Annotated in this window: 50 protein-coding genes and 2 tRNA genes (2 of these 52 cut by a window edge); 18 read left to right on the top strand and 34 right to left on the bottom strand. The window is 40.9% G+C overall.

The genetic code is table 11. From position 1 onward, the window contains the following. Positions 1–150: the start of a CDP-diacylglycerol--serine O-phosphatidyltransferase gene (gene pssA, locus CXF88_RS03465; RefSeq protein ID WP_101085348.1), read on the bottom strand. Its footprint begins 684 nt before the window's first position; 150 of the gene's 834 nt are visible here — the first part of the coding sequence; the start codon lies at positions 148–150; its stop codon lies beyond the left edge, outside the window. A gap of 99 nt (positions 151–249) precedes the next feature. Between pssA and CXF88_RS03460 the strand changes: the two genes are divergently transcribed. Then, a complete protein-coding gene (locus CXF88_RS03460; RefSeq protein WP_101085347.1) occupies positions 250–693 on the top strand; it encodes a DUF4124 domain-containing protein in 444 nt (147 codons plus the stop codon). Positions 694–753: 60 nt separating this feature from the next. On the opposite strand, the gene clpB is transcribed toward CXF88_RS03460, so the two are convergent. From clpB to rluD, 3 genes are all read right to left on the bottom strand, one after another. Then, the gene (clpB, locus tag CXF88_RS03455; RefSeq protein ID WP_101085346.1) at positions 754–3,327 is read right to left on the bottom strand and encodes an ATP-dependent chaperone ClpB; all 2,574 of its coding nucleotides are present in this window, start codon (positions 3,325–3,327) and stop codon (positions 754–756) included. Between the two features lie 164 nt (positions 3,328–3,491). Beyond that, positions 3,492–4,220 (bottom strand): peptidoglycan editing factor PgeF, encoded by a 729-nt coding sequence (pgeF, locus tag CXF88_RS03450; protein WP_101085345.1) that lies wholly within the window; start codon positions 4,218–4,220, stop codon positions 3,492–3,494. Further along, entirely contained in the window at positions 4,220–5,194 is a 975-nt protein-coding gene (gene rluD, locus CXF88_RS03445) for a 23S rRNA pseudouridine(1911/1915/1917) synthase RluD (protein WP_059746300.1), read from the bottom strand. Before rluD ends, pgeF begins: the two co-directional genes overlap by 1 nt. Positions 5,195–5,317: 123 nt before the next feature. Here rluD and CXF88_RS03440 point away from each other — a divergent pair, with 123 nt between their 5' ends. The 3 genes from CXF88_RS03440 to CXF88_RS03430 all read left to right on the top strand — a co-directional run bounded on the left by CXF88_RS03440 (position 5,318) and on the right by CXF88_RS03430 (position 6,630). After that, entirely contained in the window at positions 5,318–6,079 is a 762-nt protein-coding gene (locus CXF88_RS03440) for an outer membrane protein assembly factor BamD (protein WP_101085344.1), read from the top strand. A 329-nt stretch (positions 6,080–6,408) separates the two neighbouring features. Then, positions 6,409–6,484, top strand: a tRNA-Phe gene (locus CXF88_RS03435). A 59-nt stretch (positions 6,485–6,543) separates the two neighbouring features. Further along, positions 6,544–6,630, top strand: a tRNA-Leu gene (locus CXF88_RS03430). A 284-nt stretch (positions 6,631–6,914) separates the two neighbouring features. On the opposite strand, the gene recJ is transcribed toward CXF88_RS03430, so the two are convergent. The 4 genes from recJ to brnQ all read right to left on the bottom strand — a co-directional run bounded on the left by recJ (position 6,915) and on the right by brnQ (position 11,954). Beyond that, positions 6,915–8,639 carry a single-stranded-DNA-specific exonuclease RecJ gene (gene recJ / locus CXF88_RS03425; protein WP_101085343.1) on the bottom strand — a complete coding sequence of 575 codons (1,725 nt, stop codon included), beginning with the start codon at positions 8,637–8,639 and terminating at the stop codon, positions 6,915–6,917. Positions 8,640–8,754: 115 nt separating this feature from the next. Next, positions 8,755–9,483, bottom strand: a complete 729-nt coding sequence (gene dsbC, locus CXF88_RS03420) for a bifunctional protein-disulfide isomerase/oxidoreductase DsbC (protein WP_101085342.1) — start codon at positions 9,481–9,483, stop codon at positions 8,755–8,757. A gap of 144 nt (positions 9,484–9,627) precedes the next feature. Further along, a complete protein-coding gene (gene xerD, locus CXF88_RS03415; RefSeq protein WP_101085341.1) occupies positions 9,628–10,533 on the bottom strand; it encodes a site-specific tyrosine recombinase XerD in 906 nt (301 codons plus the stop codon). 89 nt (positions 10,534–10,622) lie between these two features. Continuing rightward, positions 10,623–11,954 carry a branched-chain amino acid transport system II carrier protein gene (brnQ, locus tag CXF88_RS03410; RefSeq protein WP_101085340.1) on the bottom strand — a complete coding sequence of 444 codons (1,332 nt, stop codon included), beginning with the start codon at positions 11,952–11,954 and terminating at the stop codon, positions 10,623–10,625. A gap of 481 nt (positions 11,955–12,435) precedes the next feature. Here brnQ and CXF88_RS03405 point away from each other — a divergent pair, with 481 nt between their 5' ends. From CXF88_RS03405 to CXF88_RS03380, 6 genes are all read left to right on the top strand, one after another. After that, on the top strand, positions 12,436–13,191 hold the full coding sequence (locus CXF88_RS03405) for a methyltransferase (RefSeq protein WP_101085339.1): 756 nt from the start codon (positions 12,436–12,438) through the stop codon (positions 13,189–13,191). 53 nt (positions 13,192–13,244) lie between these two features. After that, positions 13,245–14,465 carry an ATP-dependent RNA helicase SrmB gene (gene srmB / locus CXF88_RS03400; protein ID WP_101085338.1) on the top strand — a complete coding sequence of 407 codons (1,221 nt, stop codon included), beginning with the start codon at positions 13,245–13,247 and terminating at the stop codon, positions 14,463–14,465. Positions 14,466–14,919: 454 nt separating this feature from the next. Next, positions 14,920–16,119: an efflux RND transporter periplasmic adaptor subunit gene (locus CXF88_RS03395; protein ID WP_101085337.1), complete on the top strand. Its 1,200-nt coding sequence runs from the start codon at positions 14,920–14,922 to the stop codon at positions 16,117–16,119. Between the two features lie 2 nt (positions 16,120–16,121). After that, entirely contained in the window at positions 16,122–19,274 is a 3,153-nt protein-coding gene (locus CXF88_RS03390; protein WP_101085336.1) for an efflux RND transporter permease subunit, read from the top strand. Positions 19,275–19,417: 143 nt separating this feature from the next. Further along, positions 19,418–20,050: a TatD family nuclease-associated radical SAM protein gene (locus CXF88_RS03385; RefSeq protein WP_101085335.1), complete on the top strand. Its 633-nt coding sequence runs from the start codon at positions 19,418–19,420 to the stop codon at positions 20,048–20,050. 90 nt (positions 20,051–20,140) lie between these two features. Further along, complete coding sequence (locus tag CXF88_RS03380; RefSeq protein WP_101085334.1) at positions 20,141–22,390, top strand: PAS domain-containing protein; 2,250 nt, start codon at positions 20,141–20,143, stop codon at positions 22,388–22,390. A gap of 172 nt (positions 22,391–22,562) precedes the next feature. Here the strand turns inward: CXF88_RS03380 and CXF88_RS03375 are convergent, their stop codons facing one another. The 9 genes from CXF88_RS03375 to tkt all read right to left on the bottom strand — a co-directional run bounded on the left by CXF88_RS03375 (position 22,563) and on the right by tkt (position 34,048). Beyond that, positions 22,563–24,005 (bottom strand): hypothetical protein, encoded by a 1,443-nt coding sequence (locus CXF88_RS03375; RefSeq protein WP_101085333.1) that lies wholly within the window; start codon positions 24,003–24,005, stop codon positions 22,563–22,565. An 89-nt stretch (positions 24,006–24,094) separates the two neighbouring features. Further along, positions 24,095–24,682: a hypothetical protein gene (locus tag CXF88_RS03370; protein ID WP_101085332.1), complete on the bottom strand. Its 588-nt coding sequence runs from the start codon at positions 24,680–24,682 to the stop codon at positions 24,095–24,097. Then, on the bottom strand, positions 24,675–25,421 hold the full coding sequence (locus CXF88_RS03365; protein WP_101085331.1) for a hypothetical protein: 747 nt from the start codon (positions 25,419–25,421) through the stop codon (positions 24,675–24,677). The genes CXF88_RS03370 and CXF88_RS03365 overlap by 8 nt, the downstream gene beginning before the upstream one ends. A 556-nt stretch (positions 25,422–25,977) precedes the next feature. Further along, the gene (locus tag CXF88_RS03360) at positions 25,978–26,718 is read right to left on the bottom strand and encodes a DUF481 domain-containing protein (RefSeq protein WP_101085330.1); all 741 of its coding nucleotides are present in this window, start codon (positions 26,716–26,718) and stop codon (positions 25,978–25,980) included. 116 nt (positions 26,719–26,834) lie between these two features. Beyond that, positions 26,835–28,175: an MATE family efflux transporter gene (locus CXF88_RS03355; RefSeq protein WP_101085329.1), complete on the bottom strand. Its 1,341-nt coding sequence runs from the start codon at positions 28,173–28,175 to the stop codon at positions 26,835–26,837. Positions 28,176–28,369: 194 nt separating this feature from the next. Further along, positions 28,370–29,434, bottom strand: coding sequence for a class II fructose-bisphosphate aldolase (gene fba / locus CXF88_RS03350; RefSeq protein WP_101085328.1), 1,065 nt, complete (start codon positions 29,432–29,434; stop codon positions 28,370–28,372). A gap of 155 nt (positions 29,435–29,589) precedes the next feature. Then, on the bottom strand, positions 29,590–30,765 hold the full coding sequence (locus CXF88_RS03345; RefSeq protein WP_101085327.1) for a phosphoglycerate kinase: 1,176 nt from the start codon (positions 30,763–30,765) through the stop codon (positions 29,590–29,592). 79 nt (positions 30,766–30,844) lie between these two features. Further along, positions 30,845–31,864 (bottom strand): erythrose-4-phosphate dehydrogenase, encoded by a 1,020-nt coding sequence (epd, locus tag CXF88_RS03340; protein ID WP_101085326.1) that lies wholly within the window; start codon positions 31,862–31,864, stop codon positions 30,845–30,847. A 189-nt stretch (positions 31,865–32,053) separates the two neighbouring features. Beyond that, on the bottom strand, positions 32,054–34,048 hold the full coding sequence (gene tkt, locus CXF88_RS03335) for a transketolase (protein ID WP_101085325.1): 1,995 nt from the start codon (positions 34,046–34,048) through the stop codon (positions 32,054–32,056). Positions 34,049–34,580: 532 nt separating this feature from the next. On the opposite strand from tkt, the gene metK reads away from it, so the two are divergent. Both metK and CXF88_RS03325 read left to right on the top strand, forming a co-directional pair. Further along, positions 34,581–35,732 carry a methionine adenosyltransferase gene (gene metK / locus CXF88_RS03330; protein WP_101085324.1) on the top strand — a complete coding sequence of 384 codons (1,152 nt, stop codon included), beginning with the start codon at positions 34,581–34,583 and terminating at the stop codon, positions 35,730–35,732. 161 nt (positions 35,733–35,893) lie between these two features. Continuing rightward, entirely contained in the window at positions 35,894–36,481 is a 588-nt protein-coding gene (locus CXF88_RS03325) for a GNAT family N-acetyltransferase (protein ID WP_157822767.1), read from the top strand. A gap of 162 nt (positions 36,482–36,643) precedes the next feature. On the opposite strand, the gene CXF88_RS03320 is transcribed toward CXF88_RS03325, so the two are convergent. From CXF88_RS03320 to CXF88_RS03310, 3 genes are read right to left on the bottom strand one after another with little or no spacing between them, the layout of a single operon-like run. Next, on the bottom strand, positions 36,644–37,000 hold the full coding sequence (locus CXF88_RS03320; protein ID WP_101085322.1) for a hypothetical protein: 357 nt from the start codon (positions 36,998–37,000) through the stop codon (positions 36,644–36,646). 48 nt (positions 37,001–37,048) lie between these two features. Further along, complete coding sequence (locus CXF88_RS03315) at positions 37,049–37,597, bottom strand: GNAT family N-acetyltransferase (protein WP_101085321.1); 549 nt, start codon at positions 37,595–37,597, stop codon at positions 37,049–37,051. 3 nt (positions 37,598–37,600) lie between these two features. After that, positions 37,601–37,819 carry a hypothetical protein gene (locus CXF88_RS03310; RefSeq protein ID WP_101085320.1) on the bottom strand — a complete coding sequence of 73 codons (219 nt, stop codon included), beginning with the start codon at positions 37,817–37,819 and terminating at the stop codon, positions 37,601–37,603. Between the two features lie 122 nt (positions 37,820–37,941). Between CXF88_RS03310 and CXF88_RS03305 the strand changes: the two genes are divergently transcribed. Together CXF88_RS03305 and argR are read left to right on the top strand one after the other, a co-directional pair. Further along, positions 37,942–38,367, top strand: coding sequence for an META domain-containing protein (locus CXF88_RS03305; protein WP_101085319.1), 426 nt, complete (start codon positions 37,942–37,944; stop codon positions 38,365–38,367). A 166-nt stretch (positions 38,368–38,533) separates the two neighbouring features. Beyond that, positions 38,534–39,004: a transcriptional regulator ArgR gene (gene argR, locus CXF88_RS03300; RefSeq protein ID WP_011636127.1), complete on the top strand. Its 471-nt coding sequence runs from the start codon at positions 38,534–38,536 to the stop codon at positions 39,002–39,004. Between the two features lie 62 nt (positions 39,005–39,066). Here argR and CXF88_RS03295 read toward each other — a convergent pair whose 3' ends face one another. The 6 genes from CXF88_RS03295 to CXF88_RS03270 all read right to left on the bottom strand — a co-directional run bounded on the left by CXF88_RS03295 (position 39,067) and on the right by CXF88_RS03270 (position 46,006). After that, positions 39,067–40,005 (bottom strand): Dyp-type peroxidase, encoded by a 939-nt coding sequence (locus CXF88_RS03295; protein ID WP_101085318.1) that lies wholly within the window; start codon positions 40,003–40,005, stop codon positions 39,067–39,069. 476 nt (positions 40,006–40,481) lie between these two features. Further along, a complete protein-coding gene (locus tag CXF88_RS03290; protein ID WP_197708405.1) occupies positions 40,482–41,516 on the bottom strand; it encodes an ABC transporter ATP-binding protein in 1,035 nt (344 codons plus the stop codon). Further along, the gene (locus CXF88_RS03285; RefSeq protein WP_101085316.1) at positions 41,516–43,147 is read right to left on the bottom strand and encodes an iron ABC transporter permease; all 1,632 of its coding nucleotides are present in this window, start codon (positions 43,145–43,147) and stop codon (positions 41,516–41,518) included. The genes CXF88_RS03290 and CXF88_RS03285 overlap by 1 nt, the downstream gene beginning before the upstream one ends. A 126-nt stretch (positions 43,148–43,273) precedes the next feature. After that, the gene (locus CXF88_RS03280; protein WP_101085315.1) at positions 43,274–44,281 is read right to left on the bottom strand and encodes a Fe(3+) ABC transporter substrate-binding protein; all 1,008 of its coding nucleotides are present in this window, start codon (positions 44,279–44,281) and stop codon (positions 43,274–43,276) included. A gap of 215 nt (positions 44,282–44,496) precedes the next feature. Continuing rightward, positions 44,497–45,246 (bottom strand): ferredoxin--NADP reductase, encoded by a 750-nt coding sequence (locus tag CXF88_RS03275; protein ID WP_101085314.1) that lies wholly within the window; start codon positions 45,244–45,246, stop codon positions 44,497–44,499. Between the two features lie 142 nt (positions 45,247–45,388). Next, on the bottom strand, positions 45,389–46,006 hold the full coding sequence (locus CXF88_RS03270; RefSeq protein WP_101085371.1) for a DUF5610 domain-containing protein: 618 nt from the start codon (positions 46,004–46,006) through the stop codon (positions 45,389–45,391). A gap of 206 nt (positions 46,007–46,212) precedes the next feature. Between CXF88_RS03270 and CXF88_RS03265 the strand changes: the two genes are divergently transcribed. Continuing rightward, a complete protein-coding gene (locus CXF88_RS03265; RefSeq protein WP_101085313.1) occupies positions 46,213–47,700 on the top strand; it encodes an FMN-binding glutamate synthase family protein in 1,488 nt (495 codons plus the stop codon). A 171-nt stretch (positions 47,701–47,871) separates the two neighbouring features. Next, positions 47,872–48,063, top strand: coding sequence for a hypothetical protein (locus tag CXF88_RS03260; protein ID WP_101085370.1), 192 nt, complete (start codon positions 47,872–47,874; stop codon positions 48,061–48,063). A 205-nt stretch (positions 48,064–48,268) separates the two neighbouring features. Here the strand turns inward: CXF88_RS03260 and CXF88_RS03255 are convergent, their stop codons facing one another. Together CXF88_RS03255 and CXF88_RS03250 are read right to left on the bottom strand one after the other, a co-directional pair. Beyond that, positions 48,269–48,517 carry a hypothetical protein gene (locus CXF88_RS03255; protein WP_101085312.1) on the bottom strand — a complete coding sequence of 83 codons (249 nt, stop codon included), beginning with the start codon at positions 48,515–48,517 and terminating at the stop codon, positions 48,269–48,271. A 283-nt stretch (positions 48,518–48,800) separates the two neighbouring features. Then, positions 48,801–50,594 carry an ABC transporter ATP-binding protein/permease gene (locus tag CXF88_RS03250; protein WP_101085311.1) on the bottom strand — a complete coding sequence of 598 codons (1,794 nt, stop codon included), beginning with the start codon at positions 50,592–50,594 and terminating at the stop codon, positions 48,801–48,803. A 351-nt stretch (positions 50,595–50,945) separates the two neighbouring features. Here CXF88_RS03250 and CXF88_RS03245 point away from each other — a divergent pair, with 351 nt between their 5' ends. Further along, on the top strand, positions 50,946–51,122 hold the full coding sequence (locus CXF88_RS03245) for a hypothetical protein (RefSeq protein WP_011636116.1): 177 nt from the start codon (positions 50,946–50,948) through the stop codon (positions 51,120–51,122). A gap of 44 nt (positions 51,123–51,166) precedes the next feature. On the opposite strand, the gene aroG is transcribed toward CXF88_RS03245, so the two are convergent. After that, positions 51,167–52,222: a 3-deoxy-7-phosphoheptulonate synthase AroG gene (aroG, locus tag CXF88_RS03240; RefSeq protein ID WP_101085310.1), complete on the bottom strand. Its 1,056-nt coding sequence runs from the start codon at positions 52,220–52,222 to the stop codon at positions 51,167–51,169. Positions 52,223–52,650: 428 nt separating this feature from the next. Here aroG and CXF88_RS03235 point away from each other — a divergent pair, with 428 nt between their 5' ends. Then, positions 52,651–53,493: a transporter substrate-binding domain-containing protein gene (locus CXF88_RS03235; RefSeq protein WP_101085309.1), complete on the top strand. Its 843-nt coding sequence runs from the start codon at positions 52,651–52,653 to the stop codon at positions 53,491–53,493. 5 nt (positions 53,494–53,498) lie between these two features. On the opposite strand, the gene CXF88_RS03230 is transcribed toward CXF88_RS03235, so the two are convergent. The 5 genes from CXF88_RS03230 to nrfA all read right to left on the bottom strand — a co-directional run. Then, the gene (locus tag CXF88_RS03230) at positions 53,499–54,539 is read right to left on the bottom strand and encodes a hypothetical protein (protein ID WP_242445084.1); all 1,041 of its coding nucleotides are present in this window, start codon (positions 54,537–54,539) and stop codon (positions 53,499–53,501) included. A gap of 277 nt (positions 54,540–54,816) precedes the next feature. Further along, positions 54,817–55,146 carry a hypothetical protein gene (locus CXF88_RS03225; protein ID WP_101085307.1) on the bottom strand — a complete coding sequence of 110 codons (330 nt, stop codon included), beginning with the start codon at positions 55,144–55,146 and terminating at the stop codon, positions 54,817–54,819. A gap of 154 nt (positions 55,147–55,300) precedes the next feature. Next, positions 55,301–56,551 (bottom strand): ammonium transporter, encoded by a 1,251-nt coding sequence (locus CXF88_RS03220; protein ID WP_101085306.1) that lies wholly within the window; start codon positions 56,549–56,551, stop codon positions 55,301–55,303. Positions 56,552–56,561: 10 nt separating this feature from the next. Beyond that, the gene (gene glnK, locus CXF88_RS03215) at positions 56,562–56,900 is read right to left on the bottom strand and encodes a P-II family nitrogen regulator (RefSeq protein ID WP_011636110.1); all 339 of its coding nucleotides are present in this window, start codon (positions 56,898–56,900) and stop codon (positions 56,562–56,564) included. Between the two features lie 332 nt (positions 56,901–57,232). Continuing rightward, positions 57,233–57,671, bottom strand: the 3' portion of a protein-coding gene (gene nrfA / locus CXF88_RS03210; protein ID WP_192114231.1) for an ammonia-forming nitrite reductase cytochrome c552 subunit. It continues 953 nt past the right edge of the window; the window shows 439 of its 1,392 coding nt (coding positions 954–1,392); the start codon falls outside the window, past its right edge; it ends in the stop codon at positions 57,233–57,235.

Here is a 57,671-nt window from a genome sequence, read left to right as displayed (position 1 = left end):
GATAAAGATAGCAATTGACGCTAACTCAAAATGACCGTTCATTGATGAAATGACAGCATAAAAACCAGAAAATAGCCCTGCGGTAGTAAATAAGTTAGGTAATAGGTAAATACCTTTATTTTTTACTGGGTGATTAGGTGAATTTTGCATACACTTTACACATTATCGTTTTAGTTGTTGGATTTATACTCAAAGATAGCATATTTTGAAATATTCAAGCATAACGTCAATTAGCTCTGGGAAACTCACATGGAAATTACGCGTTTAGTTTTTGGTTTAGTCACTTTTGCATTTAGTACATGTTTATTTGCCGCGACCATTTACACTTGGGTGGATGATGCTGGCGTTGTACATTACAGCCAACAACAGCCCCTAAATGTAGATGCAAGCAAGATTTATAGTGAGGATATGGAACCCGCTAAAATTGGCACTTACACACCACAAAAAAAAACCGCTGTTAACGTGGAATCTCAATTAGAACAATCAGCAAAAATCATTAATGAAAAAGACAAACAACAAGCCAAAGACATCTGTGAAAGTGCTAAGCACAGCCTGAGTGTATTGAATACTCACAGCAAATTAAATCAACAAGATAAAACTACTGGTGAAACTGTCTCAATGACAGAAGAACAGAGGCAAGCAGCTATTACTGAAAATACCGAACGGGTCAGGTTATTTTGTCAAAGTAAATAATAACAAAGGGAGCTAATGCTCCCTTTGTTCAAAAACGTTAGCTGATAATGCTAGATAACATTATTGATTGAAGGCTAGCTTGCCATCTTCTACTACGACTTTAATCATTTTACCTGGCAATAATTGACCTCGCAGCAATTTTTGGGCTAAAGGATTCTCTACTTCTTGCTGCAATGCTCGTTTTAAGGGTCTTGCACCATAAACAGGATCGAATCCAGCTTCAGCAATTAATGATAAAGCCTCATCAGATAATTCAATATCGAACTCTTTCTCGATCAAACGTTTGCGCAATAATTCAAATTGAATACTGGCAATGTGTTTGATATTTTCGGCGTCTAAGGGATGGAATACCACAGACTCATCAATTCGATTTAAAAACTCTGGACGGAAGCTTTGCGTCACAACATTCATGACTCCAGCTTTCATATCTTCATAACTCGTATGACCAAAGCCCTCTTGAATAATATCTGAGCCAAGGTTAGAGGTCATGATGATGACAGTGTTTTTAAAATCAACCGTTCTGCCTTGACCATCAGTTAAACGGCCATCATCTAATACTTGCAGCAACACATTAAATACATCTGGATGAGCTTTCTCAACTTCGTCTAACAAGATCACGGAATAGGGCTTACGGCGAACCGCCTCAGTTAAGTAACCGCCTTCTTCATAACCCACATATCCGGGAGGGGCACCAACTAAACGCGAAACGGTGTGTTTTTCCATAAATTCAGACATGTCTATGCGCACAAGAGCTGATTCTGAATCAAACAAAAACTTAGCTAGCGATTTACACAGCTCAGTTTTACCCACACCGGTAGGCCCAAGGAACAAGAACGAACCTATTGGACGTTGTGGATCGGCAAGACCTGCCCGACTACGACGAATGGCATTAGATACTGCCTCTACAGCCTCATTTTGGCCGATTACACGCTCATGCAATGCATCTTCCATATGCAATAGTTTTTCACGCTCACCTTCGAGCATTTTTGAAACAGGGATACCGGTGGCTTTTGATAGTACTTCAGCAATCTCGACCTCAGTCACTTTATTACGTAACAGTGTCATATCTTGCATTTCTGCTTGCGATGCTAAATCTAGTTGCTTTTCGAGCTCAGGAATACGCCCATACTGTAATTCAGACATCCGCGTTAAGTCACCCGCACGACGAGCTACTTCTAAATCCATTCTCGCCTGTTCGAGATCGGCTTTAATATGTTGTGTGCCTGCTAATGCTGCTTTCTCGGTATGCCAAATCTCATTCATCTCAGAAGCTTTACTTTCGACATCCCTCAGTTCATGTTGTAAAAACTCAAGACGTTTACGACTGGCCTCGTCTGACTCTTTACTTAACGCTTGTTCTTCCAGCTTAAGCTGAATAGCGCGGCGTTCTAAGCGGTCAAGTACTTCTGGCTTAGAATCAATCTGCATTCTGATACTAGATGCCGCTTCATCGATTAAGTCGATAGCTTTGTCCGGCAATTTACGGTCTGAAATATAACGATGCGACATGGTTGCTGCTGCAACTATTGCAGGATCAGTTATTTCAACATGATGATGTAATTCGTAACGCTCTTTTAGACCACGTAAAATGGCAATGGTGTCTTCAACGCTCGGTTCATCAACAATTACTTTTTGAAAACGGCGTTCAAGTGCAGCATCTTTCTCAATATATTGACGATATTCATCAAGTGTTGTTGCGCCGACACAATGCAAATCACCACGTGCTAAAGCAGGCTTAAGCATATTACCAGCATCCATTGCGCCCTCGCCCTTACCTGCGCCGACCATGGTATGCAGCTCATCAATAAACAGAATGACCTGACCTTCCTCTTGGGATAGCTCATTCAATACTGCTTTCAAGCGTTCTTCAAACTCACCACGATATTTGGCTCCCGCAATTAACGAGCCCATGTCTAATGACAATACCCGTTTATTTTTAATCCCTTCAGGGACTTCACCATTCACAATACGCTGAGCTAAACCTTCAACAATGGCGGTTTTACCGACACCAGGTTCACCAATTAATACCGGATTATTTTTAGTACGGCGTTGTAGCACTTGAATCGTGCGACGAATTTCCTCATCACGACCAATAACAGGGTCTAACTTACCTTGCTCTGCCCGCTCGGTTAAATCTACGGTAAATTTTTTCAATGCTTGGCGTTGATCTTCAGCATTGGGATCATCAACTTTCTGCCCGCCACGCATGTCTTCAATGGTTTTTTCCATTAACTCTTTGCTTGCACCTGAATCTTTTAATGCTTTGGCAAGGGGGTCATTATTTTCTAATGCAGCCAAGACAAACAATTCAGATGAAATGTATTTGTCTTTGCGCTTTTGCGCTAACTTATCGCATAGGTTTAGTAAACGAATTAACCCTTGTGATAACTGAACATCACCACCAGTACCTTCAACTTGCGGTAAACGTTCTAACTCTTGGCTAACCGCTGAGCGAAGCGCACTAACACGAATGCCCGCTTGCGTTAGTAAAGAATGAATAGAACCAGAATCTTGATTTAACAGCGCCATCATTAAATGAATAGGTTCAATAAATTGATGATCGCGTCCCAATGCTAATGATTGGGCATCAGAAATGGCAATTTGAAACTTATTAGTCATACGATCGAGTCTCATACAACCTCCTAGGATCTGATACATGTGGAATGGGAAATTAATTCAGAAATGAATAATTTGTTAACTTAAAGATGGGGGCATTTAATGTAAACTCAAGGTTAAAACTTAATCTGGATCAAAAAATTGTTGATTTTTTATACTTGAAAGTTGTTACCAATAATAACTTAAGATTTAAGCCAAATGAGAGAAGCCATTCGACCCGTTTGCTTGTCACGACGGTAAGAAAAGTAATCAGGTTCAGAAAAGGTACACACATCTGCGCTATAAATTTGAGTAACGCCTGCTGTAGATAAACGCAACTTAGCTAAGCCGACTAAATCAGCTAAATATTTAGCATTATTCTGAACAAAATGAGTTGCAGCTTGCGGATTTTTATTGATAAAAGCATCACGAACTTCACTACCAACTTCAAATGCACAAGGACCTATTGCAGGCCCTAAGTATGCGATTAATGCTGACGGTGGAGAATGAAACATCGCCAATGCTTGCTCGATGATGCCCTCACACAAACCGCGCCACCCGGCATGAACTGCGGCAACTTCAGTGCCTTGTTGATTACATAATAATATTGGTAAGCAATCGGCCGTCATTACCGTACATACATGGCCAAACTGATTACTGTAACTACCATCAGCTAATGCTATCGCGCTACCTGGCATCAATGTTTGTACATCAACAACCTTAGTACCATGAACTTGCTCAAGCCAGATTGGCTCAGCAGGTAATGATAATTGCTGAGTTAATATTGCACGATTAGCGAATACATCTTGAGGCTTATCACCAACATGTAGCCCTAAATTTAAACTATCAAACGGGCTAACACTGACGCCACCAAAACGATTTGTCATCGCTATGGCAACGTTAACAGGTATTGGCCAATCGTGCTCAAGCATTATAAATACACTATCGGATTAAGCTCAGTATCGACTCGTAGTGCTTTTGTCAGCTCAACCATGTCATCAGGGATCGGCGCATGCCAAGTCATGATTTCACAGGTAAATGGATGAGCAAGTTCTAAACGCACTGCATGTAAAGCTTGGCGCTTAAAGTTTTTGAGTAATTCAAAAAACTCTGGGCTCGCTGATTTAGGCGGACGAGGACGACCACCATAAACCGGATCGCCAACTAACTCATGACCAATATGCGCCATATGAACACGAATTTGGTGAGTACGACCAGATTCCAGACGCAAACGTAAACGCGTATGAGCTCGGAACTTTTCAGACACACGATAATGAGTCACCGATGGGCGACCACCATGGATAACGGCCATTTGAGTACGTCTAGTTGCGTGACGTTCAATAGGTTCATCAACCGTGCCACCTGCCGTCATAGTGCCTAATACAATCGCTTCATACTCGCGAACAATATCACGAGCCTGTAATGCGGCAACCAAATGCGTTTGTGCTTCAACTGTTTTAGCAACAACCATTAGCCCTGTAGTGTCTTTATCTAAACGATGAACAATACCTGCTCTTGGTACATGTTCAATATCTGGACAATGGTATAATAAAGCATTCATCAACGTACCGTCTGCATTACCAGCGCCAGGATGAACAACTAAACCAGCTTGCTTGTTAATGACAATAATATGGTCGTCTTCATAAATAATATTTAAGTCGATATTTTGCGCTTTAGCACTCACTTCTTCTTCAAGTGTTGCCGTCACTTCTATCAACTGAGACTCGAAAACCTTTTCCCGTGGCTTGTCGACTGTGATACCGTCAATAGTAATTGCACCAGATAGGATCCATTCCTTGATGCGTGTACGCGAGTAGTCAGGGAACAAACCAGCTAATGCTTGGTCTAATCTCAGACCGGTTTGTGTTGCTGTGATCTCGCTTTTTAGATTAATCTCTTGTGTCATAGGAACCGTACCCCAGTTTAGGGGTCCAAAGTGAATGTGCTATCTGTTACAATCGGATGTTTTCTATTTTACCGTGAAATGGAAAAATTCTTAACAACAACTTAAAAAGAATTGAATTCAAGTATGTATAAAATTGCCCAAGGTGCCGCCCTAGTATTACTTTCACTGGCTATAACAGCCTGTAGTAGCAGTCCAGAAGACGATGATGTTGCCAGTAAAGCATCACCTGATGTCCTGTACTCTCAAGCAAGAACGTCAATGGAATTAGGTAATTACTCTAAAGCCGTTCGTTCACTTGAAGCATTGGACTCTCGTTTTCCATTTGGTCCGCACAAAACTCAAGTTCAATTAGACTTGATTTATGCGTATTACAAAATGGATGATGCTGCCTCAGGAGTTGCCAATATTGATCGCTTTTTACGCCTCAATCCAACGCATCCTAATATAGATTACGTCTATTATATGCGTGGTTTAACCAATATGCAGGCAGATAATTACTTATTTCACGATTTAATGAATATTGATCGTACCGATCGTGATCCCAAAAATGCTCAAGATGCATTTAAAGATTTTGATCGATTGATTAAATCGTATCCAAATAGCAAGTATTCTGCTGATGCACAACAACGTATGCAGTTCTTAAAGAACCGTTTGGCTAAATATTCAATTCAAGTTGCAGAATATTATATCAAAATGAACGCATGGAGTGCAGCTGCTGTTCGTGCTCAATCAGTTATGGAGAAGTTTCCAGGAACACCTTCAACTGAACGGGCATTAGAAATTATGGCTAAAGCGTATGACGAATTAGGTCAGGAAAAATTACAGCAAAACGTTAAAACTGTAATGAAAGCAAACTTTCCAGCTAATGAAATATTATCTAACTAGTCATCATTCATACTCTACGACTGTTAATTATTGTTTCACATTAAACGCTCCTTGGAGCGTTTTTTTATACCTGATTTATCTGCCTTGGCAATTTGAGTCTCTATATATTCAATATTTTTTACTTGTTATGGTAACCACACCAGTAAAAGAGGCACCATAACACCATTTACTCTAGTTACCATCATAGGAGTGAAGTATTTATTACACTATGGTACTTCGGCTGAATAACATTCGATACGCCCAAAATACATCCAAACAAATCGATTTTTGATATAAATATAAAAAACAGGTTGACTCAATGGGTCAAAATCCTTTAAATTGCGTCCGTCGCCCGAATAGCTCAGTCGGTAGAGCAGAGGATTGAAAATCCTCGTGTCCCTGGTTCGATTCCGGGTTCGGGCACCATATTTATATTGGTGGCGACAGCGACTAATAGAATAAAGTTATTTCTCGATACATGTTTTGCAGGTGTGGTGGAATTGGTAGACACGTCAGCTTCAGGTGCTGATGCTCGTAAGGGCGTGGAGGTTCAAGTCCTCTCACCTGTACCAAATAACTTTATCAGTTTTAACAAAAAGGCCTCGCATTGCGAGGCCTTTTTGTTTTTGTTGCCGGTATCACTTTGACGAGTGTTAAAGCCACATATTATTTAGCGGCTCAGGTAGCCTATCAACTGGATTGCTCTACTGTATAGTTAATGTTCAGCTCGTTGGCTATAAAATCAGTTGAACGTTAACGCTACAATATCGCTATCTCGTTACGCTCTATCAAACAGTTTGTTCACTGACGAGTCTATCAACTCGCCAGAAAAATCTGCGACAACATAAAACAGCGATTACATCGGCTCAATATAATCCACCATTAACTGCACAGTTTGATTACCTCTAAACTCGTTCACATCAAGCTTATAGACCACACGAGCATGTTTAATGGTTGCATCAGGCCATATTGCTAAATCCACATTAAAAGCAATACCGTCTAACATCGCGCTGCCACATTCCGTTTCAAGTAATAATTTTAAGTGTTTTTCACCCACTATACGCTGCTGTACTACCTTGAATACACCATCAAATAGTGGTTCTTCAAACGACTGCCCCCATGGCCCTGCATTTCGTAATAAAAAGGCAGTATCAAGCGTCATTAACTGGCTCGATAACTCACCATCAGAGAGTAGCTCCCCCGTCAGCTGTTCATAATCTAATACTTCTCTTACCGCATCATCATAAGCTTGCTTAAACTGCTCAAACACATTTGCTTTTAACGATAGCCCTGCTGCCATAGCGTGACCACCAAACTTGGTTATCATTCCAGGACAGCGACCATTAATGCGTTCGAGTAAATCTCGCATATGCAGGCCTTTAATCGAACGGGCAGAACCTTTTATTACACCATCACCCGCATCGGCAAAAGCAATAACCGGACGATGATAACGATCCTTAATCCGTGAGGCCAAAATACCAATAACACCTTGATGCCAATCATCCTGAAAAATGGCGATGCCCCACGGTAAATCAGCTTCATTGAGTGACACTTTCGATAAACTTTTTAATGCCTCTTGTTGCATGCCCGTTTCAAGTTCGCGGCGCTCTTGGTTTAATCCATCTAATTCCGCTGCCATTCTTCTGGCTAACATGATGTCTTCACACAGTAAGGTTTCAACCCCTAGCGCCATTTCATCTAAACGCCCAGCTGCATTGAGTCGAGGCCCTACCGCAAAACCAAAATCAGCAGCAACAATCTTTTCAGGACTCCGTTTCGCCACTTCAAGCAATGCTGTAATGCCAACACGACAGCGGCCACTTCTGACTCGCTGCAAACCAGCATTAACGAGAATACGGTTATTAGTGTCTAACGACACAACATCAGCGACAGTACCTAAAGCGACAATATCAAGCAATGTGCCCAGATTAGGCTCAGTGATTTGCTGTTGTTGATACCAATTACGCTGCCTTAATTGCGCACGTAAAGCAGACATTAGATAAAACGCCACCCCAACACCGGCAATTGACTTACTGGCAAACTGGCAACCAGGTTGATTAGGATTAACAATAACATCAGCATTGGGCAAGGTGCTGCCAGGTAAATGATGATCTGTCACGACAACAGTCATTCCTAACAATTTTGCAGCTGCCACCCCTTCAATTGAAGATATTCCATTATCAACGGTAATGAGTACATCAGCATTTTTAGTAAAAGCCACCGCAACAATTTCAGGGCTTAAGCCATAACCATAATCAAACCGATTAGGAATAAGGTAATCAACATGTTTTGCCCCCATCATTTTCAGCGCCAGCATACATACACTAGTCGACGTAGCACCATCAGCATCAAAATCCCCAACAATCAAAATTGATTGCTGCGCAGCAATAGCATCCGCAATAATCACGGCGGCTTCTGCTAGCCCTTTCATACTATCTGGGCGTAATAACTTACTTAGCATTAATTCGCAGTTATCTTCATTGACGCCACGGCGAGCATAGAGCTGTTTCAATAATGGCGATAAAGAAGCGGGTAAATGACTATCATCAACCTGAGGACGACGGACTATTTTATGAGACAAAAGGCAACCTTAAACGGGTAATTAGAGAATAGAGCATAACAAAAAGGTGAGCCTAAGCTCACCTTGATTTTACGTTTTTAGCACACGCTTTACGACGTTGATTTACTAGTCTGATTTATAAATTCGATTCAATCGTACGTAATAAATCTGCCGGAGCTTGATAGCCAGGTACCATCACACCATTTTCTAAAATCAGTGCTGGTGTACCGTTAATCCCGAACGACATACCTAATTTATACTGGGCTGCAATATCAATATCACAACTTGCCGCTTTAACATTACCACCCGCTTTAGCTTCTGACATCGCTTTTAAAGGATCTTTAGCACACCATACCGCTTGCATCTCGTCTGCATTAGCAGAAGGAATACCTGCACGAGGATAAGCTAAATAACGAATAGTAATACCTAAATCATTATAGCCTTGCATTTGATTGTGTAGCTTGCGGCAATAACCACAGTCTACATCGGTAAATACCGTGACAACATGTTTCTCATTTTTCGCTTTGTAAACCAACATCTCATCTTCAAATGGCTTAAGTAACTCTATGCGAGGTCCAGCCAATGCAGCCTCGGTTAAGTTTTTCATGCCTTTATCCATGTCATACAAATTGCCATGAATGAGTTTTGTGCCATCTTTGGTGACGTATAATACACCGCGGTCTGTTAGTGCTTGATATAAACCGTCGATTGGAGATTGTTGAATGAGCATCACGTTGACACCCAAGGTTTCAGTGAGTTTTTGCTTTAACGCTGATTCATTGGACACATCGGTCGCAGGTGCCGCTGACACAATAGGGGCAATAATAAGGCTGGCAACAAGGGCGAATGCTTTAGTTAACTTCATGGTAATTCCTATATTACACGGGTTCATAATCAATAGACCCGACTTCGTAAGCAAAACTTACAGATTTAATTTCGCTAGCGCAACAAATACTCATAATCTTAAATGTAAGGATTTGAAACCTACACAGATACAAATCACACTAAGCTAACCGCGTGGATGATGTTGGCTATGCAGTTGCTGTAAGCGCACTTTAGCAACATGTGTATAAATTTGAGTGGTCGATAAATCACTGTGACCGAGTAATAATTGTACCACACGCAAATCCGCGCCATGGTTAAGTAAATGGGTAGCAAAAGCATGGCGTAACGTATGTGGTGATAAATGACATTGAATACCCGCCCTGGCCGCATACAATTTAATCCGATGCCAAAAGGTTTGTCTGGTCATCATTTGCCCACGACGTGAGGGAAACAATACATCTGACTGCTTCATACTTAATAGCTCGGCACGAGCAAACTTGATGTACTGCTCAACAGCTGTAATGGCCAGCTCACCTAAAGGGACCAAACGCTCTTTGCCTCCTTTACCCATCACCCTCACCAAACCTTGGCGTAAACTAATTTGCTCCATCGTTAAACTCACCAATTCGGTTACCCGCAGCCCTGTAGCATACAACAGCTCTAACATGGCTTTATCTCGGTACTCGATAGGATCATCAATATTTGGCTCTGATAATAAATTATCTATTTGCGCCTCAGACAATGTATCCGGTAATTGACGAACTAACTTGGGCGACTTGATTAATGCTGTAGGGTCTTGGCTTATTTTCTGTTTAACTAATAAGTAAGCATAAAAACGTCGTAAACTACTGAGAAGTCTCGCTGTGCTACTTTTAGCAAATTGTTTATCAAAACGTTCAGCAAGATAGTCACGCAGTAAGGCCTGGTCAACTTGCAGCAAATCCTTACCTTTGGTCAAAACATAACGTTCAGCATTTTGTAAATCTGTACGATAAGATACCAAGGTATTATCACTTAGCCCGTTAGTTGACCACAAGTCATCAAGAAACTGGTTAATTAAGGGATCGGGTTGATAAGCAGGTTTGGCCAAAGCGGTATCCAATAAATAATAAAAAACGACGTTAGATAATCTATCATAACGTCGTTATATTGATCTGTTAATTATGATCTATTTAACAATTAAGCATCCGCTTTTTGAGCCTGATTTTGAGGTAAAAACAAACACACAATTGCTGTTAACGCAGTAGGTAGCAACCAAGCCATCCCCTCTGCATGCAGTGGCATAAAGTCAAGGAAGCTCATGTCCATGCCTGCCGTTTGTAACCCATCAAAGATACCGAAAAACAGTGCAACACTCAGCACGACTCGATGCGAAAAAGCAGGTCTAGCAAAGCGTTCTGTCAAAAAGGTTACCAATACCAATGCTATCGCAACGGGATAAATAGTCATTAACACAGGAATACTGATGCTTATTAATTGCGATAAACCTACGTTAGCGACAGTGGCACATATCACACTTAATAAAACCACTAGTAACTGGTACGATAATTTTGGCATTAATTCATTGAAGAATTCAGAGCAGGCTGTAACTAAGCCAACGGCCGTCGTTAAGCAAGCAAGCGTTACAACCGTTGACAGCATTAAGGTACCAATATTACCAAAATGATGAGTCACATAGTTTGTTAAAATTTGGCCGCCATTGTCTGCACCAATAGCAAAATCGCCTGCTGAAGCACCAAGATAAAACAACGACACATACACAAACGCTAAACCACCAGCAGCAATAAATGCTGCACGAACTAAATACTTAGTTTGATCGGCGGCATCGTTTACGCCTTTTTTGCGTAACAAATCGATGATTAACATACCAAACATCAATGATGCCAAGGTATCCATGGTGTTATAACCTTCAATAATTCCTTTGGTTAATGGACTATTAATATATTCACCGACCGGAAGGTTCACCTCTGCGCCAGGAAGAATAATCACTGAACTGGCTAACCCCACCAAGAGTAAAATCAATACTGGCGTAAGTATTTTACCTACGCTATCGAGTAATTTTCCTGGAAATAAAGATAAAAACATCACAATGGAGAAAAACACTAAAGTATAAATAAGTTGCGCAATACTAAACTCTTTGCCGCCAAGCATCATTAACGCATCAGGATTACTAATAAAAGGTCTAGCGCCAATTTCGAACGCCACCAACGCAGTACGTGGGGCCGCAAATGCTGGGCCAATGATAATATAAATCGCAATGGCTAATGCTGTGGCAGCAAACGCAGGTAATAGCGCCATCACTTTACCGTTAGCTTTCGCAACGGCAATTAACCCTATCAGTGGCATACCCACTGCGGTAATTAAGAAACCGAACATCGCAAAAGACATATTCTCGCCAGCAAGCATGCCAGCAAAAGGTGGGAAAATTAAGTTACCCGCACCTAAAAAAAACGCAAAGGTCATAAACCCTAACCCTAGCGTATCAGTCACACTCATTTTAGTTGTTTGCACTACTAGCCTCGTTTTATTGTTATGTTTTTTAACAAACCTAATTGATTACGCCATAATTAGCTACTGCTGAGCTGAACGAACAATAAATTGTAAAGTTAAAAATACACTTAGAAAATAGTAAACTTTGTTAAGAGAGTAACGAAAATGACTCGCTAGCTCAGTATTCAGCATGACATCCCTGTCAAATAGCCTTAATTAGACTTTTCACTCGATTTTACGAGTAAAAAAGCGCGCAAACTAATATCAAATATCGCCTTAATACTCAAGCACCAGCCCCCTAAACAATTAAAAAAAACTATTTAGTTACGATTTATGGCAAGACTTGTGTACATATCCACCACATCTATGATTTTAAAGTTAATTTTTCGTAACAAAAAGTCAACGGTACAGGTCAGAGGGAATTAACACGCGACAGTAAAAATCAAAGCGGTTATGATCTTATTCGAGTAGTTCATACAATCGAAAGAGTAATCAATTATCTATGTCTTTTACGTTTAAGCAATTTCATATCGATGATCAACAGTGTGGTATGGCCGTCAGTACTGATGCAGTTTTACTCGGTGCTTGGGCTGAGCTAACTCAATCAAGGCATATTCTGGATATTGGTGCAGGAAGCGGTTTGCTCAGTTTAATGGCAGCACAACGTAGTCCTCGCCACACGAGTATTATTGCAGTAGAAATAGACAATGCAGCCGCGAAGGCTTGCCAATTTAATATTAAACAAAGCCCTTGGTCAGAGACGGTGCAACTCTTTCACGGTGCTATTCAAGACTTTCAACAACTGCACAAAAAGAATGATGAGCCATTATTCGACCATATTATTTGTAATCCACCCTACTTTGAACAGGGCACACAAGCCAAAAATAGCGCACGAGCTGACGCCAGGCACACTAATACCTTGCCCTTTGCCGAATTGCAGAGCGTGATTAGCCAATTACTTGCTCCGCAAGGCACGGCAAGTGTTATTTTGCCACTGCAAAGTTTAGCCAGTTTTACTCAACAACTTAACACTTATGGTCTATTCGTTGCTAAGCAGCTTGATATCATTAGCATTGAAGGAAAGGTAGCTAACCGATCAATATTGGCAATCCAGCACTACCCAACAACAACGGAGCCACAAACACTCACTCATCCTGCTGTTGAAACTCAGTATCATCAAATGACGATCCGCGACAAACAAGAGCGATATAGCGAAACGATGATAGATTTATGCCGCCCATTCTACTTAAAGCTTTAGCCTGCTCAATAGGTCAGCTATAATACTCAACTATTTTTCAGCGAGACCAGCGCATGCAATTTGAAGATTTCCAGCTCGACCCTAGCTTATTAGAGTCACTCAAGGCCATGGGACACAACACCCCTACCACCATTCAGCAGCAAACTATTCCATTGGCCATGGATCAGCGGGATATTTTAGCGCGTGCGCCAACTGGCACCGGTAAGACGGCCAGTTTTTTACTGCCTGCTTTACAGCACCTTATTGACTTCCCTCGTCGTTTTGAAGGCCAAGCACGTATTTTGGTGCTAACGCCAACGCGTGAATTAGCCAGTCAAATTCATCGTTATGCAAGTCATTTAGCCACTGGGCTTGAGCTTAATATCGTCATTATTACTGGTGGTGTTCCATATGGCCCACAAGAAGAAGCACTTGCAGACAATGTTGATTTATTAATCGCCACCCCAGGTCGATTAATGGAATACCTAGATAAAGACAAATTTGACGCCACTGAAGTTGAAATTTTAATTATTGATGAAGCTGACCGCATGCTTGATATGGGTTTCTCATCAGTAGTGCAATCAATTGCCATTGAAGCTCAAGGCCGCAAACAGAACATGCTGTTTTCTGCCACGCTTGAAGGTAATGGGGTTAACCGTTTCGCTCGCGACTTATTAACCGATCCCGTAATGGTCGATGTTGAAGCGCCACGCAGTGAAAAAGCTAAAGTACACCAGTGGGTTCACTTGGCCGACGATCAAGCACATAAATTTGCATTGTTATGCCATATTCTTCAACAAGAAAATGTTACGCGCACCATTGTGTTTGTTAAAACTCGCGAAATGGTCGCCAGCCTTGAAGGCTTATTACTAAAAGCCAATATCCCATGTGCATTTATGCGCGGCGATATGGAACAGAAAAAACGTTTCCAAGCATTGGGTCGTTTTTCTAAAGGCGAAGTTAATGTGCTTTTGGCGACAGATGTTGCAGCTCGAGGAATCGATGTTGATGACATTACTCATGTGATTAACTTTGACATGCCACGTTCTGCTGACGCCTATGTTCATCGAATTGGCCGTACCGCTCGCGCTGGCGCAAAAGGAACCGCAATATCACTAGTTGAAGCGCACGATATGCGTATTGTGTCTAAAATTGAACGATACATTGAGATCCCACTGAAACGTCGTGTGATTGAAGAACTTCGTCCTAAACACAAAGAAGCTAAAGTGCCTGGTAAGAAAAAAGCCAATGCAAAAGATGCTCGAGTTAAATCGAAAAAATATAAGAAAAAGTAACTTTTAGGCAGCTTTTTTGCAGTGTCCTAAAACACATTGACCAACTAGTATTAAAGCGAATTACCCAGTGATTCGCTTTTTTTATCCCTAAAGCGCTATATATCATCATTAACTAGACCGAATACCGCCACAAAGTGTCAAGATATGTCAATTTATGCACAAAAAACACCCACCAACAAAATAGACTCTAAACCATTAATGGCTATGGATTAATACTTTCATACTGTATTTTATTCTTGCTAAAACATATCAAAAAAACCAACTTATTAAGCGTTAATCGTAGAATCATAAAAAACACAATTTTTTGAAACATTTTATTTACATCAGGCTATTTAGATAAACGTCATACTCTGTTAATTTAGATGCAATGAGTAATAAAATGAATCTGAATGAACATGTTAGCCAACGAAGTTAACTGTCTTTAGCATTATTTCAGCATGGATACGCAAAAGAAATGATAAAAATCATACTAAGAAGATTGTCACCACTCTTGATCATTATTGTATTTGTTGGGCTAGCCCTGGCACTTATTAGCACCCAAGAGACACCCGAGCAAAAAGATGAAGCCATCAGTGTACCGATAATTGATGTGCAAACCGTTACGCCGCAAACCTTATCGCTTAACTTACCCTCCTATGGTGTGGTTAACCCTAAATATAAAACTCAACTTGTCACCGAAGTTCAAGGGCGCATGCTAAGTATTTCAGCCAATTTTGTTGCCGGTGGCGTAGTTAAAAAAGGCGAGCAACTAGCCATTATCGAACCATCTGATTACGAAGCTGACCTTATTCAGGCCGAAGCGACTGTCGCACAGGCCACTGCTGCATTAAATGAAGAGAAAGCCCGCGGTGTTGTGGCTAAAATTGAATTTAAAGATTTTGGTAAAGGCTTACCGCCAGAACTTGGATTACGTATTCCACAACTGAAAAAAGAACAAGCCAACGTCAAGTATGCAGAAGCGGCATTAGCCCGTGCACAACGTAACTTAGCCCGCACCGTTATTCGCGCGCCATTTGACGGCATCATTAAGGCCCGCAATGTCGACTTAGGCCAATATGTCACGTTAGGCACAAATTTAGGTGAACTATACGACACCAGTATCGCCGAAATCAGATTGCCGTTAGCAAATGAAGATCTCGCTTATTTAGAGTCGGTCGATAATCCTGAAACAGCAGTCACACTCACAGCATTGCTGGCGGGTAAACAAGTCTCTTGGCAAGGCAATATAGTGCGCAGCGAAAATGTCATCGACGAACAAACTCGCATGGTCTATTTGGTAGCAGAAATTCATGATCCCTATTTGCGTAACAACAAAACCGAAGGCCAACTACCTTTAAAATACGGCAGTTTTGTTAATGCCGTGATCACAGGTCGAACCGTTAATGATGTGGTAAAACTGCCTCGCCATGTAGTACGAAATGGTCAAGTTGCTGTAGTAAGTGCCGACAATATTATCGAAATACGCCCAGTCAATATTATTCGCTCAGACGTTGACTCCATTTATATTCAAGGCAGTTTCAAAGCGAATGAGCGCGTATCAACCACTAGCATCAACAGCTTAAACTCTGGACAAGCCATTAAAGTACTTGGTGAAGAAACCAAAACTGAACCAGTCGATACTGACACCCAAGCCGCTACGACTGCAGGTGAATAATAATGGATACTAATAAAGGAATTATCGCCTGGTTTGCTCGCAACAGTGTCGCCGCCAACTTACTGATGGCAGCCTTGCTTATTGGCGGTTTGTTTAGTGCTGTGCTTATTAATAAAGAAATTTTTCCAACGTTTGAATTAAATCTCATCAATATCAATGTGGCCTATCCTGGCGCTGCGCCACAAGAAATTGAAGAAGGGATTAATATAAAAATCGAAGAAGCTATTCAAGATATTAGCGGCATTAAAAAAGTGACGTCTGTTGCCAGTGATAGTGTTGGCTCGGTGACGATTGAAGTCGAAGACGGCTACGAAGTGCAGCAAGTACTAGATGAAGCAAAACTGCGTATTGATGCCATTGCGACCTTCCCAGATAACATCGAAAAACCCAACATTTATCAAATAAAGCCAGAAAACAATGTCATTTGGGTGTCTGTCTATGGCGACATGACGCTACATGACATGAAAGAAATGGCTAAAGCGATCAGAGACGACATCACCGATTTACCTGCCGTCACTCGTGCAAAAGTCACTGGTGTTCGAGACTATGAAATTGGCATTGAACTGTCTGAAGACAAGTTACGCGAATATGGCATTACATTTACTCAAGTCGCTTTAGCGGTACAAAACTCATCGATTGATTTACCCGGCGGTTCTATTCGGGCCCAAGACGGTGACATCTTGCTGCGTACTAAAGGCCAAGCTTATACTGCTGATGACTTTGCCCAAATTGTGGTAGAGACTCGCGCAGATGGCAGCCGAATTATGTTACCGCAAGTCGCTACCATTAATGATGATTTTGAAGAGCGTTTAGAGTACACCCGCTTTAACGGTAAACCTGCTGCCGTCATTGAAATTACCAGTATTGATGATCAAAATGCGTTAGATATTTCATCTCAAGTTAAAGCCTACGTTGCTGAACGTAAAAAAAGCTTACCAAGCAATATTCAACTTGATACCTGGGGTGATTTAACTCACTACTTGCAAGGTCGTTTAAACATGATGTTGTCGAACATGTTTTATGGCGCCCTGCTGGTGTTTATTATTCTGGCTTTGTTCTTAGACCTTAAACTCGCTTTTTGGGTAATGATGGGCTTACCGGTGTGCTTTTTGGGCACCATGTTATTAATGCCAATTGAACCGTTTAACATGTCGATTAACATGTTGACCTTATTCGCGTTTATTCTGGTGCTGGGGATAGTCGTCGACGATGCCATTGTCATCGGCGAAAGTGCCTATACCGAATTAGAAGAAAACGGCCACTCGTTGGATAACGTCGTAAAAGGTGTGCAAAAAGTAGCCATGCCCGCCACATTTGGGGTACTCACCACTATTGCGGCCTTTATCCCGATGATTATGGTGTCTGGGCCCATGGGGATTATTTGGAAATCCATCGGTATGGTGGTGATTTTGTGTTTAGCGTTTTCGCTGATCGAATCAAAACTGATTCTACCTGCGCATTTGGCCCACATGAAAATCAAAAAACGCACTACACCGACTAACATTTTCTCGCGCTTTAAATTTGCCCTTAATGAATGGTTACAACACTTTATTCATAATACCTATCGTCACTTTTTAGAACGTTGTATTACGCGACGATATAGCGTGGTGGCGGTGTTTATTGGGGTACTAATTTTGTCGCTTGCATTAGTGCAAAGTGGCAAAGTACGCTGGGTTTTCTTCCCTGATATTCCATCAGATTTTATTCAAGTCCAGCTTGAAATGGAAGAAGGTAGCTCTGAGCAGAACACCCTAAAAGTACTGCAACAAGTTGAGGATGCGTTATATAAGATGAACGCCAAGCTTGAAGAGCAATACGGTTACCCAATGGTAAAACACAGCTATATCGAACTTAGTTCACGCAGCAGTGCGTTTGTGTTTACTGAACTGACTAAAGGCGAAGACCGTGAAATCGACGGCGTCGCAATTGCGGAAGAGTGGCGTAATCAATTACCTGAGTTATTGTCAGTTAAAAAGCTTAACATCAATGCCAGTACCAACGATGCCGGCGGCGATTTATCTTTTCGCTTAACCGCAACCGACTTAGACCAGTTATCTGAGGCCGCTAAGGTACTTAAAGCAAAACTAGCCACTTACGAAGGCGTGTATGATATTACCGATAACTTCTCATCGGGTTCACACGAGATCCGCTTAAACATTCGTCCAGAAGCCGAAGCGCAAGGATTAACACTGTCAGATTTAGCTCGCCAAGTCCGTTACGGTTTTTATGGTTATGAAGCCCAACGTATTTTGCGTAATAAAGAAGAAGTGAAAGTCATGGTACGTTACCCACTTGAGCAGCGCCGCACTGTGGGCGATCTTGAAAACATGCTTATCCGCACCCAGTCAGGCGCAGCGGTACCGTTTTCAACGGTAGCCAATATAGAACTGGGTGAGTCATATGCATCGATCACCCGAGTTGATGGTCGCCGAGCAATTACCATTAGTGCCAATGTGAATAAAAACAATGTTGAGCCATCTAAAGTGGTCGCCGAAATTCAGGAAGACTTTTTACCTGAACTCACCGCGCGCTTCCCAAAAGTGGCTTCAGCTTTAGATGGTGGCAGTTTAGATGAGCAAAATGCCATGCTGGGTTTAGCCCAAGGCTTCTTTTTTGCCATGTTCACCATTTATGCTTTAATGGCTATCCCTTTAAAATCGTACACACAACCGTTAATCATTATGTCGGTGATTCCGTTTGGCATGATTGGCGCCTTGTTTGGCCACTATATTCTTGGTTTATCCATGAGCGTGTTAAGTTTATGCGGAATTGTGGCATTAGCCGGGGTTGTGGTAAATGACTCGTTGATTTTGGTCGACTTTGTTAACCGCGCTCGCGAAGAGGGCAAATCGATAATGCAATCGGCTATCGATTCTGGTTGTTACCGTTTTAGAGCCATTATATTAACCTCGCTCACCACCTTTGTTGGCTTAGTGCCGATTATTATGGAAAAAAGCTTACAGGCTAAAATTGTTATCCCAATGGCCACATCGCTCGCATTTGGTATTTTATTTTCGACCGTAGTGACGTTAATTTTGGTGCCAATTTTGTACATCATTTTGGATGATATAAAACGCTTGTGGCAACGATTTTTCATTTGGTGGTGGCAACCTAAACCTGCTGAAAGTGAATTCAGATCTGACGAGCACCATTAATCGAATTAATCCCAATTGTTAACAAAAAACAGAGCTAACTCAGCTCTGTTTTTTTTGCAGTAAAATCTGCGAGCTGAGCAACATAGTCACCATTAAAATTCAGCTAAAATGACCGCTATAATATCTATGAAAGAAAACCTGACATGAGCGACACAACTTTACCGATACCCACCTCACCTATACCAACCTTAGTTTACGATATCGGCAAGCACCGTTATCTCAACATTACCGCCAGGTGCACTTTAAGATGCCAATTTTGCCCCAAACATAATGGCTCAAATCAAGTACACGACTATGACTTATCACTCACCCGACGTATTACTGCTGAGGACCTGTTGCCCTTGTTAGGCGATGTTCATGAGGTTGAAGAATATGTCTTTTGCGGCTTTGGTGAACCAACTCTAAACCTTGACTGCTTACTGCAAGTTGCTCATGCAATAAAAGCACAAGGCGGTAAAGTACGCCTAAACACTGATGGCCTGGGTAATCACTTTCATCGACGCAATATTTTGCCAGAGCTCAGTCAATGCATCGACAGTTTGTCTATTTCGCTTAACGCCGATACACCTGAAAGCTATCAACAGCATTGCCGCCCTAAGCTTGCCAATTCGTACACTGCATTACTGGATTTTATTAAGCTTGCACCTCATTACATCCCTCTCGTTCAAGTAAGTGCCATTAACGGACTCGCAAATGTCAACATTGACCGCTGCCGCGATATCGCACAACAAAATGGCGTAGTATTTAAACAACGGGAACTCGATAACATTGGTTAAACAAATAGCGCCTAATCGCAGCTAGACGTTTTCGCCACTGCCGGCTTCATGCTAGTATTGCCATCAAGAGAATGCTAAAAAAGTGGCACCATGTCTAAACACAAAGCAGTGAGTTCTTCAAACTCGTTATTAATTTCTTCACAGGCAACTCATTGGTCGCAACAGCATATTCTTTCGCTGCTAAGCCAATTGATTATTTTATTAATAGCAGTGTTTATTGTCACTAGTATGGTAGTCAATTTAGGCGAGCGTCGCCTACAAGAAGATTGGGCAGACCAACGCTATAGTGAATTACAAACTGTCGCGTCCTTAGCGTCTGACAAAGTGTCATTTTTGCAGTTTAGAACCCAAATCATCGCCAAAGGTGAGTTACTGCGCCAATATCTGCAAAACCCATCAGAAAAGCTACAATTAAAAACCATCGAAAACTGGGATTCATTAACTAACAATATTCCAGAACTGCTTGGGTTGGCATTGTTTAACCCTCAAGGAAAACTCCAGTTTGCCACCACCGGTAGTTTCAATAACATGCAACTTCCCGCGGCATTATTAGGCTCGGGCAGAAATATGGGCGGCGACGACATTTACACTTCACCCATGGCATTTACTCCCATTAATGGCATCTTAGAGCCCTATTTTTATCAGTTATCATGGATAGAAAATCCAGACCAAAGTATCAAAGGGTATTTAGTCACTTACAATTCGATCGTTAAATTACTTGAAACTATAAAACCGGCTTTTTTTAATCAAAATTCACCATTGCTCATGCTGGATACTCAAGGCTTCCTCTATGCAGGAGCCAACCAACCTGCACCTCTAGACAATATGCCCGATGCACTTGGAGCAAGTTTAAAGCAGTCTTACCCAGAATTGTGGCGAGTGATGGCCATGAATAACTTTGGCCAGTTTCACAGCCATGATGCCACTTTCGTGTATTTAAAAGTCGAGTTAACCAGTCAATATGAGACTAAAAGAGAATACTTTTTATTGTCTTATATTCGCCATGACGACATTGCCACTCGTTATGCACAATGGCGAATTGTAGTCATTATCGCTGGATGTCTCATCGCACTGTTAGCCAGTTTATTGATTATACTAAGACATCGATTTGTACTCGAGCGACGCGCAAAGCAAAATAGCGTTCAATTGAGCAACGGTTTGTTTAACAGCGAATTAAGCTGCTTAATCGTTAATGATAACGGTCGAATCCAGAGCATTAATGCCAAAGCAGCTGCGGCATTATCTTTGCCAGTTGACGCTCTTAAAGACCGCAGTTTACAACGAGTGTTACACCTTGATGATGATCGCTTCAATCACATTAAAGAGACGTTAATTGAGAATAAGCAATGGCATGGTGAGATCAGTTTAGAAACGCTTAATAGTAGTATGTTGCAAACCCATATTCGCAGTAAAAAATGCCCTAACAGTAATGAGCATTATTGGTTAGTGACATTTGAAGACATTACCGCATTATTTGAAAGCCAGCGCCAAGCCTATCTCTATCAATTAATGAGTAGCGGAGCGGTTGCTACGGCACTAACCGATGCCAATGGATTAATAGTAAAATGTAATAACCAATTTGATAACCTGATGTCTTTACACGGAGACACCAATATTTCGATCACTGAATTACTCGGCGATGAGTTGAAAAATCAATGGCAAAATATTAGTGCACAAATTAGCTTGCAAGGAGAGTGGACTGCGCAAATTATGCCATTTAACCACAGTCGTTATGAGCATTGTTTAAAAACGACGCTAGCAGGCCAGCTGACATTTGAAGGTGATATTGAATACCTTATTTGCACATTTGAACAGACAACCCCAACGGTGTCGGCCCAAAGTAGTAGCAACGTCATTGGCCATAGAAGTGCCATAGTGTTACGTTTAAATGAGCTAGAAAATTATTTTTTCAAACTTAGCGAGCTCACTAAAGAACATTCAAGCTTACTGGTAATGGACATTAACCCAGAAGGGATTTTCAGTAACATGGGTAACATGAGCCAGCTTGAAAAGCGCCAAAAAGACATTGAGCTACAATTATTGATTGAGTTACCGCTTAATTACCAAATAGCACAATGGCAGCTCGGAAAGCTCGTTATCTTACTAACCGAAACAAATGCAAACTCTGCACATCAATATGCGATTAATATGCTTCAAAGTCTTGAAGAAAAGAATTTAGGTGAAGGGATTAACATTGGTATCGCCAGCTATTTACAGCCACAAAGTTTGGATACATACCTTGCTAACGCTGAAATAGCCTTAAAAAGAGCTAAACAATCTGTTGACCAGAATATTTGCCAAGCCTTTACTCGTCCTACGAATAAACAAAGTAGCACTTAAAGTAACAATTAAAGTAATAACCGCCGTAAAATTGATAGATTAAATCACCTGACGCAGTATTGTGTAACGTCAGGTGATATTCAATTTGCACGGTTGTTTAATCAATGGATAATGCCCATTCATTGGGCTACTCGATGAACATCAACATGCTAGTATGGTGTCCAACCTAATCTTAAGCGTGTGGTTTCGGATGACTCACCACTTCAGGAAGGATCTCATCTGATTCGAGCCTGAAAGGCTGAACATTATCAGGTAGTTTACTTTCAGTAATTTCAACAATGCTTGAACGATTCATGGTCACTTTAAAGCGAGCATATTCAGGTTGTTGCTTTCCGTCACGTAACACCGCAACCAAATTGACTTGATAACGACGTTCAACAGACTCATTACTAATATTACCTTCACTTTCTGAGTATATTTTAGCTTTTCCTCGCTCTAAATGGCGGGCAAAAGGCACTAAACTGAAGTTCACTTGTTCTTGAATTTGTGAATAATCAGCCTCAAAAGGCTTATTTGCCACCTTAGTAGCAATACGATAATGCAGTACTTCCGAATCCACTTTATTCTGGCTGTGGCGTTGCCTCATAATATCTGCCACCGTTTTGGGAATATCTTGGCTGCGCATGAATTCGAGCCAAACTAACTGCTTAGCCACCACGGTTTGAGTCGTGGTATCCCGTAAAATACGGCTCCATCTTGGACGACCGCGTTGGATAAGCCGCCACATCGCATTACGAAAATCCTCTTTAAAGATTTCCCTGAAACCATAAATAACCGCTAACGTCAGCAACAAGGTCAAGGTTAAGCCATTAAAGAAACCTTGCGCTTTTATAATCAATGCCGATACCACCAACATCACCAACCCAGTGGCGACGCCAGTAACAAATTTCTTTAACCCTACTCCAAGCGGTTTTAATTCTTCTTTTAATACTACGCCTTGTTGAATGAGTCGACGCAATAGCAACATCTTATTTGAAATACGGTTAGCGTCTTGCTGGGTTTGCATAGAGTTATATTTGCATACTTGCTCGCGGTAGTGATTCTCGTTACGGCATAAATTGAGCACTTTTTCTTTAACATCACTATAGTCAGCACTTCTAGGACTACGTGCCAATGTCTTTAATAACTGCTGCTCACAAAACCAAGACAAGTAATTATCGGCATGCTCAAAATAAGATTTCCACTTAGGATCATTCGGTTCATTGCGTCGAAACTTTTTCAATAGTTGCGCAACCACATCACAAAGCTCATCTAAAGCAGGATAAAATTCATTTAATTCTAGTTTTTGGTGCAACTCTTTAACGTCAGTTTCAATGGCGACAGCAAATTGATAAGCGAATAAATTGAGGTATAAACGAAACTCTTCTAAGGTGCGTTTATTTAAACTGACGAAACGGGACTGAACTAAGGGTAAATGCAGCCCTTTAGAATAATAAGAACGACGCCCAAGAATACTACTGTGATAATAATCTTCTTCATCTAAGGTATGCGAACCAATACCCATTTCTGTTGGCAAATAAAAATACAGATCAAATACCCGTTGATCACCAGGGCCCATTTGATGACTGAACTTTATTGATAACGCTTCTTCTTGTTTTACTTTAACTTTTGCCACTATATATTTCACACACCTTTTAAAATTGACACATAACTACTATACCTCAATGGGAATATTAAGCTAAAAGTTAATTTATTCAATCAAAATCAATCGGAAGTATTGGCTGATAGTAACTGACAGGACCAGATGTTATTACTTGGCAGAAATTTTAACGTTGCTCTCGTCAATGTATTATCTAAGTCAATTACCTGAATCTGCTGAGATACACTAGAACCAGCCATTAAGTGGTGAGCAGAAACACCATATTCATTTCGTAAATATGGTTGCAGCCGACCGTTTTGTTGCCAACTGATAGGTTGCAGTGTTAACGCTAAATGATAAGTAAATGAGCCAATATCAACATGTTTAACCTTACCTAATAGTTGAGCAATTTCGGTAGCGTCTGTTGCGGACTCGAGTTTATAAGTCAGCTGAGCTTGATGGTGATCAATGTCTAGCATTAACCATAAATTGCTTTTATCAACCGTTAACGACGACTCTCCTTGTTGACTGAAATAACCATCGGCATGGCAATTGAAATACCAAACATTATGGGTATTTGCAATGCGATTAAGCACACTGGTAGCAATGAATATAATGAGCAGAAAACTTAATACAAAAAAAAGTTTGCCGCGTTTTGACTGTAGTAATCGGCGTATTTTAATATGCAATAATAGGGTTCTTAATCTAGCCACAAATGTGTACCTTTTGCAGCCATTGCTGGGTGATAAATGGCGCACCCATATTATCGATACTGACTTTGATACTATTAATTAATGGTGTCGCTTCACTGGAGTCGGTTAAAGTGAAACTCATATAATCTTGATTGGCCGACAAAGCAACGTGAATGGAATCCCAGCGAATATTGTGACAAAGGCGTAGTTGCGATGATAAGCAGTCCGCATGCAAAATGGCATCTTGCTGATTATTATTGCCAAACACAAACAACTGAACAATACGTCCATCAGGGCTTAGCACTTGTCGCAATACATCGGCTTGAGCAAACTCTGGAGGGCTAAGCTTAGAGTAAACAAATAATAATACACATAGTAGAATAATAATAATAAACAGATACTGACCTAAAGATAATAGCCGTTCAGGTAATTCCAAGATTTTAGTACGCTTAGCGGTTGCAGTTGAATATAAAATCACCCCCTGTTCAGGTACATATTCAATAAGGTTGGTATGGCGCTTACACATGTAATTAATAATTTTGCCGATAATATCGAGTAGTTCAGCATGAGATAATTGATGAGGACAGTCGCCAGAAATGGCCACTGTTTCAAGCATAGATAAGGGAACGACTTGACCACGATGCAGGACTAACTGGCTCAGAATCCAATACTCGTGATCATTTAAATGCCACTGGGCTGCCGTGGTCTGATCGACCAACAAACGTTGTGTATTGTCGAACCAACAACATCCTATTTGCATCGCCCTGTCTCAGTGTATCGACTGATTCAAAAAGTATACTCTCAAAGTGAGAGTTTAATGGATGTTAAGCCAGCTATCCTCCGGATAATATTGCTAATTCGTGAACCAGTCCGCGAATATAGCGATTATTTGCGCAAGGTATAATTGCATGATATTGAATATAGAAATTGCTAATTAATATTATTATAGATTCATATTATTGTTGATTCGCCCAAGTTTAAAATGGGAAAGGTTAAGACCATAGTCAATACAGAGCTAATATTAGTGCTGGTGATCGCGCTGGCAATAGCAGAAATTGAGCCATCAATAGCAAGCTGATTAAAAGTAAAATCAACCTAATTAGCGATGAATAACGGTTGGATGTATATTGACAAGCAAGTGGATGCCTTATGTACTACCGATTGAATAAGTAAGTTACGGCTTAACAATGGCTCAATAGTCAGTGTTTTTTGGTATATAGGTAAGACAATATTACGGCTAACAGCCCATAAAAAAAGCTGGCAAAGCCAGCTTTCTGTTACTTACACTCAAGTGAACTAGGCTTTAGATTAGTCACTTAAAATGCGTAAAGTAATGTCATGTTTGTTTCAGTATCAGTGCTTTCTTTGTCATCAAGCGGTTCACTGTTATAACGCACAATAACGGCAAATTTCATCGCTAGAGCACCTACGATATTGGCAGTTAATGAAGTTTCAGAACGCGCATCTAATTTACTACCCCAATCGGCAATAAATTTCTGTTGGAACTTAGATGAATCACTGATCTTGGTTTGGAAATCAATCACCGCGTGAGCAACAACGCTGTCGTCGCTATCATAACCTTCTGCCAGTGCTGATTCTTCATCAAGTTGTTGGTAAATATAACCAGGACCCGCCTCCGCTTTTAAAGACATTCTGTCGGTATCAATAAAACGGTAACCATAACCAGCTGACGTCGTTGAAGTGAAATCATAACCAGTGAATGGATCAACTTCATAGTTAGTGTTAGCAAACAAATAGCTCAAATCATTAATTTGATAGTCGCCTTGCACACCAAGAAAATAACGCTTTGCAGTCACTTCTTCGGTATCTTCTTTGTATAATCCTTCAAACACATACTCGTTTTCCCAGTCACCTAATTCTTGTTTCAACGCTAGGCGCGCTTTAAACGAAGAAGTATCGGTATTACCTGTGGTTAAAGTCGCACCTAATTCTGCTTCACCAGCAAGAGTGGCATCACCTTCAACAAACTCACTTCCAGCATGTGCTGCAAATGGCATGGTTAGTGTAATAGCTGCAGTAAGTAGCAGTTTTTTCATGTCATTTCGTCCTTTATTTACGATTTACAAAATCTAATGGGGGGTCATGCGCTTAAAATTCCCACGCATACTAACACTTTGATCGCAGAATTGAAAAATAGTCATCCCCTTAAGCGTTAAGCAACAAGGCTCTTAGCCTGCCAACGGCCACTGCGCCAACGCCACAACATCGCCAACCCTCTAACCCACTCATCAAGCGCTAAGGCAGCCCAAATACCCAATAAACCATACTCTAAATGGATCCCGAGATAATAAGCACCTGGTACCGCGATACACCACATTGAAAATAAGCCCATAAAAAACGGAAACTTGGCATCGCCGCTAGCTCTTAACGCATTAATCACCACTAAATTAAAAGTTCTACCGGGCTCCATAACTAACGTGAGTACAAATAATTGCCCCACAAGGACAATAATGTCCTGTTCATCAGTAAACAGACCGACAAGGTTAGGTCCCCATATTGCAACGAATAAAGCCACAACACTGGTAACAATCAAACCCAATTTTAATGCGCGATACATTTGATGCTCTGCAGCTTTTAATTGCTTAGCACCCACCATATGACCAATAATAATTTCGTTACCTATGCCTATCGATAGCCCGAACAATAAGATAAACATACAAATTTGAAAATATAATGACTGCGCCGCTAACGCTTTATCACCCATTAAGCCAACAAATGAAGTGACGACCATAAATTGCAGCATCCACGAGACGTTTTCGCCGGCGGCAGGTAAACCAATGTGAAACACTTTTTTTAGCATGACTTTATCTGGACGAAAAATACTCGGAATGTGTAATGGTATTTTGGTATAGCGTACAAACAACACCATCATAATGCTCACACCCACTAGTCGCCCAACAACAGTACTAATCGCAACCCCTGCTACACCCATTTGTGGCAAACCAAACCAACCATAGAGCAATAATAAGTTGCCGATAAAGGTGATCACATTCATCGATAATGTTACCCACATAGCTTGCTGGGTAAAACCATGAGCCCGCATTCCGGCCGCTAAGCACATGGCCATCGCTTCGGGAATTAAACACAAACCGACAATTTGTAAATACAATTTACCATCGGCCATAAGCTCCGCAGGTAAGTTCATTAGATTCAACATCATGGTTGAGCCGGTTAAAATACCTACCGCTGCGACCAAACCAACTAAAAAATTGAATCCGATAGATGAATACACTACGGCACTGGCTGCAGCTTTATTATTAGCCCCTAAATACTGAGTAATGACAACACTAGCGCCAATACTGACGAAACTAAATAACGTAATGGCCAGTTCAAACACCATATTACCAACCGACAGCGCCGCCACACCTTGATACGACACATGGCTTATCATAAAAGTATTAATTGCTGCCGTTAAAAAGTGCAAAGCAAAGTCGACGAACAATGGCCAGGTCAGTGAAAATAAGGATAAAGGTGCATTCGGCTTAACAAGCATATAATGAGTTCAACTATTAAAGATGGCTAACGGAATAAGGTTATATCAATAAATGATGACGTTTTTGCGTCAATTTTTAAGGCGAGGATGATGCTAGATAGCGTTTAAAAAAACAACGTTTTTCGTCATTAATTTACAAAAAAATCAGCTCATTCAAAAAATGAGCTGATTTACTGTTTTAACATAAAAAAGGTTTACATGATTTTAGGGTCAAGTTCACCAGATTGATAAGCTTTATACATTGCTTGTAGTGACTTAGGCTTAATTTTAGAGGCCATACCCGCACAACCAAATGCTTCATAACGAGTCGTACAAATGTCAGCCATCGCTTCCATTGATGCTTTTAAGAATTTACGAGGATCAAATTCTGCAGGATGTTCAGCTAAGAATTTACGCACTGCACCCGTTGATGCCAAACGTAAATCGGTATCAATGTTCACTTTACGCACACCGTGCTTAATACCTTCAACGATTTCTTCTAATGGTACGCCGTAAGTTTCTGGAATTTCACCACCATACTGGTTGATGATTTTCAGCCACTCTTGCGGTACAGAAGATGAACCGTGCATCACTAAATGCGTGTTAGGGATACGCGCATGAATTTCTTTAATACGGTCTATACGTAATACATCACCAGTAGGTTTACGACTAAACTTATAAGCTCCATGGCTGGTACCAATCGCAATAGCTAATGCATCAACATGAGTATCGGCAACAAAACGCGCTGCTTCTTCTGGAGTTGTTAGCATTTGGTCCATGCTGAGAATACCCGCAGCACCCACACCATCTTCTTCGCCTGCTTGGCCAGTTTCTAAACTGCCTAAACAACCGATTTCACCTTCAACTGACACACCACATGCATGAGCAAAAGCCACAGTACGACGAGTCACATCCACGTTATACTCGTATGACGCGGGTGTTTTACCATCGGCCATCAACGAGCCATCCATCATTACTGATGACATGCCTAATTGGATTGAGCGCTGACAAATGTCAGGATCAGTACCGTGATCTTGATGAATACATACCGGAATATCTGGATACTGCTCAAGCGCAGCAGCCATAAGATATTTTAAAAACTGTGGGCGAGCATATTTACGTGCACCAGCAGATGCTTGCACAATAACAGGGCTGTCAGTTGCTTCAGCCGCTTGCATAATTGCACGCATTTGTTCAAGGTTGTTCACGTTAAATGCAGGGACGCCATAACCATGCTCTGCAGCATGATCAAGCAGTTGTCGTAGAGAGATAAGAGCCATTTTGTTCTCCATTAATAGGGTGATTACTCACCTAGGTCGCTATCGTTTGGACGGATTTTAAACTCTGGCACAACCTACATCCTGTAGGTTATGACAGAGCATTTTTTTATAATAATTATTATTAGGTTTTACGGTACAAATACTTGATATGTGATCTAAGCGCCACGCTTTTCAAGCATTGCTACAGCGGGTAATTCTTTACCTTCTAAAAACTCAAGGAAAGCACCACCGCCGGTTGAAATATAAGACACTTTGTCAGCAATGTTATACTTATCGACTGCCGCTAGCGTGTCACCACCGCCAGCAATAGAAAACGCTTTAGAATTAGCAATGGCTTGGGCAATACGCTTAGTACCTTCGCCGAATTGATCAAACTCAAACACGCCAACAGGACCATTCCAGACGATCGTCCCTGCTTGTTCAATAATTTTAGCCAGTGCTTCTGCGCTATCTGGGCCGATATCAAAAATCATATCGCTGTCGGTCACGTCTGCTACTGACTTTAATGTTGCAGTTGCAGTTGGGCTAAATTCGCTTGCTACAACAACATCTGTTGGTACAGGAATATCACCACCACGGCTTCTCGCATTTGCCACAAGACGCTTTGCTTCTTCCACTAAATCAGCTTCATACAATGATTTACCGACGTTATAACCCGCAGCTGCGATAAAGGTATTGGCAATACCGCCACCCACAACAAGCTGGTCAACCTTAGTTGATAGGCTTTCAAGCACAGTTAATTTAGTCGACACTTTAGAACCACCTACTATCGCCACCATTGGACGAGCTGGGTTATCAAGCGCTTTGCCTAATGCATCTAATTCTTGCGACAATAATGGGCCAGCACAAGCAATAGGAGCATAAACACCTACACCATGAGTAGATGCTTGGGCACGATGAGCCGTACCAAATGCGTCCATTACATACACATCACATAATGCTGCCATTTTTTTAGACAGAGCTTCATCGTTTTTACCTTCGCCAATATTAAAGCGAACGTTTTCAAATACCACAACTTCGCCAACATTCACGTCAACGCCATCAAGATAATCACTCACTAAGCGCACTGGGCAGTCTAACGCTTTAGCTAAATAATCGACTACCGGCTGCATTGAATATTCAGCGTTAAACTCGCCTTCTGTTGGGCGGCCTAAATGAGACATCACCATTACGGCAGCGCCTTTTTTCAATGCGAGTTGAATGGTAGGTAATGATGCGCGTAAACGTGCATCACTTGTTACAACACCGTCGCTGACAGGTACGTTTAAATCTTCACGAATAAGCACACGCTTATTTTGTAGATCTAAATCTGTCATGTTAATAATTGCCATAATTAGCAGTTCCTTTTTAAGTTAATACAAAGTCTTGCTGCGCAACCGGCTTAACCCATTGCGACATAATCTGTTGATATTATCGATCTAACTTTGCTTGAATCATCGCTAAGCTAGTATCCAGCATGCGGTTGGCAAAACCCCATTCGTTGTCGCACCATAATAATAATTTGACCAAGTGGCCAGCACTGACACGCGTTTGGGTTCCGTCTACAATACTTGAACGTGGATCGTGGTTAAAATCACACGATACCAGAGGCTCGTCAGTATAGCCTAAAATACCATTAAAACTGCCGTTTGACGCAAGTTGTAACACACGGTTAATTTGCTCAATATTGACTTTTTTCTCTAGCGTGACAGACAGGTCGATCGCGGTCACATTTATGGTTGGCACCCTAACAGAAATCGCTTCAAACTTATCTTTCATGTGCGGCAAAATACGCTCAATGCCTCGCGCTAATTTTGTGTCTACCGGAATAATAGATTGACCAGCAGCACGAGTTCGACGTAAATCATCATGATAAGCATCGATCACTTGTTGATCGTTCATCGCCGAGTGAATCGTGGTAATGGCGCCACTCTTGACTTCAAAATGCTTATCCAATACATCGATAACCGGAACAATACAATTGGTAGTGCAAGATGCGTTAGAAATAACGGTATGCTCTGCGCGCAACAAATCATGATTAACACCATATACAATGGTCTCATCAACATCTGCAGAAGAAGGATGGCTTATCAGCACTTGCTTAGCACCTGCATGAATATGTGCTTCGCAAGCTTGACGATCAATTAAGCTGCCGGTGGCTTCATAAACGATATCGATATCAAGTTCAGCCCAAGGCAATAAATTAGCATCGGGTTGATTGAGTAACAAAATGCTGTCATCACCAATAAGCAACTGATCACCATTTAGCTTAACGGTATGCTTGAAACGACCATGAGTCGTGTCATATTGAGTTAAATGACATATGGCTTCTGGCTTTGCCAACTCATTGATCGCCACAATTTGGATTTGTTGACGTTTTCCAGATTCGTACAATGCACGAAGTATTGAGCGGCCAATCCGGCCATAACCATTAATTGCAACTCGAATCATTTAGGGTCCAGAGTAATTATCCGAAGCACTTATTATTCAACAAATTATGATAAAAACATCTATTAATAAGTGACTTAGCATATATTATTTCACGTGAATTAAAGAGATAAAAAAACGGCCTGCAATAGTATTGCAGGCCGTTATTATACAGATTAAACACCTAATAGATAAGTGTTTAATCTCAGATGATTATCCTAAAGATTGGACAGTTTTTACTACATTATCAACAGTGAAGCCGAAATGTTTAAGTAAATCACCACCAGGAGCAGACTCACCAAAGGTGGTCATACCCACTACAGCACCATCAAAACCAATATATTTGTACCAGAAGTCAGTATGTGCCGCTTCAACCGCAACACGTTTAGTGACACCTTTTGGTAGTACAGATTCTTTGTAAGCAGCATCTTGCTTATCAAACTCAGTCGTAGAAGGCATAGAAACTACTCGCACTTTTTGACCTAGTTTGGTGAGCTCTGCGGCAGAATCCATCGCCAACTGCACTTCTGAACCTGTGGCAATCAAAATCACATCAGCAGTGCCTTGGCAATCAGACAGTACATAACCACCTTTAGCTACGTTAGCTAATTGCTCAGCAGTACGCGCTTGTGCCTTAAGACCCTGACGGCTAAAGATTAATGAAGTTGGTGCATCACGACGTTCAATCGCCGCCTTCCAAGATACTGCCGTTTCCGCAGCATCACATGGACGCCAAACAGCCATATTAGGCGTTAAACGTAAGTTAGCTAATTGCTCAACCGGTTGGTGAGTTGGGCCATCTTCGCCTTGACCGATTGAATCATGGGTATAAACGAAAATGTTTTGAATGCCCATTAATGCTGACATACGTACCGCGTTACGTGCGTACTCCATGAACATCATGAAAGTTGCGCCATAGTTAATAAAACCACCATGTAACGACGCGCCGTTCATAATACCGCTCATACCGAATTCACGTACACCGTAATAGATGTAGTTACCGGCAGGATCGTCTTGAATACCTTTTGAACCAGACCAAAGCGTTAAATTAGAACCGGCTAAGTCAGCGCTACCGCCAAGTAATTCAGGCAACATAGCACCAAAGAAACCAATTGAATTTTGAGACGCTTTACGACTCGCAATACCTTCGGCTTTATCTTGGCTTTCTTGGATAAAGGCTTGTGCTTTTGCTTCAAAATCTGCAGGTAAGTCACCTTTTAATACGCGACGTTCATATTCTGCAGCCAGTTCAGGGAACGCAACTTGGTAAGCAGCAAACTTGTCATTCCATAATGACTCGTTAGCAACACCTTTATGTTTAGCATCCCAACCAGCATAAACATCAGATGGGATTTCAAAAGGAGCGTGTGGCCAGTTTAAGAACTCACGAGCTGCTGCAATTTCAGCATCACCTAATGGTGCACCATGACAATCATGGCTACCCGACTTGTTAGGCGAACCAAAACCAATAATGGTTTTACAGCAAATCATCGATGGCTTATCTGTTACAGATTTAGCTTGTTCAATCGCGGCGCGGATAGCATCTGGATTATGACCATCTACATCGGCAATAACGTGCCAGCCATAGGCTTCAAAACGCTTAGGAGTGTCATCAGTGAACCAGCCTTCAACATGACCATCGATAGAAATACCGTTGTCATCCCAAAATGCGACTAACTTTCCAAGGCCTAATGTTCCGGCTAATGAACTGACTTCGTGAGAAATACCTTCCATTAAACAGCCATCACCTAAGAAACAGTAGGTGAAGTGATCGACGATGTCGTGGCCTGGACGGTTAAACTGAGCCGCCAAGGTTTTTTCCGCAATAGCCATACCAACAGCATTACTCAAACCAGCGCCTAAAGGACCGGTTGTAGTTTCAACACCAGGGGTATAACCATATTCAGGATGACCAGGCGTTTTTGAATGCAGCTGACGGAATTGCTTTAGCTCTTCAATAGGCAATTCATAGCCAGTTAAATGCAATAAAGAGTATATAAGCATAGAGCCATGACCGTTTGACAGAACAAAACGATCGCGATCGACCCAGTTAGGATTAGTTGGATTGTGCTTAAGAAAATCATTCCATAGCACTTCGGCGATATCTGCCATCCCCATTGGGGCACCTGGATGACCAGAGTTAGCTTTTTGAACCGCATCCATACTTAGGGCGCGAATAGCGTTAGCGAGTACTTTACGAGATGACATGCTCTCTCCTGCTTGTTTGTAAGGTCTAACGGGCAATTGTGAAGCCATATTTTCCCCTACAAGGCGATGTGACGCAAATTAAAATTTTTCGGGTTTCTTTTTAACCGTCAAATAAACGGTGATTTCATACAATGCCAATAAATAAACATCGTAAACACAGCATCAAATGGTCAGCATGACCATAACATGAGATAAATACAGAGTAATTATTTATTGCCACTTATAAATAAAAAGTATCGTGATTGGCAGAGCTATGGCTCTGATTAGGCAATATAATCTCTAATCTATCAAAAACATTGTCTATTTTTATGATTAATACACCGCGCAAGTCGATGAGCATTTAAATAAAGCAATATGAATCAAACACTTGATTTTTCACCAGTATAAACATATCTATGATTAACAAAAAAAATTATGCTCCATTGCACAATTCTCCAGTTAAATTCGTACAAAGGGGTGTTATCAAATTAGATTTCGACTAAAATAGACGTCTAGACGTATATTCAAATGCAACCAACGAGATTCTCCTATTATGGCAAAGCACTTGTTTACCTCTGAGTCTGTCTCAGAAGGTCATCCAGATAAAATCGCCGATCAGATTTCTGATGCGGTATTAGACGCAATACTTGAGCAAGATCCAAAGGCTCGTGTTGCGTGCGAAACGTATGTCAAAACCGGTATGGTATTAGTGGGCGGTGAAGTCACCACTTCTGCTTGGGTAGACATTGAAGAAATTACCCGTAAAACCGTACGCGAAATCGGTTACACCAATTCAGATATGGGTTTTGATGCTGATTCATGTGCGGTACTTAATGCCATAGGCAAACAGTCACCAGACATCAATCAAGGTGTTGATCGTTCAGACCCTGCAGAGCAAGGTGCTGGTGATCAGGGTTTAATGTTTGGTTATGCCAGCAATGAAACTGATGTATTAATGCCTGCACCGATTACTTACGCGCACAAATTAGTTAAGCGTCAGTCTGAAGTACGCAAAGACGGCACACTGCCTTGGTTACGCCCAGATGCTAAAAGCCAGGTAACGTTTGCTTATGATGATGGCAAAATCATCGGTATTGATGCGATTGTATTATCAACTCAACATCGTGAAGACGTGAGTCAAGCTGATTTAATTGAAGCGGTAATGGAAACTATCATCAAGCCGGTATTACCTGCTCAATGGTTAAACAAAAACACTAAATACTTTATCAACCCTACTGGTCGCTTTGTGATTGGTGGCCCTGTTGGTGATTGTGGTTTAACTGGTCGTAAAATTATTGTAGATACCTACGGCGGTATGGCTCGTCATGGTGGTGGTGCTTTCTCTGGTAAAGACCCATCAAAAGTAGACCGTAGTGCGGCTTATGCTGCACGTTACGTGGCTAAGAATATCGTTGCTGCTGGTCTAGCTGACCGTTGTGAGCTACAAGTGTCATATGCTATTGGTGTTGCAGAGCCAACGTCTATTAGTATTGAAACATTCGGTACAGGTAAAGTATCAGAAGAAGTATTGATTAAATTAATACGCCAACACTTCGAATTACGTCCATACGGCTTAACAGCAATGCTAGATTTGGCACGCCCAATCTATCAGCAAACTGCTGCTTATGGCCACTTTGGCCGTGATATCTTCCCTTGGGAAGCGACCGATAAAGCTGAAGCACTTCGTGCAGATGCAGGTTTATAATCAGCCAGCATAATTATCGTCTTAAGCTAGTGTCTGTATTAAGCTAACACGATAAAAAATAAAACCGCCAACTGGCGGTTTTATTTTATCTATCATTGGCAATGCAATGATTTGATCTAAACATTTAATCTCAACATTTAATCTCAACAATGGCTCAGATTATGTATCAACCCACTTGGCTAAACACAAAGATAACAGCAAACCACCAGCCATCAACGGCAACTAACCCCTGTGCGATAAACAGCCCTGTTACTAACATTCCAGCCATTAACTTGCCAGCCATTAAACAGTGGTCTGCAATCAAGTTATTCTATCGTCAACATATGCCTTATGCTCGATTAGCTCAGAAAGAGTCTGTGGCTGTCATTCATCATCTAAGCCCACCAGCTACTGATGAAGTTGATATAAGCCAGCAAAAAATAATCGCTGCGGTAAGAGTTAAATCTATTGGCCAATATCAATTAATCAATGGATTATTGGTTCACCCTGACTACCGTGGACAACAGCTTTCAACTCAGTTATTGAAATTTATCGCGCCCAAATTAACCGCTAAAAATTGCTTCTTGTTTGCTCATCCGTGGTTAATTGGCTTATATCAACAGCAGCACTTTATCGTTATAGATCAAAATGTCGTGATAGGTCAAAATGATTTATCAGCGATACCAGCAGACATCACTCAGTTGTATCGTCGCTATCACAGTGAACAACGACCACTAGTGTTGATGCAGCTCAATGATCCCGATAAATAATCTAGATTAATAATCTAACTCAATAAGCTCAATGAGCCAAACTCAGACAAAATCTAGATCGTATTAAAGCCTCTCAAGGCTATTGCACAACAATAAATTTAGCCCAAATAGACTTAAGCGTAATCAAACTAAGTCAGCATAAGTACAAGGTGATCGAACTCGTTAACAATGATCGAAATGTGAACTTTCAATACACATAAACGACACTTGTTGCATTGTCATTACGGGCACTACTTTGACACTGATAGACGCTAAGTTAATCCGCTCGACATCGGTAAATAGCGCAATCGCTGCTTGATAATTATTGGTTACGCCACAAAATAGCCACATGTCTTGCCAGCGCACAAAATACCCCGATTGCTGCAATTGCGGATCATCTGGATTTTGTAAATCGGCTTCGACACACTCATACAACTCTGTCGCATCAGTCAACACCGCGGCTATTAGCTTCATATTGTCAAATGCAGATAACCTTAAATCCAAATAGGGTGAAAAGAGTGCTTCAAAGTTAGTACTCATAATATTCCTCATAAATAACCACTTTATCAACACCCCTTAGTATAACGATCACGTAATATTAGCTGTGGCCAGTAAACAATAATCACGTTGTTCAAAACGAAATTGATCAATCTCTGTCATTGCGGCTTTTTGTTGATGTGCTGCCAACGAACGCGCATTGTCAGCGGCAACATACGTCACCATAAATGGAAAGGTATCTGCCACTTGTTTTTTTAATTCGGTAACCAGCGCCGAAAAAACTCCCTGGCCGCGTTTTGATTCTTGTATCCAAACGGGTCCATATTGGCACGTGTTAGTCGTCGATAAAGCTTGTCCATTTAAATCGGCAAACTTAAGTTTTTGAATAATATGTCGGTACAATGGTTGCGAGGAAAAAAATGACCATTTTGCCGCCATCACATATCCAATGATCACCCCTTGCTCTTCAGCTACGATAAACCAATGTTGATTTATCAACTGGCTCACCTCTGCTTTGGTAAATGAATGAGCATGAAGTTGGCTATTTGAACCTACCAACTCATCATCAACATGGGCTCGTTCTAACTGCACAATAGCAGCAACATCGGTTAATAACGCCTTACGGATAATAAATGACAATGATTATTCCTTTGACCCTGAATTGGGAGATTGTTTCTTAGCCCATTCTATCACTAGCGCAACGGGCAGCGGAGACATAATTAGTGTTCCCACGCCAATGAGTGAAGCAATGACCAACATCCCACTGACTTGTTGACCGATATCACTTTGCCAATATAAGCCGACACCCACCAACAACATGATTAAACCGACGAAATGTAACACTTTAACTAATTTGATCATTTGCGACTCTTTAATACGTTAAATAATGTTCATTAATCCAAAACATTACAATTATTTACGCTCTTATTCACACTCAAGTAGTAGAATAACGGCAATTTTTTGGTATATGGAAATCTCTCAACATGATAAAGCATATTCTCGGCGCCACTGTTATATTTTTAGGCCTTAGTGCTTGTCAAAGCCACACTCAAATTGTCTCAAATGAACAATTAATTGGTACTTGGCATGTAGAAGTCGTCCTCGACACTCCTACCATTAATAATAGCCCAGCAAATTTAGTTTTTGCTCCAAACGGTGAACTGACAGGTAATAATAGCTGTAATCAATTTTTTGGTCGTTACGCCCAACAAGGTCACTTGCTTCAACTTGCACCATCAGGTTCGACTATGAAAGCCTGTATCGATAGTTTAATCACCCAAGAAGCTGAACTGATGCAAGCGATTTCATTGGTAGAACAAGTTGATTTCTCTAAAGGAAAACTCAATCTATTGTCTATAAATGGTGATACGCTATTGGTACTGACAAAACAATCGTTACCCTTATCCTAAAGCCTATGGTTTAAATGAGTCGCCGGATTAGTTATTAGTGTCAGTTTAAAGTTCCATTAAAAAATGAATTTTTATTCAATAAATCTGATTCTTTCTTGACTTAATAAGTCAATCTATTCAAAATGTGCTAGATTTTTGAATAACAACTATAAGATGAATTATCACTATGCCAGCGACAAGAAATCAGGATGAGCTCGTACGCACTTTTAAAGCGATTCTCAAAGAAGAACGTTTTGGAAGCCAAAGCGAGATTGTTAATGCGCTTCAAGCCGAAGGATTCGGTAATATTAATCAATCTAAAGTATCACGTATGCTCAGCAAATTTGGTGCTGTACGCACTCGCAACGCTAAGCAAGAGATGGTGTATTGCCTCCCTGCCGAGCTAGGCGTACCTACTGCGGGTAGCCCAGTTAAAAATTTGGTATTGGATGTCGATCATAACCAAGCCATGATCGTGGTAAGAACTAGCCCTGGTGCTGCGCAATTAATCGCCCGTTTGCTCGATTCAATAGGCAAACCAGAAGGGATATTAGGTACTATTGCCGGTGATGATACTATTTTCATCTGTCCAGCAAGTATTAAAACCATTGATGAGACATTAGAAACGGTTAGATCTTTATTCAACTATAGTGAATAAAAAACCATTTCAATAAAAAAGCAATGCCATGGCATTGCTTTTTTATTACCTAAAACTGGCGTTTACGCATCATCAAATTGAGTTAAAAAATCCAATGATGGCACAAAGAAAGACGACCCAGTCAGCGCTTTAGTAAACAACATCAAATGATCATGATTCCCGTGACCATCACCGTGCACCATACTGCGGAGCATTTGTTCGAAGTGATCCGGTGTACGACATACTGAAATAAACATCAATCCTTGTTCTCTAATCGAACCATATGGCATGCTTTGACGTAAAATTTCTAATGCGTTACCGTGTGGATCTTTTAAGTTAACTCGTTTTGTGTGGCTGGTTAATGGCTTATCTTCTGATTCATACTCAATATCATCAACTTTGGTACGACCAAAAATATCTTCTTGTTTTTTAAGCGGTAAACGATGCCACTTACTTAAGTTATGCATGTATTTTTGAACATGAACATAACTACCAGAGACAAATTCTTGATCTTCATCACCGACAAGTGCAACTTGTTGACGATGGCGTCCTTTAGGGTTTTCAGTACCATCAACAAAACCAGTTAAGTCACGACTGTCCATAAAGCGAAAGCCACGTTCCTCATCGACTAACTCGACCAAATCTTCAAACATTTGGTTAATTTCATTGGCGACAAGATGCAAAATATCATAGCGATCACAACGGATATGAATAAACAGATCATATTCCATTGCAGGTGCATCACGGTTACCTTCACTCATGGCCGGAAAAGGTTTTAATAATGCAGGGCGAGATTCTGGATAAAAGGTATCCCAAAAATTAGCCCCAATACCCACAAAGCCATTAAAAGCACTGTCGGCATATTGATCCGTGAGTTCATAAATATACTGCGCTACATTAGCAATAGATGGGCGTAACTGATCTTCAACACCATCGTTGGCATTAAACATCAAGTACACACTGTGTAAATTCCCTTCTGCGCAAATTCCTAACTGTTCACGAGGCATAACTTGGTTACCCATATTAACTTCATCCATCTTAATACTAAATGTCGGCCTAAACGGTGATAATTTAACGTTTTGATGTTATTCGACGGCGATTAACATCTCTTACCAGTTAAGCTAATCATTAGATTAACTTAATCAAATTTAAATTACTTGAAGTGTACTCACATTTAGCCCGTTTGTAATACATATTGTATTCATATTCGTGCAGATAACAGCTTGATCATTCATTACAATTGTTAACGAACTCACTAGAGTTAAGGGCCAAAAAGTAAGCCCTAAATCAGATATTTAGCCTATGTCATCGTAAAATTAGCCATTATTTTGCAAGCATGAGGTAAGTATCTTATTGCTGGGGTGTTTAAAGCAGCGTTATTACAAGTTAATAACGTACTGTTAGCAACACTTTTAGCAAACAAAGGGTAATTTGATAACCACTTTCCCCGAACTAAGGTTCACTACAGGCTGGACAATTAAAATTACAGCATTGATAGTTAATTAAAAATCACCAGTGGATGCGCTGTAATATTTATGTCCACTCGTTGACCGGGCATTAACGTCGTTGATTGGCTACTGACGTCCAAAATATCATCGCCAATTTGGACCTGATAATGACATACCGTACCAAGGAAATGCCTTTCGACAATGCATCCTCGGCCATTGATACAAGGATGTAACTCAATTTGCTGTGGTCTCAATAATAATTGCCCTTGGCTGCCAACAGGTAAAGACAATGCTTCTGTGCTGCTAAGATCGCCCAAAGAATAGTGCACTTGATGGCTGGAGGTGACCGTAACAGGTAAATAATTACCTGCGCCTAAAAAGTCGGCAACGTAGCGATCAGTTGGTGCACTGTATAAGGTTTCGGCTTTACCATGCTGAATAATGGCGCCATCCTTAAATAAAGCCAGTTTATCTGCAAACACAAATGCTTCATCTTTACTGTGAGTCACAAACACGGCACTGACATTACGTTGTTTCAATATGGCGCGAATTTCTAACATCATATCGTTACGAACTTGCGCATCGATATTGGAAAAAGGTTCATCTAGCAATAATAATTCTGGTTGATATGCCAATGCACGTGCAATCGACACTCGTTGCTGTTGACCGCCTGATAATTCATGCGGGTAACGCGATGCCAACCCGGTTAATTTAACCAACTCGAGCATTTCTTCTAATCGAGCTAACCGCGCAGTACGATTGAGTTCGTTAACCCCAAATAAGATATTGTCTGCCACGGTTAAGTGCGGAAATAAGGCATAGTCTTGAAAAATCATTCCCACACCACGTTGCTCGCTCGCAACAAACACACCATCACCACTCAGCGTTTGCCCATTGATGCTGATGCAACCTTTGCTAATGGCTTGTAAGCCCGCAATCGCGCGCAGCAGTGTTGTCTTGCCGCAGCCACTGGGGCCTAATAATGCGACAATTTCACCTTGCGCCAAGGTAAGATCTAAATGGCGCAACACCACTTGACCGTGATAATCGCTGCAAACATTTTCAATGGTTAAGGTTGACATAATTAGCCTTGTTGCTCCATAGAGCGATTAAGATAAATCAAGGGTACAAGCCCAACTAACACAATCACAATAGCGGCCAATGCGCCATGTTCTAGTTTTTCATCTGAGACAAATTGGAAAACATAAGTCGCCAAGTTTTCAAATCCTATAGGACGCAATAATAACGCTGCGGGTAATTCTTTCATGCTTTCAATAAACACTAACAAAGCACCGGCAAAAATCCCTTTGCGTAATAAAGGCAAATGTACTCGCCATAGTAGCTGAGTAGGCGTTCGTCCTAAGGTAATACACGCCATGTCTAAAGAAGGGGAAATACGTTTATAACTGTTTTCTAAACTGCCGATGGATATAGCAATAAAACGAACACAAAAAGCAAAAATCAGTGCAAACACGCTGCCAGTCAGCAATAAACCTGGGCCTTGGGCGCCAAACCAATCGTAAATATCGTTAATCGCAAAGTCGATAAACGTCAGAGGTACTAATACACCAATCGCCAACACCGTTCCCGGTAAAGCATAACCAGTACTGCTCAATCTTGCGGGAAGCTGATCACTTTGTCGCGGACTCACACGGCGTACAAACATTAATATCAATGATAGGACTACGCACACACCACTGACAATAGCGGCAATATATAAACTGTTTAGGCTATACTGCCAAAATCGAACATCCCAACTTTCATTGAAATAATCGAGAGCATATCCACACAACACAATGAAAGGTAATAAAAAGGCTGTAAATAACAAAACAGCGCAATAGCCTAATGCGACCCAAGCCATTTTTGGTGACAACACATATCTGTCAGCTTCATTAAGAGAAGATTGTTTTTGAAATAATTGTTGTTTCCGCCGGGCAAAACGCTCAACCCCAATCATAGAAAATACCACTAACAGCATAATGGCTGACAGCTTTGCTGCCGCGGTTAAACTGCCATAGCCGAGCCACGTGTCGTAAACTGCTGTGGTTAATGTCGGTACAGCAAAATAACTCACGGTGGCAAAGTCTGCTGCGGTTTCCATTGCCACAAGTGCAACGCCGACAGCCAAAGCGGGTCTTGCCATTGGCAGCGCAAGACGCCAAAAACTGCGCCACGGACTACATCCCATGACACGCGATGCATATAACAAACTGGAAGACTGCTCCATAAACGCAGTACGCGCTAATAAATAAATATAAGGAAACAATACTAACGATAATATTATCGCTGCTCCGCCAAGACTGCGTATCGCGGGAAAGTAATAGTCGTGGGGAGATTGCCAGTCAAACCAAGCCCTCAATACACGTTGCACCGGACCTGCATAATCAAGCATGTCGGTATAAACATAAGCCACAATGTAGGCTGGCATCGCTAACGGGAGAAGGAGTAGCCATTGAAAGTAACGGCGAAAGGGAAAGTCACAACGGGCAATTAACCAAGCAGCAGGAATCGCTAAAAGTAGGCTTCCGAGTCCAACCAACAACATAAGCAATAAACTATTGACTATGTATGTCGGTAGCACTGTATTGAATAAATGGCTAAATACAGCTTGATCAGGAAGAGTGGACTGCACAATTAAGGCAATCAGTGGCAAGATTAATATTGCCGTAATAAAATAACCAGCAAGCGACCAGCTTCTGGTTAAACCTAAAATCATAAATAATACCGAGTTAACTTAGCGCACCATCAATAAATCTATCAATCTATCAATCTATCAATCTATCAATCTATCAATCTATCAATCATATCGATAATGCGCTGATAATGTTTAAACAAGCTTCAATTAAAGATCAAATTTCACTTCATCAAGCAGTTTTACAGCGTCTTGATGGTATTCAGCCAACTTATAGATAGGCAAACTATCGGCTTTAAAATCACCCCATGACGCCACTAATTCAGACGGTTCGACATCAGCCTTTACCGGATATTCCATATTAACTTCAGCATACATTTTCTGTGCAACGTTTGAAGTAAGAAATTCCATTAGCTTAATCGCATTATCTTTATGCGGTGAATGTTTGGCTAATGCCATACCTGATACGTTTACATGAGCACCACGGTTCTGTTGATTAGGAAAGTTAATTTCAACCGCTTCAGCCCAGCTTTTCTGATTTTTATCCATCAGCATGTTGCCATAGTAGTAGCTGTTACCGATAGCAATGTCACACATGCCTTCTTTAACTGCTAATACTTGATCACGATCATTGCCTTGAGGCTTACGAGCTAAATTAGCTTTTACCCCTTCTAACCAGGTTTTCGTTTTCGCTTCACCGTCATGGGCAATCATCGACGCCACTAATGCGACGTTATAAGGGTGTTTACCGCTGCGGGTACAAATTTTACCTTTGTATTCTACTGAAGCTAAGTCTTCGTAATCGATGTCAATTTTACCGCTACGCTCTTTTGAAGAATACAGATTACGAACACGCATCGTCAGCGCATACCAATTGTTCTGTTGTGACCGATATTGAGGGGGAATATTGCTATTAATCACCGCACTGTCGACGGGAGAAACAAGATCTTTTTCCACTAATTCCATTAAGCGAGAGAAGTCAGATGTTAACACCACGTCAGCGGGAGATAGGCGACCTTCACGCACCATACGTTCTGCAATGCCATCTTTAGCAAAAACAACCTTTACGTCGACACCACTTTGCTCGGTAAACTTTTCTAGAATAGGTTCAATCAGGAAAGCTTGGCGATAAGAATAAACCGTTAATGCATCTGCAGCACTCACAGAAGAAGCAACACAAGCCAAGCCTAATAATGCGACACTTTTTAGCAATTTCATTAATCAACGCTCCTTAACTGAATCAATATTCCGCCGCCATCGGCGCAATTGATAATGGTTATCAATTGCAACAGGGTAAGTGATCATATCAAAAGGAGCAAGTGCTGTTTCACATTCAGCGGTTAAAACGCCAAGGCTAAAACATCAAATTGTTATGCTGTAAGCCAATATGGCAAGCTTAAGCCACTATCATGGAATTATGATTGACCAAAACACTACCAGTATTTTTCGACCGTAATTTGTCCAGGCGCTCGTCGAAGATTTTTTACTAAGCCTTTTTCAACTAAAGCGGTTTGCGCATCATTTATCATTCCTGGGTTACCACAAATCATCACTTGAGAATGTTCCGCATTAATCCCTAAGCCTGCTTTCTGTTCAATTAATCCGCTGCTAATGCCATCAGGAATACGACATGATAAGCCTTCGGGATATTCTTCACGGGTCACAATGGGAATAAACACAAACTGTTGAGGATATTGACTAATAAACTGTTTAATCGTTTCTAAATAAGCTAAATCTTCACCAAGTCTTACACCATAAACTAGCACGACTTTTTCAAAGCGTTGCCAAGGCTCATCGGTTGCAAGCATAGAGATAAAAGGCCCCACTGCAGTGCCTGTTGATAACAGCCATAGGTGTTTACCTTGCAATGCCCCTTTAGGCACCTCATCTAAGGTCATAAAACCGGTCGCTTTGGGCGTGATTTGAATGGTATCACCTGGGCTTAATGCTTTTAGATCTGGAGATAACTGACCATCCTCTACCGCAACAGCCAGCACCTCGACATAATCAGTCCCGGGGGGATTTACAAGCGAATACGCACGCGCGACACGTTTATCATCACGCATTTGGCTGAGCTTAATAAACTGACCTGCGATAAAAGGTTCGACATCGGCTTTGATACGCAACGAGAATAATTTATCATTCCAATCAATGCGTTTTAGCACGGTACCGGTAATCCACATGACTTTGTTCCTTTTAGACTGGCGTATGTATTTACTATAATACCAATCTATACAGATATTTGCTTAATTAAAAGCCTCCCCGATTTATATCTATAGTGAATAATCACACGCGATTAACTCACTTAAAAGAACAGAGCTAAGTTTACGTAGTTGATGAATCTTGCTTAGCTGAATGGGCATCTAGGCGGTCTTGTTGAAACTGAGCAAGTTTTTGCTGTATGAGCTCATAGGTTTGATCGACTCCTACTGCAATATCGCCTTCTAATACTTTGAGCCCAGATAAGATATCGCTAGCCTCTTTAAAACCTTGATCAATAGCATCACCAATTTTCACCATAAAACTGCTAACTTGCTCATCAAACCCCATGGATTTATTTTGTTGTTGATGTACCGAGAAGAAATTTGTGGCAAAGCTGACAATACGATCGGCTGTCGCTTCAGGAGAGTAATCCACTCCACTTTCAATACTCTTTTGGACTGAGTTCTCCCCCAGTGTTGGCGCAAGCTCTTCATTAATGGCTTCAATCGCGGCACGGTAAAGTAATGCCATAGACTTATCACCCGCAGCAATACTGACTTCTTCTTGCGCCGCTAAAATCGAATTATTCATCATTTGTCGACTTAGCTGATTACTGGTTAACTTAGGCTCAACCGGGGAATTTTTCTCAGCTTGGTGGCTTGATGAAGTTTGCGATGTATTAACTGTTTTATTGTCACGCAGTGGACTGGCATTACTGCTATTTGATTGTTTAATTTCCATGATATTAGCTCGCATACAATGACCGATAGCTTAATTATCGACCAAAAAAATCATTTCTAAAGTCATAAATTAAAACAATTAAGAGAAATTTATTTATATCAATTTTACTAAAGAATAGCCTGTTGATTAACATCATCAATTTAACTTGCCCAAATGAACATCTGCTAATATGGTAATCAGATTGATAGCCAAATAGGAATAACAACATGCCGCAACAACATTGGTTCATGTGGGGAATAGATATTTTTTCTGGTCTTTTCTTAGTGTTATTTTGGTTATTACTGATCGCTGTAATTTACATGTTTATCGCTGATAAACTGCAAACCAAACAAGCCATTCGACACAACTACCCTGTTATCGGTCGATTTCGATATATATTTGAAAAACAAGGTGAGTTTTTTAGACAATACTTTTTTTCTCAAGATCGCGAAGAACTGCCGTTTAATCGAGCCGAACGTAGTTGGGTATATCGCGCAGCTAAAAATGTTGACAGGACAATTGCGTTTGGGTCGACACAAGTTCTGGATAAACCGGGTGCGGTAATGTTCATGAACTCAGCATTCCCCGTCAGTGATCATGACACTCACCAAACCATCGCAGTAATCATTGGTCCTGAATGTAAACACCCTTACACAACCGATAAAATTTGCCATATCTCGGCCATGAGCTTTGGTGCCTTGTCTCGCCCAGCCATTACAGCACTATCCCATGGTGCAGCAAAAGCAGGCTGTTGGCTCAATACTGGCGAAGGTGGGTTAAGTCCTTATCATCTAAAAGGACATTGTGATTTAGTGTTTCAGATAGGTACCGCTAAATATGGTGTGCGTAACGAGCATGGTCATTTAGACCCACAAAAACTGACCGATATTGCCGCTCATCCTGAAGTAAAAATGTTCGAAATTAAATTAAGCCAAGGTGCTAAGCCTGGCAAAGGTGGTATTTTACCGGCGATAAAAGTCACCGAAGAAATCGCAACCATTCGCGGTATCCCAGCAGGACAAGACTCCATAAGCCCCAATGGCCACATTGAATTACATAATGTTGCTGACATTGTCGATATGATCAATCAAGTAAGAGATATCAGTGGTAAACCAACCGGTATTAAAGCGGTATTAGGTGACATGTCATGGGTTACAGAATTTCTAGATGAAATTGAACGTCGTGGTATTGAATATGCGCCAGACTTTTTTACCTTAGACAGTTCAGATGGTGGTACGGGCGCGGCACCACAAGCCTTAATGGATAATGTCGGCTTACCATTGCGCCAAAGTTTACCGTTACTGGTTGATTTACTTAATGAACGCGGCTTTAAACAACGCATTAAAGTGATTGCGACCGGTAAAATGATCATGCCGTCATACGTGGCATGGGCATTAGCCACTGGCGCCGACTTTATTGCTTCAGCTCGCGGAAACATGTTTGCCTTGGGCTGCATTCAATCGTTACAGTGCAACCGAGACACCTGCCCAACCGGTATAACGACCCATAATATACGATTGCAAAAAGGCTTGGATCCAAAAGATAAATCTGCACGCGTCGCAAACTACAATCATTTCTTACATTACGATTTAACCATGATCGCACATTCATGTGGTGTAACCGACCCAAGATACTTAACCCGCCATCATGCCCGAATAGTGCAATCAACGGGTGTAGCGGTCACTCTCGATAAACATTACCGACATATGCAATAAATTAAACCTCAACCCCAGTGAATAACTTGGGTGCGCTGAGCGGATTACTGGGGGGCACTCAGCGGATTACTTTGCCGAATTTAAGAATAGGTGTACAATATACTTTGATATCGATCACAATAAGCAGTATTAATGTGATTTTAAAGAGGCATCAATTCAGGGGATTTCGTGTTGAACATAAAAACGAATGCAGCAGATCTAAATGTCAAAAGCTTAAGTTTAAGCTGTAAAAACTGTAATCGAATGACAGAAATCGAAGGTGAATTTGTGTGTTTTGAACAAGGAAAAATCAAACGCTTAACTTTAGATCCTTCTCCAGCTGCACTCATAAAAATGGTCTGTATTGGTTGGCAGAAAAAGTAAGCTTTTGATCATTAGTAGCAGCACTCGTTACCATTGAATCAACTCACTATAATTCCTATCTTCTTCCAAGTATTTGATACCGTAAACCAGCCAAATACTAACGACTAAAGTCATTTGAACATGTCAAAATACATCCGTTGATATCACTTTATCTGCATAATGTGCAAATCAATGAACCAACATAAGTTGATTAACGCGATGTAAACTAAGAAAGCATGTCCTGCGGATCATCACTTTGTTTAATAATGTTTTTATCAAGGTCTTTGTTCATTGCTTTAGCTAAAGTGAGTCCTCGAGTCGTTACTCTCAAACCGGCACATAAGTCGTTATAAACTATTTTAATAGCATCATCAGACATGTTACGCGTTTTAAGCATTGCCATAATAGCAAACCAATCGGTTGTCACTTGATGTCGGGTGCCTTCTAGCGCCGCAATTAACGCAATATTATGCACAAGTCACCTCCATACACGAATTCGCACCTTTGATAAAATCCAATTGATTGAAAAATAAAGTTATCTGGAATAAATAACCCACAAGTTAGGCTATAGATTAACTGCGTTGATCACTGTCGTCAAAAGATTCATTCGCGTTAAATATATCCAGACGATTTAAACACCGCTCAGCGCTGTTAAAGTAGTCAGATACTGAGTGTTTACGCTATAGAGAGATTTTTATTTGTGGCAACGACAGTATTTTACCCGACAACATCATAGCGCGATATCCATTGACCAACCCTTAATCATTTGGCAGATCTTTTTGTTCATGTTGAATATGCCAAAGCCGAGCATAAAGCCCTTGTTGAGCTAACAAACTGGTATGAGTTCCATGTTCAACAATCTTACCTTTACTCAATACAACGATTTGGTCAGCATCAATAATGGTCGATAAACGATGGGCGACCACTAAACTTGTATGGCCTTTGGCTGCATCTCGCAAGGCGCTCAAAATGGCTTGCTCTGAGCGTGAGTCTAATGAAGATGTGGCTTCATCGAACACTAAAATAGGCGCTCCTTTCAACACCGCGCGTGCAATAGCAACACGTTGCTTTTCGCCGCCGGAGAGCTTTAATCCTCGCTCACCGACCTTGGTGTTACCTTTATCCGGCAATGATTCAATAAAGTCACTCAAATGAGCCAATTTAATCGCCGCGAGAATCTCATCGTGAGTCGCATCTGAGCGACCATACCTAATATTTTCATAAATAGAATCATTAAATAACACAGTATCTTGCGGTACCACGGCGATGGCTCTTCGTAAGGCCTGTTGGCTAAGTTGACGCACATCAATACCATCAATAGTGATAGACCCACGGTCAACATCATAAAAGCGGAATAACAGTTTAATGATAGTTGACTTACCTGCGCCACTGTCGCCCACTACGGCAATTTTTTTCCCTGCTGGCACATCAAAACTAACGCTGTTTAAAATAGCGCGTTGGTCGTAATGAAAGCTCACATCAGTAAACTTTATTGCCCCGACAGTTGGACTGGCTTCAATAGCATCGACGCGGTCTAACACTTGTGGTTGTTTGTCTAAAATATCAAACATACGTTCAATATTGGCTAATGCCCCACGGATCTCACGGTAAACAAAGCCTAAAAAATTTAATGGAATGAACAGCTGCATCATAAAAGCATTAATGAGAACAAAGTCACCAATTGTCATCGAGCCTTGGCTCACTTCATAAGCCGCCAGCGCCATCATAGCCGTCATCGCAACAGCAATAATTAATGCTTGTCCACCGTTAAGAGCAAACAATGATAAACGGTTTTTTCGCTTTGCAACTTCCCATTGTTCAAGTGCGGAATCATACCGTTGTGACTCAAATTCTTCATTGTTAAAATATTTTACAGTTTCATAATTTAACAAGCTATCGATTGAACGCGTATTAGCCAGCGAGTCAGCTCTCGCAGCATCGCGCACATAACCGGTGCGCCACTCTGTCGCCACAATTGAATAACCAATATAGGCCACCACAGAAAATAAAGTGATCAGTGCAAAACTGGCGCCATAGTTATAAAAGAAAATACCGATCACTAAGGCAATCTCAAGCAGGGTTGGCACAATATTAAATACCATAAAGCGCATTAAAAAACTGACGCCACTTGTGCCGCGTTCAATATCACGAGACAGGCCGCCAGTACGGCGATCTAAATGAAAATCAAGATCGAGCCGATGTAAATGTTCAAAAACGGCTCTTCCAAGGCGGCGAATAGCGCGTTCGGTAACACGGCCAAATAACGTATCTCGTATCTCGCCAATTATAACATTCAGCAAACGTACCATGCCGTAAGCTAGCACCAATCCAACAGGAACTGCGATGAGCTGGGCTGAAGATTGCTTATCAAGCGTATCGACTAATTCTTTCAGAATAAATGGCAGTGCAACACTCGCAATTTTAGCAACGATTAAGCAAATCATTGCTAACAACACTCGTGCTTTAAATTCTAATAAATATGGCCATAATAATCTTAAAACATGCCAATTTAACTTCCCTACCGGGCCTTCGAAATACGCAGAAGGTCTCATTTATGCTCCAATTAATTACCACTGCTATAGGCAGTTCGCCACGACCTAATATTGATTGTCTTATTATATGTCATTTTCTAATCAGACATCGGTCACATTACTATGGATTAAGCCCACACTCATGTTTATCATAAAAGGGCTATTTGAGCGTCAGGTAAATAGTACTTTAGAACTATCAATGAATGAAATCACACAGACTAAAATACTACTTTTTAAATTTTTTTAGTCATTTTATGCTTTTTTAAGCTAAATAGAGTTATTTCTGTCAGCAGAATTTGTTACTCTTCAAGCACAGATAAACGCCTGTTTGATAATAAACAAACAACGATTTACTAGTTTAAAGGATGCTTTATGTTGGATAGCTCGAAAATTCAATACCCACCATTACAACTAATACAAACATGGGTATGGATGATGATTGAATCAGGTAACCCTGAACTGCAAGATAAAGGACGTGATAATCTTATTTCAGCGTTTGGCAGTTTAGCTAAGGCCAATGAATACTTAGTACAACATATAAAAAAATAAGGCGCATTGTGCGCCTTATTTTTTTAGGTGTAACTAATCAAATATCAAGCTTTACGACGGTCAAGTACACTCTTATTTAGTGTTGCTAAAAGTGACTCTGTATCATCCCAGCCGATACAAGCATCTGTTACGCTCTGTCCATAACACAATGCACTACCTTCAATAAGGTCTTGGCGTCCTTCAACTAAATGACTTTCAACCATCACACCAAAAATAGCATGATTACCTTGAGATATTTGCCCTGCAACATCATCGGCAACCATCATCTGCTTCTTGTAATCTTTACTACTATTAGCATGGCTAAAATCAATCATAATATTATCTGTCAAACCAGATTTAGCCAGCTGCTTGGCAATATCGGACACGTGTTCGGCACTATAATTAGGCGCCCGACCTCCACGTAAAATAATATGACAATCTGGATTCCCTTTGGTTGACACTATGGCTGAATGACCAAACTTAGTGACCGACAAGAAATGATGTGGAGCGCTCGCAGCTCCAATGGCATCAATAGCCACTTTAATGGTTCCATCGGTACCATTTTTAAATCCTACTGGACAAGATAGCCCCGATGATAGTTCACGGTGTACTTGAGATTCGGTAGTACGTGCACCAATAGCGCCCCAACACATCATGTCAGCAACATATTGAGGCGTGATCATATCTAAAAACTCACCTGCTGTTGGTATACCAGAGTCATTTAAATCAACGAGTAATTTACGAGCGGTCCGTAAACCATCATTTAATTGAAAACTGTTATCCATATACGGATCATTAATTAACCCTTTCCAACCTACTGTCGTTCTCGGCTTTTCAAAATACACTCGCATGACAATTTCAAGCTGATTTTTATACTGTTCCCGCAATTTAACTAAGCGTTGACCATACTCTAAGGCGGCAACAGGATCATGAATTGAACAAGGGCCAATCACCACTAATAAGCGATCATCTTTACGGGCTAGAATTTGATGAATACTGTTACGCGCATTGAAAACAGTTGATGATGCATGTTCGGTTGCCGGAAATCGTTCTAGAATCGCAATGGGTGGAAGCAATTCTTTTATTTCATCGATACGAATATCGTCATTTTGATAATGCATAGTGGTTACAACTCCGGCAAAACGTCTTATGAGTCTGATTCAATAAATAAATCAGCTGATACGATTCATTAAAAATGATAAAAAACCATCGAAAAAATGAACATGAATCATCAATTTAACCAGTATCTATCGACAAATCAATCAAGTATTATTCATCAGTGCCGATAGTAGTGACTATCAGTATGTGATTGGGAATACGTAATAGGAAGCAATAGCAACTGAGCTCACTTGGCTACCCCGTAAACCGAGTATGAAATACACTTATACATTGATTTTTTAGCACCAAATATCACTAAAATAAACTGTCTCATAAAAAAGACACTCTGATGATATTAATATGCTTTACTTTAATGATTAACATCATTAACTCAATACAAGGAAGATGAGCAACTTAATACTTGGCAAGCTATCCAGAGGAGGATAACAGATTGAAATATTTTAATATTTTTTTATTAGGTTCATTGTTAACTCTTTGCAATCCTGCGATTGCCACGTCAGTAGATCCCATCGATGATACGCACGAATTAGTCGAACTCCACTCGCAAAATTACCATACAACGTTGATTCCGATCATTAATAGCATCAGTTTCTCTACCAGTAACAGTATTGCACCCTACTTCTTTACCGATGAAAACACTGGTGTGCAGTATGACCTTCTGAAGGCAGCTCTGGACAGTGAAAATATAGACATAAAAGAGATTGTGCATGCGCCTAATTTGCGTGCGCAGCGCCTAGTCAAAACCAATAAAATAGACTGCATGATCAATGCACCCGATAACGTGGCAGGACTATTTTATACACAGAGCTTGCTTGAATATCAAAATAGCGTGTTTTACTTATCTAGAAATAACCTTAAGATTGAACAAATTACCGATCTTAGCGCATTGTCTATTTTAGGATTCCAAAATTCAAAACAATACTTAGGTGATGAGTTTAAAGACATCGCGAATGCCAACCCTAACTACAGTGAAATCACCAATCAGAAAAGCCAAGTGGTGATGTTATTTAATGGATATGTGGAGGTCATTGTTTTAGAAAGACGAATATTTGAATATTATCGTCATTTACTCAAATCAAAACTCGATACCAGCATACCAGTAACAGAAGTGGCACTCTTTGACCCTGCTCAACGTAAAATTGCCTGTTATGATCAAAAAACGACTAACCGAGTAGATAGTGCCATTACGACACTCAAACAGTCATATCGCTACCAAGAGATACTCGATCTAGCTGAACAAAACAATTATCAACCGCAGTATCAAATACCTTAAAGGTACTAATTTTGTTTAAACGCTTGCAGCTTAATTTGGTAACGTTGCTTATTATTGCTATCACTTAAGGCTAACGCACGTTTAAGGTTTTTCTCAGCCAGACGCTCTTCACCTGTTGCCCAATAAGCCCTAGACAACCCAAAATAAAATTCATGACGATAATCCGCTTTATCAACTGCTCGTTTATACCATATGAGTGCATCTTGATATTGCTTATCAAAATACGCTTGTTGAGCCATGTCAAAATAGTAAAACGGATTATTTATTCTCGCGAGTTCAAGCACTTTATGTATTTGCGCCCATTCATCTAAACGCCCTTGTTCACCTAAAATCAACGCCAAATTGTATAATGTGGTTAAATCTTGCGAGTCAATTTGTAACGCTAAACGATATGCATATTCAGCCTCAACTTCGTAGCCCTTATGTCGATAAATAACCGCTAGAGTATTGATGGCCGCCACATATTGCGGATCCAATTGAATGCTTTTTTTAACCAGTGCATAAGCCGCATCAAAATCAGTTTTAATTAACGCTTCTGCTGCAATATTATTATAAAACATCGCGGTTAGCTGGCGCTTATTAACTGTTTTTTTATGATAAGCACGCACAGAGCGTTCAGGCAAAAAGTCCACTAGAACATCAGTACCTCTAAATAACACAGTGTTATTAGCCCTTGGAGGTAACAAACGTAAATTAACGTGACCATTAACTAAATAAAAACCACCTCGCCTATCCCAAACGGGTTCTACATCTATGTCATTAAACTCCACGGGCACATTTAACGCATCAGCCAACGCCGCCGATAACACAACCAAAGACATACAATTACCTTGACGATTAAGCACCGTTTCACTGGCTGAGCGGGTAACATTATCACGGTACTCAAAACCACCATCTTGTGCGCCTATATATTGAGCCAACCATTCATTAGCCAGAATATTTTGACTGCGAAGAGTACTATCTGCTTGAAACTGTCGCCTAAATTGTGCGACAAACTTATCAGGTAAACGATAAATATCATCAATAGCCACAGTCTCAACAGGCATGAACATTTCATCATGAAATAGGTCAGTAATCTTGATTGCTTTGTTTTGGGGCTGAGTTGATTGACAAGCGCTCATGCTGAAAAGTAAAGCAACAAGCAGTAGATGGGTCCATTGAAGTCGTAAGTGGTCATCCTTGGTAAAGGAATTAACCTCTGTCTTTTTTGGGTGATGAGTAAACATTATTCAGCCCTCAGATAGGAATACGCTATCTAAAAGCATAGTCAATAGATGCCCATTAGGCCAAAACAACCACTACAAGTTTGTAATGGCTTATTAGCTACTGAGGAGGATTTACACTAACAGGAGGATCTATTTGGATAAAAAGTTGTGTGTCTTGATATTCGTAGGGACGATAAAATTGATTGCCACAGCTAAAATAATGAAATGGTGACGTCACGGCTAAACAACCAATAGGCAGTGATTGCAAAATCATTATCTGCTGTTGCTGTCTTAACAACTCTTGCCATTCGTGCTGTTGTAATACACTGTCGCGAACAGCAAAAGCATCAAAAGGCGTTGATGACTGGCGCACCACAACGGTGCCAGCATAGCTTGCTGCGCTTAATAACAAAGATCCCATTAATAAATTTATCAGTATTGGTTTCATCATCACCTCATCACAGATTTCATCATCTAATAGTGTATACGTTAAGCTGGCACATGGCCCTTTATTTACCTCAATTGAGTCAGTAATAACGTTATTAATCTACAAAAAAAACAGAACCCTAAGGTTCTGTTTTCTATGTTAGCTAATAAACTCATTAGCCAGCGGTTTTCACACTCACAAACTCAGGGTAAGCATCTACTCCACAGTCAGAAGCATCCATACCGTTGTACTCTTCTTCTTCTGTCACACGGATACCCATAGTCATTTTTAATACAAACCATACCAGTAACGATGTGGTAAATACCCAAATGAAGATAACCGCAGCACCGTATAGCTGACTGCCAAAACTAGCATCGGCATTTGATAATGGTACTAACATTAGTCCAAGGAATCCCGCAACACCGTGCACCGAAATGGCACCGACTGGATCATCAATTTTAATTCGGTCAAATGCAATCACTGAGAAGATAACAACTGCACCAGCAACCAAACCAATTACACCGGCCATTAACAATGAAGGTGATAAAGGATCAGCAGTAATTGCCACTAAACCCGCTAACGCACCGTTTAAAATCATGGTTAAATCAGCTTTACCCCAAACAACTTTACACACAATAAGCGCTGAGATTGCACCAAATGCGGCGGCAGAGTTAGTGTTTACAAAGATTTTAGCGACAGCACTGGCGTTTTCAGCATCTGAAACCAACAGCTGTGAACCACCGTTGAAACCAAACCAACCCATCCATAAAATGAACATACCTAAAGTAGCCATTGGTAAGTTAGAGCCTGGAATAGGATGAACTTGGCCATTTTCACCATATTTACCTTTACGAGCACCAAGAAGCAGCACACCAGATACTGCAGCTGCAGCACCAGCCATGTGCACAATGCCACTACCAGCAAAGTCAACAAAACCAGCTTCAGAGAGGAATCCACCACCCCATGTCCAGTAACCTTCAATAGGGTAAATAACAGCGGTCATGACGACCGAAAAAGCTAAGAAAGACCATAACTTCATCCGTTCAGCCACAGCACCAGATACTATCGACATTGCCGTAGCAACAAACACGACTTGGAAGAAAAAGTCTGATTCTAAAGCATGGTCTGCACCATCGGCTTGCGAACCGATTAACGAACCAAAAGAAGGAATGAAACCACCTTCTACATTGTCGACATACATGATGTTGTATCCGACGAATAAAAACATCACACATGCAATTGAATATAAACACACGTTTTTAGTTAATATTTCAGTGGTGTTTTTTGAGCGAACTAAGCCGGCTTCTAACATGGCAAAACCCGCTGCCATCCACATAACTAACGCACCTGAAATGAGGAAATAGAACGTGTCTAATGCAAAACGTAGTTCAGTTACCGTCAGGCCTAATTGAGTTAATTCTTCCATAGCAGCCTCCTTATAATGCTTCGTTATCAAGTTCACCCGTACGAATACGGATCGCTTGTTCTAAATCAGTCACAAAAATTTTTCCATCACCTATTTTGCCGGTATGTGCAGCACTGGTAATGGCTTCAATAAGCATGTCCAAATTTTCATCTTTGGTGGCAATTTCTAATTTTACTTTAGGAAGAAAGTCCACTTGATACTCTGCCCCACGATAAAGTTCAGTGTGACCTTTTTGGCGTCCAAAGCCTTTTACTTCAGTAACAGTCATACCTTCAATGCCCATGCCTGCAATGGCTTCACGGACATCATCCAATTTAAATGGCTTGATGATAGCGCTGACGAGTTTCATCTCGACCTCCAAAAGTGTGAAAAAATGTAATTGTTATTAATTTGTTGGATGAGTTAATTCAATCATTAGGCCACTTTTTCAAAATACTGTTATATATAGCTTTTATTTTATTTACTCTTTTATTTATTAACATTAAGGCACCAATCAAGTGCACAAGAAACATCGACGCATCGTTTTGGTGCAGCAAATCATCCACCTTTCATGCTACCTAGCAGCAAGAAACCGGTGAACTATCTCTACATAACACAGATAAAAAAACAGCCCTCAAATGAGGGCTGTTTGTTAGATTTTTCAGGCTTACACCTGAGGAGATTTTTTATGCTAAGTACAACTTATTTATAAGTCGCTTCGCGCTTTTTAGCTTCTTCTTTCCACTTAGGCACCAGTGTTTTCTTAAACTCAGCTTTTTCAGCATTCATGGTTTTCATGTCCATGCCTAATGCTGCTTGTGCTTTTGCTTTCGTTGAAGTGTCAGGGTAAGCAATTGGTTGCTTAACACCTTTTGCACCGAGTAACTGAGCAAGTTTAACGCGAGCATCAGCCGCTTTATCCAATGAAGTACCTAGAATACGTAATACTTCAGCAGGAGCATGTGATGATGCACCATGAGATGCAGTCGCAAAATCCCAACGCCACTGTGAATGACGAATATCCATTAGGATTGGCTTCATTTCAACTTCAGTTGCACCAGCATCCCACGCAGCTTTAGCTTCAAAGTGAGCTTTAACCAATTGAGTTTCAACACGTGCTTTTAAGTCTTGTGCTTTCTGT

Origin of the sequence: Shewanella sp. ALD9 (genome assembly GCF_002836315.1) — a bacterium.
Lineage (GTDB): Bacteria > Pseudomonadota > Gammaproteobacteria > Enterobacterales > Shewanellaceae > Shewanella.
Note: the sequence above shows the minus strand (reverse complement) of the source record. Positions and strands in the feature narration are given on the sequence as shown.

What these genes read in the sequence shown, in the direction of transcription:
- clpB (WP_101085346.1), bottom strand. Translation starts at nt 3,327, where the DNA reads ATGAGACTCGATCGTATGACTAATAAGTTTCAAATTGCCATTTCTGAT.
- pgeF (WP_101085345.1), bottom strand. Translation starts at nt 4,220, where the DNA reads ATGCTTGAGCACGATTGGCCAATACCTGTTAACGTTGCCATAGCGATG.
- srmB (WP_101085338.1), top strand. Translation starts at nt 13,245, where the DNA reads ATGCAATTTGAAGATTTCCAGCTCGACCCTAGCTTATTAGAGTCACTC.
- CXF88_RS03405 (WP_101085339.1), top strand. Translation starts at nt 12,436, where the DNA reads ATGTCTTTTACGTTTAAGCAATTTCATATCGATGATCAACAGTGTGGT.
- CXF88_RS03325 (WP_157822767.1), top strand. Translation starts at nt 35,894, where the DNA reads ATGTATCAACCCACTTGGCTAAACACAAAGATAACAGCAAACCACCAG.
- glnK (WP_011636110.1), bottom strand. Translation starts at nt 56,900, where the DNA reads ATGAAACTCGTCAGCGCTATCATCAAGCCATTTAAATTGGATGATGTC.
- rluD (WP_059746300.1), bottom strand. Translation starts at nt 5,194, where the DNA reads ATGACACAAGAGATTAATCTAAAAAGCGAGATCACAGCAACACAAACC.
- CXF88_RS03395 (WP_101085337.1), top strand. Translation starts at nt 14,920, where the DNA reads ATGATAAAAATCATACTAAGAAGATTGTCACCACTCTTGATCATTATT.
- CXF88_RS03245 (WP_011636116.1), top strand. Translation starts at nt 50,946, where the DNA reads ATGTTGGATAGCTCGAAAATTCAATACCCACCATTACAACTAATACAA.
- CXF88_RS03220 (WP_101085306.1), bottom strand. Translation starts at nt 56,551, where the DNA reads ATGGAAGAATTAACTCAATTAGGCCTGACGGTAACTGAACTACGTTTT.
- argR (WP_011636127.1), top strand. Translation starts at nt 38,534, where the DNA reads ATGCCAGCGACAAGAAATCAGGATGAGCTCGTACGCACTTTTAAAGCG.
- tkt (WP_101085325.1), bottom strand. Translation starts at nt 34,048, where the DNA reads ATGTCATCTCGTAAAGTACTCGCTAACGCTATTCGCGCCCTAAGTATG.
- metK (WP_101085324.1), top strand. Translation starts at nt 34,581, where the DNA reads ATGGCAAAGCACTTGTTTACCTCTGAGTCTGTCTCAGAAGGTCATCCA.
- CXF88_RS03320 (WP_101085322.1), bottom strand. Translation starts at nt 37,000, where the DNA reads ATGAGTACTAACTTTGAAGCACTCTTTTCACCCTATTTGGATTTAAGG.
- CXF88_RS03460 (WP_101085347.1), top strand. Translation starts at nt 250, where the DNA reads ATGGAAATTACGCGTTTAGTTTTTGGTTTAGTCACTTTTGCATTTAGT.
- CXF88_RS03355 (WP_101085329.1), bottom strand. Translation starts at nt 28,175, where the DNA reads ATGCTTGTTAAGCCGAATGCACCTTTATCCTTATTTTCACTGACCTGG.
- fba (WP_101085328.1), bottom strand. Translation starts at nt 29,434, where the DNA reads ATGGCTCTTATCTCTCTACGACAACTGCTTGATCATGCTGCAGAGCAT.
- CXF88_RS03225 (WP_101085307.1), bottom strand. Translation starts at nt 55,146, where the DNA reads ATGAAACCAATACTGATAAATTTATTAATGGGATCTTTGTTATTAAGC.
- CXF88_RS03275 (WP_101085314.1), bottom strand. Translation starts at nt 45,246, where the DNA reads ATGTGGATTACCGGTACCGTGCTAAAACGCATTGATTGGAATGATAAA.
- CXF88_RS03385 (WP_101085335.1), top strand. Translation starts at nt 19,418, where the DNA reads ATGAGCGACACAACTTTACCGATACCCACCTCACCTATACCAACCTTA.
- CXF88_RS03265 (WP_101085313.1), top strand. Translation starts at nt 46,213, where the DNA reads ATGCCGCAACAACATTGGTTCATGTGGGGAATAGATATTTTTTCTGGT.
- CXF88_RS03230 (WP_242445084.1), bottom strand. Translation starts at nt 54,539, where the DNA reads ATGCCTGTTGAGACTGTGGCTATTGATGATATTTATCGTTTACCTGAT.
- CXF88_RS03305 (WP_101085319.1), top strand. Translation starts at nt 37,942, where the DNA reads ATGATAAAGCATATTCTCGGCGCCACTGTTATATTTTTAGGCCTTAGT.
- epd (WP_101085326.1), bottom strand. Translation starts at nt 31,864, where the DNA reads ATGATTCGAGTTGCAATTAATGGTTATGGCCGGATTGGCCGCTCAATA.
- CXF88_RS03250 (WP_101085311.1), bottom strand. Translation starts at nt 50,594, where the DNA reads ATGAGACCTTCTGCGTATTTCGAAGGCCCGGTAGGGAAGTTAAATTGG.
- aroG (WP_101085310.1), bottom strand. Translation starts at nt 52,222, where the DNA reads ATGCATTATCAAAATGACGATATTCGTATCGATGAAATAAAAGAATTG.
- CXF88_RS03270 (WP_101085371.1), bottom strand. Translation starts at nt 46,006, where the DNA reads ATGGAAATTAAACAATCAAATAGCAGTAATGCCAGTCCACTGCGTGAC.
- CXF88_RS03440 (WP_101085344.1), top strand. Translation starts at nt 5,318, where the DNA reads ATGTATAAAATTGCCCAAGGTGCCGCCCTAGTATTACTTTCACTGGCT.
- CXF88_RS03310 (WP_101085320.1), bottom strand. Translation starts at nt 37,819, where the DNA reads ATGATCAAATTAGTTAAAGTGTTACATTTCGTCGGTTTAATCATGTTG.
- CXF88_RS03295 (WP_101085318.1), bottom strand. Translation starts at nt 40,005, where the DNA reads ATGGGTAACCAAGTTATGCCTCGTGAACAGTTAGGAATTTGCGCAGAA.
- CXF88_RS03280 (WP_101085315.1), bottom strand. Translation starts at nt 44,281, where the DNA reads ATGAAATTGCTAAAAAGTGTCGCATTATTAGGCTTGGCTTGTGTTGCT.
- dsbC (WP_101085342.1), bottom strand. Translation starts at nt 9,483, where the DNA reads ATGAAGTTAACTAAAGCATTCGCCCTTGTTGCCAGCCTTATTATTGCC.
- CXF88_RS03345 (WP_101085327.1), bottom strand. Translation starts at nt 30,765, where the DNA reads ATGGCAATTATTAACATGACAGATTTAGATCTACAAAATAAGCGTGTG.
- CXF88_RS03360 (WP_101085330.1), bottom strand. Translation starts at nt 26,718, where the DNA reads ATGAAAAAACTGCTACTTACTGCAGCTATTACACTAACCATGCCATTT.
- CXF88_RS03390 (WP_101085336.1), top strand. Translation starts at nt 16,122, where the DNA reads ATGGATACTAATAAAGGAATTATCGCCTGGTTTGCTCGCAACAGTGTC.
- CXF88_RS03380 (WP_101085334.1), top strand. Translation starts at nt 20,141, where the DNA reads ATGTCTAAACACAAAGCAGTGAGTTCTTCAAACTCGTTATTAATTTCT.
- CXF88_RS03285 (WP_101085316.1), bottom strand. Translation starts at nt 43,147, where the DNA reads ATGATTTTAGGTTTAACCAGAAGCTGGTCGCTTGCTGGTTATTTTATT.
- CXF88_RS03365 (WP_101085331.1), bottom strand. Translation starts at nt 25,421, where the DNA reads ATGCAAATAGGATGTTGTTGGTTCGACAATACACAACGTTTGTTGGTC.